Origin of the sequence: Microbacterium sp. Leaf179, assembly GCF_001423785.1 — a bacterium.
Lineage (GTDB): Bacteria > Actinomycetota > Actinomycetes > Actinomycetales > Microbacteriaceae > Microbacterium.
Window position 1 is genome coordinate 55,887 of sequence record NZ_LMPH01000003.1, and the last position, 57,671, is coordinate 113,557.

48 protein-coding genes and 2 riboswitches (2 of these 50 cut by a window edge) are annotated in these 57,671 nt (G+C 71.5%); of the genes, 29 read left to right on the forward strand and 19 right to left on the reverse strand.

Annotated elements, in window-relative coordinates:
- The 4 genes in view from nadC to ASF96_RS11805 are tightly spaced (at most 11 nt apart) and all read right to left on the reverse strand, a layout consistent with a single transcriptional unit that may run on beyond the window.
- Window positions 1-765, reverse strand: partial view of a carboxylating nicotinate-nucleotide diphosphorylase gene (gene nadC, locus ASF96_RS11790; RefSeq protein ID WP_055939589.1) — the 5' portion only. 93 nt of this gene lie to the left of the window's left edge; 765 of the gene's 858 nt are visible here — the first part of the coding sequence; the start codon lies at window positions 763-765; its stop codon lies beyond the left edge, outside the window.
- Window positions 759-2,366, reverse strand: a complete 1,608-nt coding sequence (gene nadB / locus ASF96_RS11795; protein ID WP_082509622.1) for an L-aspartate oxidase — start codon at window positions 2,364-2,366, stop codon at window positions 759-761. The genes nadC and nadB overlap by 7 nt, the downstream gene beginning before the upstream one ends.
- Window positions 2,363-3,694: a quinolinate synthase NadA gene (gene nadA, locus ASF96_RS11800; protein WP_055939593.1), complete on the reverse strand. Its 1,332-nt coding sequence runs from the start codon at window positions 3,692-3,694 to the stop codon at window positions 2,363-2,365. The genes nadB and nadA overlap by 4 nt, the downstream gene beginning before the upstream one ends.
- A gap of 11 nt (window positions 3,695-3,705) precedes the next feature.
- The gene (locus tag ASF96_RS11805) at window positions 3,706-4,431 is read right to left on the reverse strand and encodes an NUDIX hydrolase (protein WP_055837813.1); all 726 of its coding nucleotides are present in this window, start codon (window positions 4,429-4,431) and stop codon (window positions 3,706-3,708) included.
- Between the two features lie 240 nt (window positions 4,432-4,671).
- Here ASF96_RS11805 and ASF96_RS11810 point away from each other — a divergent pair, with 240 nt between their 5' ends.
- The 6 genes from ASF96_RS11810 (at window position 4,672) to ASF96_RS11835 (ending at window position 13,496) form a co-directional block, all read left to right on the forward strand.
- Window positions 4,672-5,847, forward strand: coding sequence for a MarP family serine protease (locus tag ASF96_RS11810; RefSeq protein ID WP_055939597.1), 1,176 nt, complete (start codon window positions 4,672-4,674; stop codon window positions 5,845-5,847).
- A 107-nt stretch (window positions 5,848-5,954) separates the two neighbouring features.
- Window positions 5,955-6,809: a hypothetical protein gene (locus tag ASF96_RS11815; RefSeq protein WP_055939600.1), complete on the forward strand. Its 855-nt coding sequence runs from the start codon at window positions 5,955-5,957 to the stop codon at window positions 6,807-6,809.
- Window positions 6,810-6,943: 134 nt separating this feature from the next.
- A riboswitch (glycine riboswitch) is annotated at window positions 6,944-7,038 on the forward strand.
- Window positions 7,039-7,158, forward strand: a riboswitch (glycine riboswitch).
- 48 nt (window positions 7,159-7,206) lie between these two features.
- The gene (locus tag ASF96_RS11820; RefSeq protein WP_055939603.1) at window positions 7,207-8,394 is read left to right on the forward strand and encodes a glycine cleavage system aminomethyltransferase GcvT; all 1,188 of its coding nucleotides are present in this window, start codon (window positions 7,207-7,209) and stop codon (window positions 8,392-8,394) included.
- Window positions 8,391-8,765, forward strand: coding sequence for a glycine cleavage system protein GcvH (gene gcvH, locus ASF96_RS11825; protein WP_055836177.1), 375 nt, complete (start codon window positions 8,391-8,393; stop codon window positions 8,763-8,765). The genes ASF96_RS11820 and gcvH overlap by 4 nt, the downstream gene beginning before the upstream one ends.
- A complete protein-coding gene (gene gcvP, locus ASF96_RS11830; protein WP_055939606.1) occupies window positions 8,762-11,641 on the forward strand; it encodes an aminomethyl-transferring glycine dehydrogenase in 2,880 nt (959 codons plus the stop codon). Before gcvH ends, gcvP begins: the two co-directional genes overlap by 4 nt.
- 112 nt (window positions 11,642-11,753) lie before the next feature.
- Window positions 11,754-13,496: an ABC transporter substrate-binding protein gene (locus ASF96_RS11835; protein WP_082509623.1), complete on the forward strand. Its 1,743-nt coding sequence runs from the start codon at window positions 11,754-11,756 to the stop codon at window positions 13,494-13,496.
- A gap of 63 nt (window positions 13,497-13,559) precedes the next feature.
- Here ASF96_RS11835 and ASF96_RS11840 read toward each other — a convergent pair whose 3' ends face one another.
- Window positions 13,560-14,408, reverse strand: coding sequence for a CPBP family intramembrane glutamic endopeptidase (locus ASF96_RS11840; RefSeq protein WP_055939612.1), 849 nt, complete (start codon window positions 14,406-14,408; stop codon window positions 13,560-13,562).
- Between the two features lie 280 nt (window positions 14,409-14,688).
- Here ASF96_RS11840 and ASF96_RS11845 point away from each other — a divergent pair, with 280 nt between their 5' ends.
- The 3 genes from ASF96_RS11845 to ASF96_RS11855 all read left to right on the forward strand — a co-directional run bounded on the left by ASF96_RS11845 (window position 14,689) and on the right by ASF96_RS11855 (window position 19,243).
- On the forward strand, window positions 14,689-16,464 hold the full coding sequence (locus ASF96_RS11845) for an ABC transporter family substrate-binding protein (RefSeq protein ID WP_055939615.1): 1,776 nt from the start codon (window positions 14,689-14,691) through the stop codon (window positions 16,462-16,464).
- A gap of 153 nt (window positions 16,465-16,617) precedes the next feature.
- On the forward strand, window positions 16,618-18,162 hold the full coding sequence (locus ASF96_RS11850; protein ID WP_055836193.1) for an ABC transporter permease: 1,545 nt from the start codon (window positions 16,618-16,620) through the stop codon (window positions 18,160-18,162).
- A gap of 31 nt (window positions 18,163-18,193) precedes the next feature.
- Complete coding sequence (locus ASF96_RS11855; protein WP_055939618.1) at window positions 18,194-19,243, forward strand: ABC transporter permease; 1,050 nt, start codon at window positions 18,194-18,196, stop codon at window positions 19,241-19,243.
- A 20-nt stretch (window positions 19,244-19,263) separates the two neighbouring features.
- On the opposite strand, the gene ASF96_RS11860 is transcribed toward ASF96_RS11855, so the two are convergent.
- Window positions 19,264-19,866: a PH domain-containing protein gene (locus tag ASF96_RS11860; protein ID WP_055939620.1), complete on the reverse strand. Its 603-nt coding sequence runs from the start codon at window positions 19,864-19,866 to the stop codon at window positions 19,264-19,266.
- Between the two features lie 62 nt (window positions 19,867-19,928).
- On the opposite strand from ASF96_RS11860, the gene ASF96_RS11865 reads away from it, so the two are divergent.
- Together ASF96_RS11865 and typA are read left to right on the forward strand one after the other, a co-directional pair.
- Entirely contained in the window at window positions 19,929-21,683 is a 1,755-nt protein-coding gene (locus tag ASF96_RS11865; RefSeq protein ID WP_055939623.1) for a dipeptide ABC transporter ATP-binding protein, read from the forward strand.
- Window positions 21,684-21,814: 131 nt separating this feature from the next.
- Window positions 21,815-23,725, forward strand: coding sequence for a translational GTPase TypA (gene typA, locus ASF96_RS11870; protein WP_055939625.1), 1,911 nt, complete (start codon window positions 21,815-21,817; stop codon window positions 23,723-23,725).
- A gap of 398 nt (window positions 23,726-24,123) precedes the next feature.
- Here the strand turns inward: typA and ASF96_RS11875 are convergent, their stop codons facing one another.
- Window positions 24,124-24,675, reverse strand: coding sequence for a helix-turn-helix domain-containing protein (locus ASF96_RS11875; protein WP_055939628.1), 552 nt, complete (start codon window positions 24,673-24,675; stop codon window positions 24,124-24,126).
- A 65-nt stretch (window positions 24,676-24,740) separates the two neighbouring features.
- Here ASF96_RS11875 and ASF96_RS11880 point away from each other — a divergent pair, with 65 nt between their 5' ends.
- From ASF96_RS11880 to ASF96_RS11905, 6 genes are all read left to right on the forward strand, one after another.
- Complete coding sequence (locus ASF96_RS11880; protein ID WP_055940004.1) at window positions 24,741-25,469, forward strand: AzlC family ABC transporter permease; 729 nt, start codon at window positions 24,741-24,743, stop codon at window positions 25,467-25,469.
- Entirely contained in the window at window positions 25,466-25,780 is a 315-nt protein-coding gene (locus tag ASF96_RS11885; protein ID WP_055939630.1) for an AzlD domain-containing protein, read from the forward strand. The genes ASF96_RS11880 and ASF96_RS11885 overlap by 4 nt, the downstream gene beginning before the upstream one ends.
- A 45-nt stretch (window positions 25,781-25,825) precedes the next feature.
- Complete coding sequence (locus ASF96_RS11890) at window positions 25,826-26,254, forward strand: DUF6113 family protein (RefSeq protein ID WP_055836215.1); 429 nt, start codon at window positions 25,826-25,828, stop codon at window positions 26,252-26,254.
- Window positions 26,255-26,319: 65 nt separating this feature from the next.
- Window positions 26,320-26,640, forward strand: a complete 321-nt coding sequence (gene fdxA / locus ASF96_RS11895; RefSeq protein ID WP_055836218.1) for a ferredoxin — start codon at window positions 26,320-26,322, stop codon at window positions 26,638-26,640.
- 3 nt (window positions 26,641-26,643) lie between these two features.
- Complete coding sequence (dapC, locus tag ASF96_RS11900; protein ID WP_055939632.1) at window positions 26,644-27,747, forward strand: succinyldiaminopimelate transaminase; 1,104 nt, start codon at window positions 26,644-26,646, stop codon at window positions 27,745-27,747.
- Window positions 27,748-28,067: 320 nt separating this feature from the next.
- Window positions 28,068-29,366: a citrate synthase gene (locus ASF96_RS11905; protein ID WP_082509624.1), complete on the forward strand. Its 1,299-nt coding sequence runs from the start codon at window positions 28,068-28,070 to the stop codon at window positions 29,364-29,366.
- 383 nt (window positions 29,367-29,749) lie between these two features.
- On the opposite strand, the gene dapD is transcribed toward ASF96_RS11905, so the two are convergent.
- Window positions 29,750-30,670, reverse strand: a complete 921-nt coding sequence (dapD, locus tag ASF96_RS11910) for a 2,3,4,5-tetrahydropyridine-2,6-dicarboxylate N-succinyltransferase (protein ID WP_055939634.1) — start codon at window positions 30,668-30,670, stop codon at window positions 29,750-29,752.
- 43 nt (window positions 30,671-30,713) lie between these two features.
- Here dapD and dapE point away from each other — a divergent pair, with 43 nt between their 5' ends.
- From dapE to ASF96_RS16560, 3 genes are all read left to right on the forward strand, one after another.
- Window positions 30,714-31,790 (forward strand): succinyl-diaminopimelate desuccinylase, encoded by a 1,077-nt coding sequence (gene dapE / locus ASF96_RS11915; protein ID WP_055939636.1) that lies wholly within the window; start codon window positions 30,714-30,716, stop codon window positions 31,788-31,790.
- Window positions 31,772-33,010, forward strand: coding sequence for a hypothetical protein (locus ASF96_RS11920; RefSeq protein ID WP_235560602.1), 1,239 nt, complete (start codon window positions 31,772-31,774; stop codon window positions 33,008-33,010). The genes dapE and ASF96_RS11920 overlap by 19 nt, the downstream gene beginning before the upstream one ends.
- Window positions 33,011-33,104: 94 nt before the next feature.
- Complete coding sequence (locus tag ASF96_RS16560) at window positions 33,105-33,275, forward strand: DUF3117 domain-containing protein (protein WP_070409703.1); 171 nt, start codon at window positions 33,105-33,107, stop codon at window positions 33,273-33,275.
- Between the two features lie 61 nt (window positions 33,276-33,336).
- Here ASF96_RS16560 and ASF96_RS11925 read toward each other — a convergent pair whose 3' ends face one another.
- Entirely contained in the window at window positions 33,337-33,975 is a 639-nt protein-coding gene (locus ASF96_RS11925) for an O-methyltransferase (RefSeq protein WP_055836233.1), read from the reverse strand.
- 71 nt (window positions 33,976-34,046) lie between these two features.
- Between ASF96_RS11925 and ASF96_RS11930 the strand changes: the two genes are divergently transcribed.
- Complete coding sequence (locus ASF96_RS11930) at window positions 34,047-34,418, forward strand: hypothetical protein (RefSeq protein WP_055836236.1); 372 nt, start codon at window positions 34,047-34,049, stop codon at window positions 34,416-34,418.
- 85 nt (window positions 34,419-34,503) lie between these two features.
- Here the strand turns inward: ASF96_RS11930 and ASF96_RS11935 are convergent, their stop codons facing one another.
- From ASF96_RS11935 to ASF96_RS11945, 3 genes are read right to left on the reverse strand one after another with little or no spacing between them, the layout of a single operon-like run.
- The gene (locus ASF96_RS11935; protein WP_055836239.1) at window positions 34,504-35,652 is read right to left on the reverse strand and encodes an Mrp/NBP35 family ATP-binding protein; all 1,149 of its coding nucleotides are present in this window, start codon (window positions 35,650-35,652) and stop codon (window positions 34,504-34,506) included.
- A complete protein-coding gene (locus ASF96_RS11940) occupies window positions 35,649-36,176 on the reverse strand; it encodes a DUF1003 domain-containing protein (RefSeq protein WP_055939638.1) in 528 nt (175 codons plus the stop codon). Before ASF96_RS11940 ends, ASF96_RS11935 begins: the two co-directional genes overlap by 4 nt.
- Window positions 36,176-37,495, reverse strand: coding sequence for a magnesium transporter MgtE N-terminal domain-containing protein (locus tag ASF96_RS11945; protein ID WP_055836246.1), 1,320 nt, complete (start codon window positions 37,493-37,495; stop codon window positions 36,176-36,178). The genes ASF96_RS11940 and ASF96_RS11945 overlap by 1 nt, the downstream gene beginning before the upstream one ends.
- A 71-nt stretch (window positions 37,496-37,566) precedes the next feature.
- Between ASF96_RS11945 and ASF96_RS17435 the strand changes: the two genes are divergently transcribed.
- Both ASF96_RS17435 and ASF96_RS11955 read left to right on the forward strand, forming a co-directional pair.
- Window positions 37,567-38,289, forward strand: coding sequence for a general stress protein (locus tag ASF96_RS17435; RefSeq protein WP_235560603.1), 723 nt, complete (start codon window positions 37,567-37,569; stop codon window positions 38,287-38,289).
- Complete coding sequence (locus ASF96_RS11955) at window positions 38,286-38,954, forward strand: alpha/beta hydrolase family protein (RefSeq protein WP_055939639.1); 669 nt, start codon at window positions 38,286-38,288, stop codon at window positions 38,952-38,954. The genes ASF96_RS17435 and ASF96_RS11955 overlap by 4 nt, the downstream gene beginning before the upstream one ends.
- 52 nt (window positions 38,955-39,006) lie before the next feature.
- Here the strand turns inward: ASF96_RS11955 and ASF96_RS11960 are convergent, their stop codons facing one another.
- The 3 genes from ASF96_RS11960 to ASF96_RS11970 all read right to left on the reverse strand — a co-directional run bounded on the left by ASF96_RS11960 (window position 39,007) and on the right by ASF96_RS11970 (window position 43,389).
- Entirely contained in the window at window positions 39,007-40,788 is a 1,782-nt protein-coding gene (locus ASF96_RS11960; RefSeq protein WP_055940009.1) for a gamma-glutamyltransferase family protein, read from the reverse strand.
- Window positions 40,785-42,233, reverse strand: coding sequence for an aminopeptidase P family protein (locus tag ASF96_RS11965; protein ID WP_055939641.1), 1,449 nt, complete (start codon window positions 42,231-42,233; stop codon window positions 40,785-40,787). Before ASF96_RS11965 ends, ASF96_RS11960 begins: the two co-directional genes overlap by 4 nt.
- A gap of 124 nt (window positions 42,234-42,357) precedes the next feature.
- Window positions 42,358-43,389, reverse strand: coding sequence for an endonuclease/exonuclease/phosphatase family protein (locus tag ASF96_RS11970; protein ID WP_055939643.1), 1,032 nt, complete (start codon window positions 43,387-43,389; stop codon window positions 42,358-42,360).
- An 88-nt stretch (window positions 43,390-43,477) separates the two neighbouring features.
- Here ASF96_RS11970 and ASF96_RS11975 point away from each other — a divergent pair, with 88 nt between their 5' ends.
- On the forward strand, window positions 43,478-44,338 hold the full coding sequence (locus ASF96_RS11975) for a PHP domain-containing protein (RefSeq protein ID WP_055939645.1): 861 nt from the start codon (window positions 43,478-43,480) through the stop codon (window positions 44,336-44,338).
- 229 nt (window positions 44,339-44,567) lie between these two features.
- Here the strand turns inward: ASF96_RS11975 and ASF96_RS11980 are convergent, their stop codons facing one another.
- Window positions 44,568-46,010, reverse strand: a complete 1,443-nt coding sequence (locus ASF96_RS11980; RefSeq protein WP_055836260.1) for a DEAD/DEAH box helicase — start codon at window positions 46,008-46,010, stop codon at window positions 44,568-44,570.
- A 148-nt stretch (window positions 46,011-46,158) separates the two neighbouring features.
- Between ASF96_RS11980 and ASF96_RS11985 the strand changes: the two genes are divergently transcribed.
- Window positions 46,159-46,875 carry a ferritin-like fold-containing protein gene (locus ASF96_RS11985; RefSeq protein ID WP_055939647.1) on the forward strand — a complete coding sequence of 239 codons (717 nt, stop codon included), beginning with the start codon at window positions 46,159-46,161 and terminating at the stop codon, window positions 46,873-46,875.
- A gap of 70 nt (window positions 46,876-46,945) precedes the next feature.
- Here ASF96_RS11985 and ASF96_RS11990 read toward each other — a convergent pair whose 3' ends face one another.
- Together ASF96_RS11990 and ASF96_RS11995 are read right to left on the reverse strand one after the other, a co-directional pair.
- Window positions 46,946-47,233, reverse strand: coding sequence for a hypothetical protein (locus ASF96_RS11990; protein WP_055836266.1), 288 nt, complete (start codon window positions 47,231-47,233; stop codon window positions 46,946-46,948).
- Between the two features lie 11 nt (window positions 47,234-47,244).
- Window positions 47,245-47,469: a DUF3107 domain-containing protein gene (locus ASF96_RS11995; protein ID WP_055939649.1), complete on the reverse strand. Its 225-nt coding sequence runs from the start codon at window positions 47,467-47,469 to the stop codon at window positions 47,245-47,247.
- Between the two features lie 259 nt (window positions 47,470-47,728).
- On the opposite strand from ASF96_RS11995, the gene ASF96_RS12000 reads away from it, so the two are divergent.
- Together ASF96_RS12000 and ASF96_RS12005 are read left to right on the forward strand one after the other, a co-directional pair.
- Window positions 47,729-50,914 carry an ATP-dependent helicase gene (locus tag ASF96_RS12000; RefSeq protein ID WP_082509625.1) on the forward strand — a complete coding sequence of 1,062 codons (3,186 nt, stop codon included), beginning with the start codon at window positions 47,729-47,731 and terminating at the stop codon, window positions 50,912-50,914.
- Entirely contained in the window at window positions 50,911-54,198 is a 3,288-nt protein-coding gene (locus ASF96_RS12005; RefSeq protein ID WP_055940013.1) for an ATP-dependent DNA helicase, read from the forward strand. The genes ASF96_RS12000 and ASF96_RS12005 overlap by 4 nt, the downstream gene beginning before the upstream one ends.
- A gap of 215 nt (window positions 54,199-54,413) precedes the next feature.
- On the opposite strand, the gene ASF96_RS12010 is transcribed toward ASF96_RS12005, so the two are convergent.
- Window positions 54,414-55,898 carry a phosphotransferase gene (locus ASF96_RS12010; RefSeq protein ID WP_055939651.1) on the reverse strand — a complete coding sequence of 495 codons (1,485 nt, stop codon included), beginning with the start codon at window positions 55,896-55,898 and terminating at the stop codon, window positions 54,414-54,416.
- Between the two features lie 63 nt (window positions 55,899-55,961).
- On the opposite strand from ASF96_RS12010, the gene nudC reads away from it, so the two are divergent.
- Together nudC and ASF96_RS12020 are read left to right on the forward strand one after the other, a co-directional pair.
- Window positions 55,962-56,888: an NAD(+) diphosphatase gene (gene nudC / locus ASF96_RS12015; RefSeq protein WP_082509626.1), complete on the forward strand. Its 927-nt coding sequence runs from the start codon at window positions 55,962-55,964 to the stop codon at window positions 56,886-56,888.
- Window positions 56,885-57,671, forward strand: partial view of an ATP-dependent helicase gene (locus ASF96_RS12020; RefSeq protein WP_055939653.1) — the beginning only. Its footprint extends 965 nt past the window's final position; only the first 787 of its 1,752 coding nucleotides appear in the window; its start codon is at window positions 56,885-56,887; its stop codon lies beyond the right edge, outside the window. The genes nudC and ASF96_RS12020 overlap by 4 nt, the downstream gene beginning before the upstream one ends.

Sequence of the window (57,671 nt, forward strand, 5' to 3'; positions counted from 1 at the left end):
GGCGATGGCCCGCACGGTGTCGAGGCTCACCCCTCCCGACGCCTCGACCTGGGCGGCTCCGGCGATCCGGGCGACGCCGACGCGGAGGTCGTCGAGCGAGAAGTTGTCGAGCATGATCGTGCCGATCCCGGCGGCGAGCACGGCGTCGATCTGGTCGAGGCGGTCGACCTCGACCTCGACGTGGGTCGTGTGGGGGAGTCGCGCGATCGCGCTCTCGAGGGCCTGCGTCACCGACATCCCGCCGGCGGTGAGCACGGCGAGGTGGTTGTCTTTCGCCATCACCGCGTCGGACAGCGAGAAACGGTGGTTGTGGCCTCCGCCGTCGCGCACGGCCTGGCGCTCGACGGCGCGCAGGCCCGGGGTGGTCTTGCGGGTGTCCACGATGCGCGCGCCGGTGTGCGCGACCTCGTCGACGTAGCGACGGGTGAGGGTGGCGATGCCCGCCATGCGCTGCACGAAGTTGAGGCCGATCCGCTCGGCCGTCAGCACCGCCCGCGCGGGGCCCGTGACGACGGCGAGCGTGTCGCCGGGCACGAAGGCGGCGCCGTCGGCCACGCGCATCTCGACGATGACCGAGGGGTCGGTCAGCGTGAACGCGGCTGTGAACACCGCACCGCCGCTGAAGACGCCGGGCACCCGGGCGACCAGCTCGGCCCGCGCGGTGGCGTGCTCGGGGATCAGCGTTTCGCTGGTGAGGTCGCCCCACGGGGCGTCTTCGTCGAGCGCGGCCGAGACGACGCGGTCGATGGCGGTGCGGGTCAGCATGCGGAGACCTCCTGGGGACGGGATGCCGGGGCGGTGGGCGAGACGTCGGGTCGCGGCGGTGAGGCATCCCGCGTGCGGGCGCCCGGTGTCACCGTGCCCGGTGTCACTGTGCCCTGTGCCACTGTGCCCTGTGTTGCGGCGGCCGGGGTCCCGGCATCCGGAGCGTCGGAGCGGAAGTGCGCTCCGATCGAGCCCGATCGGGCACGGGCGGCAGCGACGACGTGCGTGGCCACCAGCAGCAGGTTGGCGTCCTCGATCGACCGGGCTGCGGTCTCGGCGCTCCACGCGGCGAGCACGCCGGCGGCGCGCGCGAGGCCGGCGCCGTCGCGCACGAGTCCGGCCTCGGCCCACAGGAGCTTCTGCAGGGCTTCACGTGAGAACGGCGGGGCCTCGGTGGGGGCGGACGTCTGCAGCGGCAGCGCGGGGGCGGCCTCGGGCCACGCCTCGTCGCGCGCGACCGCGTCTCCGGCGCGGGCGCCGAACACGGCCCCCTCGAGCAGGGAGTTGGATGCCAGGCGGTTCGCGCCGTGCACTCCGGTGCGCGCCGTCTCGCCCACCGCGTACAGACCCGGCACGCTGCTGCGTCCGTCGAGGTCGGTCACCACGCCGCCCATCAGGTAGTGCGCTGCGGGGGTCACGGCGATCGGGTCGCGCGCCCAGTCGAGCCCGCGTTCGCGCACGGCGGCGTCGATCGTGGGGAAGCGCTCGGCGAGACGCGCGGCGCCGAGGGCGGTGGCATCCAGCCGCACGGGTCGGCCGTCCTGCGCGGCCATGGCCCGGGCGTTCGCGCGGGCGACGACGTCGCGCGGAGCGAGCTCGCCGTCGGGGTGCGCGTCGAAAGCGAAGCGCCGACCCGCCTCGTCGACGAGCACGGCCCCCTCGCCGCGCACGGCCTCGGAGACGAGGAACGGCGCGCCCACCGCGAGCGCGGTGGGGTGGAACTGCACGAACTCGAGGTCGGCGACGGCGGCGCCGGCCCGGATGGCGGCGGCGATGCCGTCACCGGTCGCGCCGAGGGGGTTGGTCGTGTGGGCGTAGAGCTGGCCCGCGCCGCCGGTCGCGAGGATCACCGCGTCGGCGGTGAGGCGCTCGCCGTCGGCGAGCTCCACGCCCGTGACGCGACCGTCGTCGAGGATCAGGTCGCGCAGCAGCGCGTGCTCGCGCACCACGACGCCCGCCGTGCGCACGGCGGCCCCGAGCGCCGCCTGGATCGCGGCTCCCGTGGCGTCGCCGCCGGCGTGCAGCACGCGGGGACGGGCATGGGCGGCCTCGAGACCGCGGGCGAAGTCGCCGTCGATGCCCCGGTCGAACGCGACACCGCGCGCGACGAGCTCGACGATGCGCGTCGGCCCCTCACCCACCAGCACGTCGACCGCGGAAGGATCGTTCATCCCCACGCCGGCGGTGAGCGTGTCGGCCGCGTGCGAGGCGACGTCATCGAGGGGAGAGGTCACCGCGGCGATGCCGCCCTGGGCCCAGCGCGTGTTGGTGTCGGCCACCGCGCCCTTCGTCACGACGGTCACCGCGCATCCGTTCTCGGCCGCGTGGAGCGCTGCCGTCAGGCCGGCGATGCCGCTGCCGACGACGACGACCGTGGTCATTTCACGGCGCCGCTGGGCTTGGCCGCGAGCATGCGCTCGAGGGCGACGGTGGCCGGGGCCGCGACCTCGGTCGGCACGGTGATGCGGTTGACGACCTCGCCCGCGACGAGCGACTCGAGCACCCACGCGAGGTAGCCGGGGTGGATGCGGTACATCGTCGAGCAGGGGCAGACGACGGGGTCGAGGCAGAAGATCTCGTGCTGCGGATACTGCGCGGCCAGGCGCTGCACGAGGTTGATCTCGGTGCCGATCGCGAAGGTGGTGGGTTCTGTGGCCGCGGCGATGGCCTTGCGGATGAGGTCGGTCGACCCCGCCTCGTCGGCCGCGTCGACGACGTCCATCGGGCACTCGGGGTGCACGATCACGCGCACTCCGGGGTGCTCCACGCGGGCGCGCTCGATCTGCTCGACGGTGAAGCGTCGGTGCACCGAGCAGAAGCCGTGCCACAGGATGACGCGGCTGTCGACGATCTGCGCGTCCGACGACCCGCCGAGGGGCTTGCGGGGGTTCCACATCGGCATCTGCTCGAGCGGCACCCCCATGGCCTTGGCGGTGTTGCGGCCCAGGTGCTGGTCGGGGAAGAACAGCACGCGGCGCCCGCGCGCGAACGCCCACTCCAGCACCGTCCGGGCGTTGGAGGAGGTGCAGACGATGCCGCCGTGGCGCCCGACGAAGCCCTTGATGGCGGCGCTGGAGTTCATGTACGTCACCGGGATCACCGGCACCAGCCCCTCGGCATCCGGGGTGTCGAGATCGCCCAGCACGTCGGCGAGCTGCTCCCAGCACTCCTCGACCTGGTCGATGTCGGCCATGTCGGCCATGGAGCACCCGGCGGCCAGGTTCGGCAGGATCACGGCCTGCTCGGGTCGCGAGAGCAGGTCGGCGGTCTCGGCCATGAAGTGCACGCCGCAGAACACGATGGCCTCGGCCTCGGGTCGGTCCTTCGCGGCATTCGCCAGCTGGAACGAGTCGCCCACGTAGTCGGCGTGGCGCACGACCTCTTCGCGCTGGTAGAAGTGCCCGAGCACGACGACCCGGTCGCCGAGCGTCGCTTTCGCCGCGCGGATGCGGGCGTCGAGCTCGTGGTCGGAGGCGTCGCGGTACGCCTGCGGCAGTTCGCCCTGGCGGGGAGCGCCGGTGGGGATGACGTCTCCCATCGACGAGCCCGGACCGTAGCCCGGGCGGGTGTCGAAGTCCCAGGGGCCGACCGCGAGGTCGGTGGTGCAGGTGGCGTCGATGGAGGCGCCGGAGACGATGGCCTGGATCGCGTGGTCGACGCTCGGGTCGATCGCGGGACGCGGGTGCAGGGTGAGGGGCGTGGCGGACATGGGCGTTCCGATCAGTGACGGGACGGGAGGGGGCCGCGGTCGGCCAGCTCCACGTCGCGGTTGTAGCGGTACAGGCGGGCGGGGCGGTGGCTTCCGGTGCGGAAGCGCTCGGTGGGAATGAGGGTGTCGGACGTGTCGACCTGGCGGCGGAAATTCGCCGGGTCGAGGCGTTTGCCGAGGATGGTCTCGTTGACCTCGCGGAGGTCGGCGAGCGTGAACTCGTCGGGGAGCAGCCCGTGCGCGATGCGGCTGTAGCCGACCTTGTTGCGCAGGCGCCACAGCGTGTACTCGACGATGTGGTCGTGGTCGAAGGCGAGAGCGGGCAGGGCGGTCGCGTCGAACCACTCGACGTTCTCGGGGGCGTCGCCCTGGCGGGCGTGGGCGGCGACCTGCGCGTCGACCTCGTCGGAGCGCAGCAGCGCCCAGTACACGATCGACACCACGCGGGTGGGGGAGCGGTCGACGGCGCCGAACGCGTACAGCTGCTCCAGGTAGCTGGGGGTCAGCCCGGTGGTCTCGGCGAGGGTCCGGGATGCCGCCGTGTCGAGCTCTTCGGTCGCGTCGAGCCAGCCGCCCGGCAGGGCCCACCGGCCGTCGAAGGGGTCGCGGGTGCGGCGCACCAGGGGGAGCGACAGGACGGGTTCGTCGTCGGCGCCGCGGCGCACGCTGAAGATCACGGTCGACACCGCGACGCGCACGTCGGCGTCGCGGGACTCGGGCTCAGGGGTTCGTGTCATGGTGACCATATCTCCGGGATCGATCTTAGTGTCATCCCGACCCGAAGGGCGAATCGGTGACCGCCGTCCGCGGTGACGGGGCGGCGGGTCACGGCCGTGTGGGCCGAACCGCGGCGACCGCGGGATGGAGGAGCGGGCGCGGGGCTCTTCGCCCCGGAACCGCGCCCGCCCGCCCCGGCCGCGTCGAAAGGGTTCTCTCAGACGCGCGGCTTAGCGTGAGAGTCGGATTGGGGAGGTCGGATGCCGATCATCGACATCGTTCTGATCGCCCTGCTGGCGATCGCGCTCATCACGGGCCTCTCGCGAGGTTTCCTCGCCACGATCGGCTTCTTCGCGGGCCTCGCGGTCGGCGCCGTCGCCGCGTACTGGGTGACGCCGTTCGTCGGCCAGTGGATCACCGAGCCGGCCTGGCGGGGCCCCGCGATGATCGGCGCCGGCATCCTGCTGCTGCTCATCGGCTCGGGTCTCGGCAGCGCCCTGGGCGGCTTCTTCCGTCGGGGCGCCGACCGCATCAAGCTCCGCGTCCCCGAGCGTCTGCTCGGCGGGGTCGTCAACGTCGCCGCGGCCGCGCTCGCCGTGTCGTTCGTCGCCGGATCGCTCACGCCGGTCGGGGTTCCCGTCGTGTCGGCGGCGCTGGGCTCGTCGGCGGTCATCCGCACGATCGACGACCTCACCCCCGCCCCCGTGCGCGGCGCGCTCGCCGAGTTGCGCGGAACGGTCTTCGCCGAGGGGATTCCCCGCCTCGGCGAGCTCATCCAGATCGGGCCCGTGCCGAGCGCCCCGGCGATCGCCCTCGACGACCCCGCGCTGACGCAGGCCGCGCAGTCGGTCGCGCGGATCTCGGGCACCGCCTACGCCTGCGGCATCACCTCGAGCGGCTCCGGCTTCGTCGTGGCGGCCGACCGCATCGTCACCAACGCGCACGTCGTCGCCGGCGTCGACACGCCCCTCGTCGAGCTGCCCGGCCGTCCGGCGCGCGAGGGGCGGGTGGTCTACTTCGACCCGACCGACGACATCGCCGTGGTCTCGGTCGACGGTCTCGACGCCGCGCCCCTGCCGATCTCCCCGACCCTCGAGGTGGGGGCTTCGGCTGTGGTGCAGGGTTACCCGGGCGGGGGACCGTTCACCTCGGGCAGCGCCCAGGTGCTGTCGTCGGGCACCGTGCCCGTTCCCGACATCTACGACACCTCCTCGGTGCCGCGCGACATCTACGCGCTGGCCGCGGTGGTTCGGCCGGGGAACTCGGGGGGACCCCTGCTGACGACGACGGGTGAGATCGCGGGCATCGTCTTCGCCCGCAGCGACACCGACGACAACGTCGGCTACGCGATGACCCCCGCCGAGCTGCTCCCCGTGGTGGCGCAGATGGACGCCCTGTCGGCGCCCGTCGCCTCGGGAAGCTGCACGCGCCGCTGAACGGGGCGCCGGGGCGACGGCCCCGCGCCGGGGGCGGACCCTTCCACATCCGATGCCCGCGGGCAACCGGGCAGCCGGCGGCCGTCGCCGTTTCCTACCGTGGGGGGATGAGCCAGAAGACAACGCTTCGCACGGTGTCCACCGCCCTCGCCGCCTCGACGGCCGTCCTGCTTCTCGCGGGCTGCGTCGGACAGAGCAGCTCCGAACCCTCCGCCTCGACCCCGCCCGTATCGCCGAGCGGCACGACCATGACGTCTTCGGCCCCGGCTTCGCCTTCCGCCGACGGGGTGAGCGAATCGGAGGCCGTGAGCCTCGTCGAGGACTATCTGACGGCGTTCCAGCAGGAGCGTTTCGCCGACGCCTACACGCTGCTGTCCGAGGGCGCTCAGTCGATCGCGGGGCCTGCCGAACGGTTCGCCGACACGGCCGTCGGCGGGTTCGTCCGCGTCGACGACGCCACCGGATATCTCGGAACGGACGGCGTGATCACCGCGGGGCCGGGGCCGGTCGACGATGCGGTCCTCGTCACCGCCGTCGCCGACCGCCACGCCGATGCGTGGATCGTGCGGGACACCCCGGCAGGCCCCCGCATCGACGATGCCGGTGTTCCCCTCACCGGACAGAGCCCGTACGAGTGGGTGAATCCCGCCTCCGGGCCCGAAGACATCCGCGACGTGACGGCCGTGGACCCCACGGCACCCGCCGCGATCGTCTTCTCGGATCGGGGAGACGGCGCCGAGGACGGTGCCAGCCTCGTCGGTGATCCGGATGAGCTCGTCGCCTACATCGGAACGACGGAGGTCACCGCCTCCGCCGCGGCCTCCGAGTCGCAGCGCCGATGGGAGATCGCCCTCGACACCGTCGCTCCCTCGGCCGACGTCCAGCCCCTCACCGTCGCCTGGAGGGTCAGCGACGACCTCGACGTCTGGCGCACCAGCACCACGCCCCTCTACACCGGGTGAGGGGAGTCCGGAGGCCGCGACGGTGAGCGCGACGTGGGCGATCGACGCCGCGGCATCCGGCGTCGTTCACCGCGGGGCTGGACAGAGCGCCGCGGGCCTCCGCTAGGCTGACCCCACAAGTCCACACCGGCCCCATGATCGATGCGGGAGAGCTCCGGCGAATGCAGCCGGGCACCGAAGGAGCAAGCCTCCCCGCCAATCTCTCAGGTACGCGTACCGCGTCGATCGGGCCACTCTGGAAAGTGATCCGGGTGCACCGCGCCGGATCCGCCGACGGTGAAAGCCCGCCATCCTGTTCGTCGAACGGATGCCGTGGCGAAACTCTCAGGCCCATGACAGAGGGGGAGTTCTCCAGGCGCCGACCGGCGTCTGTCCGTCATCGCGAACGGCAGAACTCATGACCGACACCCCCGCACCTCCACGCTCGTCGCCGCTGCACGATCGGCACGAGGCCCTCGGCGCCTCGTTCACCGACTTCGGCGGCTGGAACATGCCCGTGCGCTACACCTCCGACCTCGCCGAGCATCACGCGGTGCGCACGGCCGCGGGCCTGTTCGACATCTCGCACATGGCCGAGTTCTGGGTGCAGGGCGGCCGCGCCGCGGACTTCCTCGACTTCGTGCTCGCCGGCCGCATCTCCACGATGCGCATCGGCAAGGCCAAGTACTCCCTCGTTCTGGCCGACGACGGCGGAATCGTGGATGACGTCATCGTCTACCGCACCGGTGAGGACTACTTCCTGGTGATCGCGAACGCCGGGAACCGGGATGCCGTGGCCGCGGCGTTCGACGGTGCCCGTGCCACGTGGTCGTCGGCGCAGGCGTTCCTCGACGGCCCCCTCGAGGGCACCGATTACGCCGTGACGTCCGGTGGGGCGATCCCGCGGGTCGAAGACGTCACCGATCAGCTCGCGCTCATCGCCCTCCAGGGCCCCGAGGCCCTCGGCATCCTGAGCTCCACCCCGGGGGTCGAGATCACCGGCACCGCCCTGGACGAGTTGGGCTACTACGCCTGGACCGACGGCACCTTCCAGGGCGCCTCGCTGTTCGTGGCCCGCACCGGGTACACCGGCGAGGACGGCTACGAGCTGCTCATCCCCACCGCCCAGGCCGGCGCCATGTGGGACGCCGCGCTCGCCGCGGGCGCCGATCGCGGACTCGTCCCCTGCGGCCTCGCCGCGCGCGACACGCTGCGCCTCGAGGCGGGGATGCCGCTGTACGGCCACGAGCTCTCGCGCGACATCGTTCCCGCGCAGGCCGGCCTCGGCCGCGTCGTCGCCGTCGACAAGGCGGCCTTCATCGGCAAGGACGGCGTGGCGTCGAGCCCCGCCGACGCCCCCGTGCTCGTCGGGCTCGTGTCGGAGGGCCGTCGCGCGGGCCGCGCCGGTTACTCCGTGCTCCGCGGCGACGACACCGTCGGCGAGATCACCAGCGGTGCCCTCAGCCCCACCCTCGGCCACCCCGTGGCCATGGCTTTCGTCGCGCCGTCGGCGAGCGAGCCCGGAACCGAACTGACCATCGACGTGCGCGGAACCCGCATCCCCGCCATCGTCACCGCCCTTCCCTTCTATCGGAGAAACGCATGACCGACCTCACCGCCCTCAGCTACACGTCCGAGCACGAGTGGATCTCCCTCGAGGGGGACATCGCGACCGTCGGCATCACCGACTTCGCCGCCGACAAGCTCGGCGACGTCGTCTTCGTCGAGCTGCCCGGCGCCGACTCCGCGGTCGCCGCGGGCGACGTCTGCGGCGAGATCGAGTCGACCAAGTCGGTCGGCGAGCTCTACGCCCCTCTCACCGGCACCGTCGTCGAGGTGAACGACGCGGTCGTCGACGACCCCTCGCTCGTCAACGCCGAGCCGTTCGCCGGCGGGTGGCTCATCAAGATCCGCGTCGAGGGCGATCTGCCCGAGGGCCTGCTCGACCGCGCCGCGTACGAGGAACTCACCGCATGAGCACCCTCCTTCCCGCGCGGACCGATACCGCCGCGCCCGCCGTCTTCGTCGATCGCCACATCGGCATCGATGCCGCAGCGCAAGCCCGCATGCTCGAGGTCGTCGGGTACGACAGCGTCGAGGCGCTCGTCGAGACCGCCGTCCCGGCATCCATCCACGTGCGCCAGCGTGCGACCAGCTCGATCCCGACCGCGGCCACCGAGGCCGAGGCACTCGCGGAGCTGCGCGAGCTCGCCTCCGCGAACCGCTCGGCGCGACCGCTGATCGGGCTGGGGTACTACGACACCTTCACCCCCTCGGTGATCGCCCGCAACGTGCTCGAGAACCCCTCGTGGTACACCGCGTACACGCCCTACCAGCCCGAGATCTCGCAGGGTCGGCTCGAAGCGCTCATCAACTTCCAGACGATGGTGACCGACTTGACGGGTCTCGCCACGGCGAACGCCTCGATGCTCGACGAGTCGACCGCGGTCGTCGAGGGCATGCTCGTCGCGCGCCGGGCGTCGAAGGCGAAGACCGACGTCTTCCTCGTCGACGTCGATGCCCTGCCGCAGACCAAGGCGCTGCTGCACCACCGCGCCGCGGCCGTCGGCATCCGCATCGAGGAGACCTCGTTCGCGGGGGAGCTGCCCGAGGCGTTCGGCGCGTTCGTGCAGTACCCCGGCGCCACGGGGCGCGTGTGGGACTTCTCAGCCGTCGCCGAGACGGTGCACGCCGCCGGGGGCCTGGTCGTGGCCGCCGCCGACCTGCTCGCCCTGACCCTGCTGCGCTCGCCCGGCGCCCTCGGCGCCGACGTCGCCGTCGGGACGACCCAGCGCTTCGGCGTTCCGCTCGGCTTCGGGGGACCGCACGCGGGCTACATGGCCGTGCGCGCGGGCCTCGAACGCCAGCTCCCCGGCCGCCTCGTGGGCGTGTCGCAGGATGCCGTGGGAGCCCCCGCGTACCGCCTGTCGCTGCAGACGCGCGAACAGCACATCCGTCGCGAGAAGGCGACCTCGAACATCTGCACCGCCCAGGTGCTGCTGGCCGTGATGGCGGCGATGTACGCGGTGTACCACGGCCCGCAGGGGCTGCGGGGGATCGCGACGCGCGTCGCGCGGAAGGCCGACATGCTGGCATCCGCCCTGCGTTCGTACGACCTGACGCTGGCGAGCGACGCGTTCTTCGACACCGTGCGCGTACACGTTCCGGGGCGCGCGCAAGACGTGGTCGACCGGGCGCGCGAGCGCGGCTATCAGCTGCTGTGGGTCGACGATGCGACCGTGGGGGTCTCGGTGGACGAGACGACGACGGATGCCGACCTCGCGGCCGTCCTCGACGCGTTCGGCCTCGCCAGCGACGACCTGCCCGAGGGCGTCGCCCTCCGCGGCGTGGACGAGGCGCTGCACCGCGACGACGAGTACCTCACGCACCCCGTCTTCCACACGCACCGCAGCGAGACGGCCATGATGCGGTACCTCAAGAGCCTCGCCGATCGCGACTACGCGCTCGATCGCGGCATGATCCCGCTGGGGTCGTGCACGATGAAGCTCAACGCGGCGACCGAGATGGCCGCGGTGTCGTGGCCGGAGTTCTCACGGGTGCACCCGTTCGCCCCCGAGGCCGACGTGCACGGCTACCTCGAGATGATCGAGCAGCTCGAGCGCTGGCTCGCCGAGGTCACCGGCTACGACGCCGTCTCGCTGCAGCCGAACGCCGGCTCGCAGGGCGAGCTCGCGGGACTCCTCGCCATCCGCGGCTACCACCTCGCGAACGGCGACACCGAGCGCACGGTGTGCCTCATCCCCTCGTCGGCGCACGGCACGAACGCGGCCTCGGCGATCCTGGCGGGCATGAAGGTCGTCGTCGTCGCCTGCGACGAGGCGGGGAACGTCGACCTCGACGATCTGCGGGCCAAGATCGTCCAGCACGCCGAGTCCCTCTCGGCGCTGATGATCACGTACCCCTCGACCCACGGCGTGTACGAGCACGACGTGCTCGAGATCACCCAGGCCGTGCACGACGCCGGTGGACAGGTGTACGTCGACGGGGCGAACCTCAACGCGCTGCTCGGCTTCGCCCGCTTCGGCGACCTGGGCGGCGACGTGTCGCACCTCAACCTCCACAAGACGTTCGCGATCCCGCACGGCGGTGGGGGCCCGGGCGTCGGCCCGGTCGCCGCGAAGGCGCACCTCGCGCCGTTCCTGCCCTCGCATCCGTTCTCGCAGCGCGCCGACCACGCCGGCGGCGTGTTCGACGGGGGACCGGTGTCGGCCGCGCCGCACGGGTCGGCGGGGATCCTGCCCATCTCGTGGGCCTACGTGCGCATGATGGGGGCCGAGGGGCTTCGACAGGCCACGGCCGCGGCCGTGCTGTCGGCCAACTACATCGCCGTGCGCCTGCGCGAGCACTACCCGGTGCTGTACGCGGGCGAGGGCGGTCTGGTCGCGCACGAGTGCATCCTCGACCTGCGTCCCCTCAAGGAGCAGACCGGGGTCACCGTCGACGACGTGGCCAAGCGTCTGATCGACTACGGCTTCCACGCCCCGACGATGTCGTTCCCGGTCGCCGGCACCCTCATGGTGGAACCGACCGAGAGTGAAGACCTCGCTGAGCTCGACCGGTTCGTGGATGCCATGATCGCGATCAAGCACGAGGCCGACGCCGTCGCCGCGGGGGAGTGGCCCGCCGACGACAACCCGCTCGTGAACGCGCCGCACACCGCCGAGACGGTGGTCGTGGGCGAGTGGGAGCACGCGTATTCGCGCGAGACCGCGGTGTACCCCGTGCGTTCTCTGATCCGCGGCAAGTACTGGCCCCCGGTACGCCGCATCGACCAGGCGTACGGCGACCGCAACCTCGTGTGCTCGTGCCCTCCGCCGGAGGCGTTCGCCTGAGCGCCGCGTGAGTGCGGCGGCGATCCCGGCCGGGTTCCGGGATCGCCGCCGGATCGTTCGCCCACGGCCCGGACGGGGGGTTCGCACAGGAGGCGTTTAGTACAGTTCGGGTGTGCACCACGGGCTGACTGACCACTCACGACCGACTCGACGACGACGCGGACGGGGGCGGTCGATCGCCCTGCTCGCCGCCTGCGCCATCGTGCTCGCCGGGTGCGCCGCGCCCGACGCGGCTCCCGCGCCCGAGCCGGAGGCACGCACCAGCCTCACGGTCGGCGTGGTCGGCAGCCTCACGAGCTTCAACGCCGAGAGTCGCACCGGCGACACGGCGGCCAACCGTGCGGTGTCCGAGCTGCTCGACGAGCAACTCGGTTCGCTCGACGGCGACCTGCAGGTCGTTCCGAACGACGGCCTCGGACGCATCACCCGCGTCGAGGGCGACCCCCTGAAGGTCAGCTACGAGCTGTTCACCGACCGCACATGGTCGGACGGCACGCCCGTCACCCTCGACGACCTGCTATTCGGCTGGGCGGTGTCGTCGCACTTCTTCGACGACGCCACGTACGACGCCACCGGGCAGATCGTCTCGGGCACGCGGTACTTCGACACCGCAGCCCCCGCCGACCCCAACGCGCGCACGGCGCGCCCGAGCATCGACCGCGCCGCCGACACCCTGACCCTGACCTACGACGAGCCATTCGCCGACTGGAACCGCCAGTGGCTGCTCGATCGGCCGGTGCACGTCGTCGCGCAGCGCGCCGGGGTCAGTGTGAAAGACCTGCTCACCGCCATTCTCACGGTCCCCGAGGGCGACCCGACGGCGCCGGTCGCCCCCAACCCCGTGCTGGCGGCCGCCGCGCAGGCCTGGAACACGGGCTTCGACGTGCCCGCCGGAACGGCCCCCGATCCGGCATCCATCGTGGCCGCTGGCCCCTGGACCGTCGCTTCGGCCACGACCGACACCCTCACCCTGGCCCGGCGCGACAGCTATCAGGGCGCGCACTTCCCCGGCCTCGAGGGGCTCACGGTGCGCTTCTTCGCGGATCGTGCGGCGCAGCTCTCGGCGATCGAGGCGGGAATGGTCGACGTGGCGAACATCGGCGACCTCGACGAGGACGAGCTGAAGACGCTCACCGACGCCGGTCTGCAGGTGGTCACCGGGCCCACCACCGAGACCCTGCAGCTGCGGTTCGCCAACGGCACCGCCCCCGCCCTGCGAGAGGCCACCTCGCGTTCGCTCGACCGCTCGGTGATCGTGAAGGACGCGCTGGGCACCGTGCGGCCCGACGCGCAGCCGCTGCAGTCGTTCCTGTCGTCGCCCGCGGCCGGTCAGCTCTATCGCGACCTCACCTCGGGCAACGGTGCGCCGGGCACGGGGAGCGACGTCGACGGTGCGCGCGAGGCGCTCGACGACCGCGCCGCGGTGCTGCGGGTGGGGTACGACGCCACCGACGAGATCTCGGCGCAGGTCTTCGCGCGCATGGTGACGATGGGGGCGACCGCGGGCATCGCCGTGCGCGTCGCGACCGAGACCGAGACCCCGGATGCCACCCTCGCCTGGGTCGGAGAGGACGAGAGCCTGTACCGCTCGGCCCGCGATCGGATCGCCGAGGGGGTCGACGGGCCCGACACCGCGCGCCTGTTCGCCGGACTCACGAACGACACCGACCCGGTCGACGTGCTCGCCGCGGCGAAGAAGATCGATCAGTCGCTGTTCACCGCGTACGCCGGGGTGCCCCTGCTCGAGCGCACGGGCGCGGTCGTGACCGCCGCCGGCGTCGGGGGAGTGGCCTACACGTCGCAACCGAACGGCCTGCCGCCCGCATTCTGGACCTGGACGCCGCCGCAGCCCTGATCGCGAGGTCCGCCGTGGCGGCTCGACCGCCGATTCAGCGCGATTCGTGCCGCCCGCGGGGCGTCACGGGGTGACGGTCGGCGACGGTGTGGGCGTGACCGCGGGGGTCGGCGGGGCGAAGATCGCGGGCCACCACGCCGCTGCCAGCGGGTACCCCACGAAGGCGACGATGTCGATGATCGTGTGCGCCACGACGAGCGGCATGACGCGGCCCCAGCGCTTGTAGCACCAACCGAACACGAGTCCCATGACGACGTTGCCCAGCGCCGAGGGCCACCCCTGGTAGAGGTGATAGCTGCCGCGCAGCAACGCCGTCGACACGATGATCCCCGTCCACGACCAGCCGAGGCGGCGCAGGCGATCGAAGAGGTACCCGAGGAAGATCACCTCTTCGGTGAGCCCCGCCCGAAGGGCCGCGAGCACCAGCAGGGCGATGACCCACCACGACGAGTCCAGGGGGGCCGGAACGACGGCGATGCTCTGGCCGAGCGCGCGTCCGATCGCGTACACGCCGATCCCCGGAACGCCGATCAGTAAGAGCAGAAGCACCCCGCGCAGAATGTCGCTGCCGAACCGCCGGAAATCCAGGCCGATCCGGTGCAGCGCATTGTTCGCCGGCTCCCACAAGAGGAAGACCACGAGCGCGACCAGAGCCAGCGAGAACGCGATGTCCAGGAACTGGTAGACGGCGTCCCAGAATGGTTCGGCGCTGCGCGACGGATTCAACTGCGTCTGCTGCTGCGAGATGGGCGCCCGGGTCACGGTGCGCACGAACGACACCACCGAGTAGATCGCGGACTGGCCCACGGTGACGAGCAGGACGAGGGCGATCTCCCAGATCAGTCGTCGTCGTCGATACGTCGCGTCGCCCCCGCCGAGGGAGGGCGGGTCGGAGAACGGATGCCGGGTCACACCGTGTATCTAACACCGGCGGGCAATGAGCGATGGGTGCGCGCAGGAGCATCGGTGGGGGATGATCGGCTGCGTCCGAGGGTGACGCAGAACGGGGTTGTCAGAATGCTCTACGCAACCGCGCTCAAGTTAAAGGTCTGTAACGAATTGCCCAGGAGTTTTGACCATCCGGAAGCCTTTATCTATCGTTTCGGTATCCACGGCTTCCCCCTGCCACTCGCGTGTCGGGGGTGCCCGTCCACTCTGCACTGGAGGCAAAGTGTCTGAAAAGACTCGGCGCATGCGCGCCCTTACGGCGGGAGCAGGAGTCGCGGTCGCGGCTCTGGCCCTTGCCGGTTGCACCACCACCGCCACCCCCGAGGGCGGTGCGTCGTCCACCGGCGGCACCGTCACCATCGCCACGACGAACGCGTTCACCTCGTTCAACGGCGACACCCCCGAGGCCAACCTCGACACCAACGGCATGGTCGGTTACCTGACCGGTGTCAGCGGCGGCCTGGGCCTCGGTGGCTTCCAGCGCCTCGACAAGGACTTCTCGGTCCTCGACAACACCGACTTCGGTACGTACGAGACGGTCTCCGAGGACCCCCTCACGGTCAAGTACACGATCAACGAGGGTCTCACCTGGTCGGATGGCGAGCCCATCAACGCCGATGACATGCTCGTCAACTGGGCCATCAACTCGGGCTACTTCGACGACGCCAAGCTCGACCCCGCCACCAGCGAGGTCACCAACGGCGGCACGCAGTACTTCAGCCTCGCCGGCAGCACCGCGGGTCTCGACACCACCGCGTTCCCCACGATCAGCGACGACAACATGTCGATGACGCTCGTGTACTCGAAGCCCTTCGTGGACTACGAGCTCGTCAACCCGATCGGCAAGCCGGCCCACGTGCTGGCCGAGAAGGCGGGCGTGTCGGAGTCCGAGTTCGTCGACCTGCTCAAGTCGCTGCCCGAGGGCAACCCCGACGCACCCGTCGCCCCCAACGCGACGCTCAAGGCCGCGGCCGACTTCTGGAACACCGGCTACGACGTCACCGCCATGCCGACCGACCAGAGCCTGCTCGTCGCGAGCGGTCCGTTCATCGTGACCGACTTCACGCCCGAGCAGAGCATCACGCTGGGCAAGAACCCCAACTACAAGGGCGAGATGTCGCCCGCGTACGACCAGCTGATCATCCGCTTCATCGGCGACTCGAACGCTCAGGTCACGGCGCTCCAGAACGGTGAGGTCCAGGCCATCCAGCCGCAGGCCTCCGCCGACACGCTGACCGCGCTCGAGAACGCGAACGCCACGGTCCACTCGGGCAGCCAGCTCGCGTACGACCACGTCGACCTGACCTTCGGCGGTGTCTTCGCCGACGCCAACGTCCGTGAGGCCTTCCTCAAGACGATCCCGCGCCAGCAGATCCTCGACTCGATCATCAAGCCGGTCAACCCCGACGCCGAGGTGCTCAACTCGCAGATCTTCCTGCCGACCGACGGTGACCAGTACACCACCGCCGTCTCCTCGAGCGGATACGACGCGTTCACCGAGCCCGACATCGAGGGCGCCAAGGCGCTGCTCAACGGTGCCACCCCGACCGTTCGCATCCTCTACAACACCAACAACCCGAACCGTGTCGACAGCTTCCGCGCCATCCAGCAGTCGGCGCAGCAGGCCGGCTTCGTGATCGAGGACGCCGGTTCGCCCGACTGGAGCAAGCTCCTCGGCAGCGGCAGCTACGACGCGTCGATCTTCGGTTGGGTCTCGCCCGGTGCCGGTAACGCCGCGCTCCCGCAGATCTTCAAGAGCGGCGGCGGCGGTAACTACAACAACTACAGCAACTCGGCCGTCGACACCCTCGTCGACGAGACCCAGGTCACGGTCGACACGACCAAGCTGGCCGACCTCAAGGTGCAGATCGACACGGCCACGGCGAAGGACTTCTACGGTCTGCCGCTGTTCCAGTCGCCCGGTCTGTTCGCTGACAACGGTTCCGTGACGGGCGTCGACTACTTCGGCGGCCAGACCGGCATCGTCTGGAACGCACAGGAGTGGACGCTCGCGGGTTGATGACCCGTTGATCCCTCGTGAGGCGCCGGAGTCGCTCGGCTCCGGCGCCTCACTTCGTCTGCGCGCGGCGCGCTCTGTGCGTCGCGCCCGCGACTATCCTTTCCAGGGCGCCGTCTCCGCGTCCGTCACCCGATCGAAAGAAGACCTCCCGCGATGGTCGGATTCATTCTCAGGCGCATCGCCGTCTCGATCCTGGTTCTGCTTGCAGCATCGTTCATCATGTACGTGCTCGCCGCCAACGCCGGCGACCCCCTCCAGGACCTCCGCGACAGCACCGCCGCCAACCGCGACCAGCTGATCGCCGCCCGCGTCGCCGCGCTCGACCTGAACGTGCCCGCGCCGCTGCGTTACTTCCTCTGGCTGGGCGGCGCCGCCGGCTGCCTCATCCCCTTCGCCGGAACCTGCAACCTGGGTCTGACGATCAGCAATGCCCCCGTCCTCGACATCCTGCCCACCGCGGTCGGCTCCACCCTCCAGCTCGTGACGGCGTCGTTCGTGCTGGCGATCGTGCTGGGCATCGTGGTCGGTGTCGTCTCGGCTCTGCGCCAGTACAGCGGCTTCGACTTCGGCATCACGCTGCTGAGCTTCTTCCTCTTCTCGCTGCCGTCGTTCCTCGTGGCGGTGCTGCTGAAGGAGTTCCTGGCCCTCGGCTTCAACAGTTTCCTCGAGTCGGCCACTTCGATCCCGATCTGGGTGATCGTCCTCCTGGCGGTCGTGTCCGCCGTCGTCTGGCAGGCCATGATCGGCGGCGAGGCGCGTCGCCGCCTGATCGTCGGCGCCACCGCCGCCGCGGCGACCGTGGCGCTGCTGGTGTACTTCAACGTCACCGACTGGTTCCGCAACCCCGGGTTCGGTCCCGTGGGCCTGCTGCTGATCATCGCCGGTGTGGTCGTCATCGTCACGGCCCTGATCGCCGGGCTCACCAACCGTCGCGCCCTCATCGTCGCGGCGCTCAACGGCGCGATCTCGTACCTCTGCTTCTTCCTGCTGCAGGGACTGTTCGACATCTCCACGCCCGCGACGATCATCATCATCGGCCTGGTCGCCGTGGTCGTCGGCCTCGCCACGGGCTACCTGCTCGGCGCCCCCGACCGCGGCATGACCGCGCGCATCGGCGGCCTCGTGGCGTTCCTGTCGTTCGCGCTCGTGATCCTCGACCGCTACATGCAGTCGTGGCCGGCATACGTCAACAACCCGCGCATCAACGGGCGCCCCATCGCGACGGTCGGTGCCGTCACCCCCGGGTTCAACGGCGACATGTGGATCACGGGCATCGACAGCTTCACGCACCTGCTGCTCCCGACGATCTCGCTGCTGCTGATCTCGTTCGCGGGATACACGCGCTACGCCCGCGCGGGCATGCTCGAGGTGATGAACCAGGACTTCATCCGCACGGCCCGCGCCAAGGGTCTGCCGGAGCGGACGGTCATCCTGCGCCACGGCCTGCGCAACATGCTCATCCCGATCGTGACGCTCGTCGCGACCGACGTCGGAGCCCTTCTGGGTGGCGCGGTCATCACCGAGAAGGTCTTCGCGATCTCGGGCATGGGCCAGCTGTTCGTGACCTCCATCCAGCGTGTGGACGTGAACCCGGTGATGGGCTACTTCATCGTCATCGCGATCACCGCCATCGTCTTCAACTTCCTGGCCGATCTCGCCTACGCGGCGCTCGACCCCCGAGTGCGAGTGGTCGCATGATCGCCGCCGTCCGATTCCCGGAGGTCTCCCGATGACTCAGATGCTTCCCGAACCCGCGAACGTCGATGCGCCGGTCCCGGCCGATGAGCGCGACACCGTCGGGGTGAGCCAGGGACGGCTCGTCCTGCGTCGCTTCCTGTCGAACAAGATCTCCGTCGTCTCCGGCATCCTGTTCGTGCTGCTGGCGATCTTCTCGATCTCGGCGATCGGCCTGGGGCCCATCCCCGGCTGGTGGAAATACGACTACACGTCGCTGAACCCGCAGAACGACGGCGGGGCGCCGACGCTGTCGGTCTTCCCCTTCTCGCTGGGCGAGCACCCGTTCGGTCAGGACCGCATCGGCATCGACTACTTCGCGATGACCATGCGCGGCATCCAGAACTCGATCCTCGTGATGATCATCATCAGCTTCGTGGGCACCACGGTCGGCACCGTCATCGGCGCCCTCGCCGGGTACTACCGCGGCTGGGTGGATGCCGTCCTCATGCGCATCACCGACGTGTTCATCGTCATCCCGATCATCGTGATCGGCGCCGTCGTCGGTCGCGCGACGGGCGGCCTCGGTGTGATCCCGCTGGCGTTCTTCCTCGCGATGGTGTCGTGGACGACGATCGCCCGCCTGGTGCGCGCCGAGTTCCTGTCGCTGCGCGAGCGCGAGTTCGTCGAGGCCGCCCGCGTGGCGGGTGCCAGCGACGCGCGCATCATCTTCAAGCACATCCTGCCCAACGCCATCGGCGTGGTCATCGTGGCGGCGACGCTCCTCGCCGCCTCGGCGATCCTGCTCGAGACCGCGTTGAGCTATCTGCAGCTCGGCGTGCGCCCGCCCGACGTGTCGCTGGGTCTGATCATCTCCGACAACCAGTCCGCGTTCTCGACCCGCCCCTGGCTGTTCTGGTGGCCCGCGGTGTTCATCGTGCTGCTGGCGGTGCTGGTCAACTTCGTCGGCGACGGCCTCCGCGACGCGTTCGACCCGCGTCAGAAGCGCTTCTCGCTGCGTCGCACGAAAGAGACCTCGGCGTCGTCGACCGCCGCTCCCGCGAGCACGCAGGCGCGGGTGCACCCGGAGACCCCGTCGTCATGACGCTCGCCTTCGCGCGGGTGTCAGCCCAGGGCGACCGCCGCGACGAGACCGGCCGCGCCGGCCACGAGCAGCACGAGGTTGCCCGTGCGGACGCCCACGTGCACGCGGACGTTCTCGGCGACACCCGCCTCGATGCGTCCGGCCTCGCGCAGGGCGTGCCAGCGGGTGCGCACCATCTCGGCGGCGCGTCCGGAGTCGGTGTTCGGCAGCTCGCCGGGGCGCGTCTGCGGCGTCGACGGGCTGTCGCTGCGGCGGTGGGCACGAGCGGCGCGGAGCGATCCGGTCGCGCCGGGCGCCGGTGCGGCGGTGACGCCGATGCGACGACCGGGCGTGTGCAGCTGCAGCGAGTACCGCGTGTCGACGTGGATGAGCGCCGCCCACGGCACGAGGTAGCGCAGGGCGATGTTGTCGACCTGCACGCCGTCGTCGTCGACGGTCACCGAGGGCGACCACAGGATGCCGGTGACCAGGGCGGCCGCTCCCAGCGCGCCCACGATCACGATGGCGGGCGCCTCGCTCGCCCCGGGCGTGACGAGCAGACCGATCGCCACGACGGCGATGATCGCCCAGACGATGCCGCACAGGACTCGGGTGAACGTCGAACGGAACGTCTGGCGTGGCATCCTCCGATTCTTTCATTCCCCGATCACTCACTCCCGCTCGGCGGGACCGAGAGGACATTCTCATGAGCACGACCGAGAAGGCGGCCATCCCCGCCCTCGAGATGACCGACGTCAGCGTCGACTTCGCGGTCGACGACGTGTGGGTTCCCGCCGCGAAGCACCTCACCTACTCGATCGCGCGCGGCCAGGTCGTCGCGGTGGTCGGCGAGTCGGGCTCGGGCAAGAGCGTCAGCTCGATGGCCGTGCTCGACCTGCTGCCGCGCAACAGCCGCGTCACGGGCAGCATCAAGGTCAACGGCCGCGAGGTCACCGGCCTGTCGGCGTCGCAGATGCGGCAGCTGCGCGGTCCCGAGGTCGCCGCGATCTTCCAGGAGCCGATGACGGCCCTGAACCCCGTTCTGACGGTGGGGTCGCAGATCATCGAGGCGCTGCGCGCGCACACCCCGATCGCTCCCACGCAGGCCAAGGCCCGCGCGATGGAGCTGCTCGAGATGGTCGGGCTCCCCGACCCGGCCAAAGCCTTCGCCTCGTACCCGCACCAGCTGTCGGGCGGCCAGCGCCAGCGCGCCATGATCGCGCAGTCGATCAGCCTGGAGCCGGCGCTGCTCATCGCCGACGAGCCCACGACCGCGCTCGACGTGACCGTGCAGGCCGAGATCCTCGATCTCATCCGCGATCTGCGCGACCGCCTCGACTCCGCGGTGCTGCTCATCACGCACGACATGGGCGTCGTGGCCGACCTCGCGGACTGGATCGTCGTGATGAAGTCCGGCGACATCGTCGAGCAGGGGCCGGCCGCGAAGGTGCTGGGCGACCCGCAGGACGCCTACACGAAGGAACTGCTGGCCTCGGTCCCGCGCCTGGGCGAGACCCTCGAGGGCGAAGCCACGGTCGACGTCGTCGAGGCATTGGCCACCGCGGTGGCCAGTGGTCCCGCCCGCACCGAGACGATCGCCCTCGCCGTCGCCGCCCCCGAGATCGCCCACCCGGTGCTGCAGCTCGAAAACGTCTCGATCGAGTACGGCAAGAAGGGACGCGTCGCCGCTTTCCGCGCCGTCGACGACGTCACGCTGGGCATCGCCGAGGGCGAGATCGTCGGTCTGGTCGGAGAGTCGGGATCGGGCAAGTCGACGATCGGTCGCGCCGCCATCGGTCTGCAGCCCATCGCCGACGGTCGTCTGGTGGTCGACGGCGTCGACATCTCGAGCGGTTCGCGCAAGCTCATCAAGTCGCTGCGCCGCCGCGTGGGCATCGTGTTCCAGGACCCGTCGTCGTCGCTGAACCCGCGCCTGCCGATCGGCGAGTCCATCGGCGAGCCGCTGTTCCTCGCCGGCGAGGCCAAGGGCGCGGAGCTCGACGCGCGCATCGAGAAGCTGCTCGACGAGGTGCGTCTTCCGCGCAGCTACCGCAACCGCTACCCGCACGAGCTGTCGGGCGGGCAGAAGCAGCGCGTGGGCATCGCGCGCGCCCTCTCGCTGCAGCCGCGTCTGCTGGTCGCCGACGAGCCCACGAGCGCGCTCGACGTCTCCGTGCAGGCCCGCGTGCTCGAACTTCTCAGCGAGCTGCAGAAGGAGCACCGTTTCGCGTGCCTGTTCATCAGCCACGACCTCGCCGTCGTGGATGCCATGGCCGATCGCATCGTGGTGCTCAACCGCGGCAAGATCGCCGAGCAGGGCACCCGCGATCAGATCCTGCGCGCACCGAGGCAGCAGTACACGCAGCGACTCATCGCCGCGATCCCGGTGCCCGATGTCGAGGTCCAGGCCGCGCGCCGCGAGCTTCGCCACGAGCTGCTGAAGGACAACCCCGCCTCCTGAGGTGCCGGAAAGGGGCGGGATTCCGAGGAATCCCGCCCCTTTCTGCTGTCTGCCAGGCTGCGCGGCGGGCGCCCGGTAGACTAAGGGAGCCCGATTCCGGGCGCCACCCCGAATTTTCCTGGAGACCCTCCATGGCGCACGCCCTTCGTCCTGACCTCCGCAACGTCGCGATCGTCGCGCACGTCGACCACGGCAAGACGACTCTCGTCGACGCCATGCTCCGCCAGACCGGCTCGTTCGGCGACCACGCGCACATCGAAGAACGCGCGATGGACTCGAACGACCTCGAGCGCGAAAAGGGCATCACGATCCTCGCCAAGAACACGGCGATCACCTACAACGGCGTCCACAGCGACGTGCCGGTCACGATCAACGTGATCGACACCCCGGGCCACGCCGACTTCGGTGGCGAGGTCGAGCGCGGCCTGTCGATGGTCGACGGTGTCGTGCTGCTCGTCGACGCGTCCGAGGGCCCGCTGCCCCAGACCCGCTTCGTGCTGCGCAAGGCCCTCGAGGCCAAGCTCCCCGTCATCCTGCTGGTGAACAAGACCGACCGACCCGACGCGCGCATCGGCGAGGTCGAAGAAGAAGCGCACGACCTGCTGCTGGGTCTCGCGTCCGACCTGGTCGACGACGTTCCCGACCTCGACGTCGACGCCCTGCTCGACGTCCCCGTCGTGTACGCCTCGGGTCGTGCGGGAGCCGCGTCGCTGAACCGTCCCGCCGACGGCTCGCTGCCCGACAACGACGACCTCGAGCCGCTCTTCGGCGCGATCCTCGAGCACGTTCCGGCCCCGTCGTACGACGATGAGGCACCGCTGCAGGCGTGGGTCACCAACCTCGACTCGAGCCCCTTCCTCGGCCGCCTCGCGCTGCTGCGCGTGTTCAACGGCACCCTGAAGAAGGGTCAGACGGTCGCGTGGGTCCGTGCCGACGGCACCACCAGCAACGCCCGCATCACCGAGCTGCTGAAGACCCGCGCGCTGGAGCGCTACCCGGCCGACGACGCCGGCCCCGGCGACATCGTCGCCATCGCCGGTTTCCCCGACATCACCATCGGCGAGACCATCGCCGACCCCGAAGACGTGCGGCCCCTCAAGGCCATCACGGTCGACGACCCGGCCATCTCGATGACCATCGGCACGAACACCTCGCCCCTCATGGGGAAGGTCAAGGGCCACAAGCTCACCGCCCGCATGGTCAAGGACCGCCTCGACCGCGAGCTGATCGGTAACGTCTCGCTGAAGGTCGTCGACATCGGACGCCCCGACGCGTGGGAGGTGCAGGGCCGCGGAGAGCTCGCCCTCGCGATCCTCGTCGAGAACATGCGCCGCGAGGGCTTCGAGCTCACCGTCGGCAAGCCGCAGGTGGTCACCAAGAAGATCGACGGCACGACCTACGAGCCGTTCGAGCACCTCACCATCGACTCGCCCGAGGAGTACCTCGGTGCGATCACGCAGCTGCTCGCCGGCCGCAAGGGTCGCATGGACAACATGACGAACCACGGCACCGGCTGGGTGCGCATGGAGTTCGTCGTCCCCTCGCGCGGCCTGATCGGCTTCCGCACCGAGTTCCTCACCACCACGCGCGGCACCGGTATCGCCAACGCGATCTCGCACGGCTACGAGCCCTGGGCCGGTCACATCTCGACCCGTCAGAACGGCTCGATCGTCGCCGACCGCATGGGCGTCGTCACCCCCTTCGCGATGATCGGTCTGCAGGAGCGCATGTCGTTCTTCGTGCAGCCGACGCAGGAGGTCTACGAGGGCATGGTCATCGGCGAGAACTCGCGCGCCGACGACATGGACGTCAACATCACCAAAGAGAAGAAGCTGACCAACATGCGTGCGGCCAGCTCCGACTCGTTCGAGTCGATGACGCCCCCGCGCCTGCTGACGCTCGAGGAGAGCCTCGAGTTCGCTCGCGACGACGAATGCGTCGAGGTCACCCCCGAGGCCGTCCGCATCCGCAAGGTCGTGCTCGACGCGACCGAGCGCGGACGCTCCGCCTCGCGCTTGAAGCGTCAGGATGCCAACGCGTAAGTGTCTGCTCCTGAAACGGCCCCGCACCAGCTCCGGCTGGGCGGGGCCGTTTCGCGTTTCTGCGGCGTTCGTCCCCCGTTGAGTGTCCAGGACACGCCGTTGTGCCTCGGGCAGTGGCGGCGTGTTCTGGACACTCGACGGGTTGTGGCGCTGGGGCGGGGTCGGGCAGGGCTCGGCTGGGCCGGGCTCGGCTGGGCTGGGCGCGGATGCGGCCTGAGCGCCGGGGCGGGCCCGTTCGCGTTTCCGCGGCGTCGATTCCCCGTTGGGTGTCCAAGACGCGCCGTGTGTGCCGGTGCGGGGGCGGCGTGTCGTGGACACTCAACGGGGTTGTGGCGTTGGCGGCTCGGCGTGGGCGCGGCGCTGGGGGCTCGACGGGTGCTGCAGCGCGAGCGGTGGGCTCAGCGCGACTCGACGACGCAGACGACGCTCATGCCCGGCTCCAGCGCCTCGAACACGTGCGGAGCGTCGCCGGGGTACGAGAGGTAGTCGCCGGGGGACAGCTCGTAGGGGGCGTCGGCCGGGCCGATGAGGCCGCGACCGGTCACGAGCACGACGTGCTCGACCGTGCCGCGGGGGTGGGGCTCCGACAGACGCGGCGTGCCGGGCTCGGCGCTGAGCAGGTAGATGTCGCGCCGGGCGTGCGGCGGGCTCGCCGACAGGAGCACGGCGAGATAGTCGGATGCCGAGGACGACACGGCCGCGGTGGCCTCACCGGCGCGGATGAGCGTGGGGGAGCGCACACCCTCGTCGACGAGCACCGCGAAGGGCACCTCGAGGGCCGTGGCCAGCGCCCAGAGCGTCTCGACGCTGGGATTGCCTCCACCGTTCTCGAGCTGCGAGACCGTCGCTTTCGCGACGCCTGCGCGGCGGGCGAGCTCCGACACGCTCAGATCGCGTCGTTCGCGCTCGCGACGCAGGGTCGCGGCGATGCGGTCACTCAGATCGGTCATGCGTTCATTATGCTCAACGATCGTTCGACTTGACGAACGCCGCTCGAGCGTTCACGATGTTGACCATGCGTTCGTTCTACCGAACACCCGAGGGTGTCGCCGCTCGCCAGGGGCTCGCCGTCGCGCTGGCGACGAGCGCCTACGGCGTGTCGTTCGGCGCCCTGTCGGTGGCCTCCGGACTCGACGTCTGGCAGACGTGCGTGCTGAGCCTGCTGATGTTCACGGGCGGATCGCAGTTCGCGTTCGTCGGTGTCATCGCCGCCGGCGGCGCGGCCGCCGCTCCCGCCGCGATCGCGTCGTCGGTGCTGCTGGGCGTGCGCAACGCCGCGTACGCGATGCGGATGGCTCCCGTCGTGGCGGGCGGATTCTGGCGCAAGGCCGGCGCGACGCAGTTCACGATCGACGAATCGGTGGCCGTGGGCCTTGCGCAGTCCATGCCGCGCGCACGCCAGTGGGGGTTCTGGGTCACCGGCGTCGCGATCTGGATCGGCTGGAACATCTCGACCCTCCTGGGAGCACTGCTCGGCGACGTGCTGGGCGACCCGCGCACATACGGCCTCGATGCGGCCGCGGCGGCGGCGTTCCTCGCGCTGCTGTGGCCCCGGCTGCGGGGGCGCGAGCCGCTCGCGGTGGCCGCGGGTGCGGCGGTCGTCGCCGCCGCCCTCACCCCCGTGCTCATGCCGGGCATCCCCGTCATCGCCGCCGCGGGCGTCGCGGTCGCGGTGGGGCTGTTCGATCCGCGCCGCCCCACGTCCGCTCCCGGAGTCGTCGCCGAAGAGAAGGGGATGCCATGACCCTGTGGACCGCGGTGCTCCTGGCCTCGGTGATCTGCGTCGCCCTGAAGGGCGTCGGCTACCTCACTCCCGCGCACTGGCTCGAGGGACCCCGCCCGGCGCGCATCGCCGATCTGCTGACCGTGGCACTGCTGTCGGCGCTGGTGATCGTGCAGACGATGGCTGTGGGCTCGGAGATCGTCCTCGACGCGCGACTGCCGGCCGTCGCGGTCGCGGCGCTGCTGCTGTGGGCGCGCGCCCCGTTCCTCATCGTGGTCGTGGCGGCCGCGGTCACCGCGGCGCTGCTGCGCCTGTGGGGGTGGGCGGCGTGACCGGGGGTTCTCTCGGCGCAAAGGCGCCGCGCCTAAACTGACGCGATGAACTCTGGCATCCTGCGCATCGTCGGTTGGGTCGTGGCGCTGCTGGTCGGCGCCTTCTACGGGGCGGCCGGCACGGTCGCGCAGGCGTACCGCCTCGGGCCCGTGCCGCTGGGACTGATCCTGGCCACGATCGGCAGCGCGGCGCTGTTGATCGCGTTGCGCGTGCTGACGGGGGACCGGATCAACGCGCTGGCCGGCGGGTTCGGCATCTCAGCGGCGACGTATCTGTTCTCGCAGGTGGGTCCCGGCGGGTCGGCCATCGTCTCAGCCCCCACCCCGGGCACCGAATGGATCCCCGTGGTATGGACGATCGTGGGCCCGGCGCTGATGGTCTTCGTGGCCTTCTGGCCCGACTTCTCGCACCTGAAGCAGCAGCCCGCGGTCGGCACGGGCGCGAACGCGACCCCGGCCACGACCGCGCGGTGACGCCTCAGGGGTCATCGGCGGCCGCGCGGCGAGGCCGGTCGCTTCTGCGCGATTAGACTGGGGTCGTGACTTACGTGATCGCCCTCCCGTGCGTCGATGTGAAGGACCGTGCCTGCATCGACGAATGCCCCGTCGACTGCATCTACGAGGGCGAACGATCGCTGTACATCCACCCCGACGAATGCGTCGACTGCGGTGCGTGCGAGCCGGTCTGCCCCGTCGAGGCGATCTACTACGAAGACGACCTGCCCGAAGAGTGGTCCGATTACTACAAGGCCAACGTCGAGTTCTTCGACGACATCGGCTCGCCCGGTGGAGCGGCGAAGGTCGGCGTGATCGCCAAGGACCACCCCGTCATCACCGCGCTTCCCCCGCAGGCTCACTGAGCCGTGGGCGTCGCCGACCTCGCCGACTACCCCTGGGACGCCGTCGCCCCGTACGCGGAGCGCGCACGGCGGCACCCCGCCGGCATCGTCGACCTGTCGATCGGTTCGCCCGTCGACCCGACGCCCCACGTCATCGCCACCGCCCTCGCCGACGCGACCGACGCCCACGCCTACCCGCAGACGGCCGGCACGCCGGCGCTGCGCGAGGCGATCGTCGAGTGGTACGCCCGTCGCCGCGGAGTCCCGGGCCTCACGGCCGCGAACGTCCTTCCGACGGTCGGGTCGAAAGAACTGGTGGCACTGTTGCCGCTGCTGCTGGGCCTCGGTCCTGGCGATGCCGTCGTGCACCCGCGCGCCGCGTACCCGACCTACGAGGTGGGTGCCCGTCTCGTGGGCGCCGAGGCCGTGGCATCCGATGATCCCTCCGAGTGGCCCGCCCACACGCGTCTGGTGTGGATCAACTCGCCGGGTAACCCCGACGGTCGCGTGCTGTCGGCGGCGGAGTTGACGGATGCCGTGACCCGGGCGCGCGAGCTCGGCGCGGTCCTCGCGTCCGACGAGTGCTACGCCGAACTCGGGTGGGACGCACCGTGGGACCGCGAGCGGGTGCCCAGCGTGCTCGACCCGGCTGTCGTGGGCGACGACCTCACCGGTGTGCTGTCGGTGTACTCGCTGAGCAAGCAGTCGAACCTCGCCGGATACCGCGCGGCATTCCTCGCCGGTGACGCGGCCCTGGTGGAGCGACTGCTGACCGGTCGCAAGCATCTCGGTCTCATTCCTCCGGCCCCCGTGCAGCGGGCGATGACCGTCGCCCTGGGCGACGATGCGCACGTCGTCGAGCAGCGCGAGCGGTACGCGGGTCGGCGGGCGATCCTCAAGCCCGCGATCGAGGCCGCGGGTTTCACGATCGACCGCAGCGAAGGTGGGCTGTACCTCTGGGCGACCGAGGGCCGCGACGCGTGGGAGAGCGTGGGTCGGCTGGCCGACCTGGGCATCCTGGTCGGGCCCGGGCACTTCTACGGCACCCACTTCCCGAACCACGTGCGCTTCTCGCTCACGGCGACCGACGAGCGGATCGCCGCGGCGGCGGAGCGGCTGGCTCCGTAGCCGAGTCGGTGCGAACCTCGCCGCTGGGTCGATTCCCCACGGGATCGCCGGGCGCGCCGTTCCGGAGCGTCGGCTCACGTCGTCGATCACGATCTACCGCCCCCATGAGGAGGATCCCTCCCTTCGATGGGGGCATCCTTTGGCGATGTCATCTGTAGGCGCCCCGGCCTACTAGGCTGTAAAAGCAGTGCGTTCGGGCAACCCTCCGGGCGTGCGCCGACCCGGACGCCGCCCCGCGGCATCCCCGGTTCGGGAAGATCGCGGGTGCCTCCCGCCCTCGCGGTCGACAAGTGGGCGACCAGAAATCGCAAGGAGGCGCGGTGAGCGACGTGGGTACGCAGCAGGACAAGGCCACCCTCACGGTAGGGGGCACCACCGCCGAGTTCGCGGTTCTTCGGGGCACCGACGGCATCCCGAGCATCGACATGGCGTCGCTGACCAAGCAGACCGGGCACACGGCGCTCGACTACGGCTTCGTCAACACCGCGTCGACGAAGTCGGACATCACCTACATCGACGGTGATCAGGGGATCCTGCGCTACCGCGGATACCCGATCGAGCAGCTGGCCCAGAACAGCACCTACCTCGAGGTCGCGTGGCTGCTCATCTACGGCGAGCTGCCCTCGGCATCCGAACTCGCATCGTTCGACGAGCGCATCCGCCGTCACACGTTGCTGCACGAAGACCTGAAGAGCCTGTTCTCGTCGCTTCCGCCGACCGCGCACCCCATGTCGGTGCTGTCGGCGGCGACCGCGGCCCTCTCGACCTACTACGAGGCCGAGTCCGACCCGCACAACCCCGAGCACGTCGAACTCAACACCGTGCGCATGCTCGCGAAGCTCCCCGTGATCGCGGCCTACGCGCACAAGAAGAGCATCGGGCAGGCGTTCCTGTACCCCGACAACTCGATGAGCTTCGTCGACAACTTCCTCAAGCTGAACTTCGGCGTCATGAGCGAGCCGTACGAGATCAACCCCGTCATGACGAAGGCCCTCGACCTGCTGCTGATGCTGCACGAGGACCACGAGCAGAACGCGTCGACCTCGACGGTGCGCCTGGTGGGCTCCACCGGCGCCAACCAGTTCGCTTCGGTGTCCGCCGGCATCCAGGCCCTGTCGGGCCCGCTGCACGGCGGCGCCAACGAGGCCGTGCTGCAGATGCTCGGCCGCATCCGCGACTCGGGCGAGAGCGTCGAACGCTTCGTGGAGCGCGTGAAGAACAAAGAAGAGGGCGTCAAGCTCATGGGCTTCGGCCACCGGGTCTACAAGAACTACGACCCGCGCGCCAAGCTGGTGAAGGGCGCCGCCGACGAGGTGCTCGAAGCCCTCGGCGTGAGCGACCCCCTGCTCGACCTCGCGAAGGAGCTCGAGCAGATCGCCCTCGAGGACGACTACTTCAAGGAGCGTCGCCTGTACCCCAACGTCGACTTCTACACCGGCGTCATCTACAAGGCGATGGGCTTCCCCACGCGCATGTTCACCGTGCTCTTCGCGATCGGACGCCTGCCCGGCTGGATCGCCCAGTGGCGCGAGGCCATCAGCGACCCGCAGACGAAGATCGGCCGCCCGCAGCAGCTGTACACGGGTGCCGCGGTGCGCGACTACCCCGGCATCGGCTGACACCGGCCCTCGAACGCCCCGTCCCTCTCGCGAGGGGCGGGGCGTTTCGTCTGCCGGCGGGGAGGTGCTGGCTCTCGGCGGCCTGGAAGCGCGTCGGTGCGGGTGTGGCCGAGGCAACCGGTGAGTGCGGCGGGGCGCGGCGGCGAGACCCCGGCGCCGCCTCGCCCATAAACGCTGATCGTGCGGATAAACGCGGTGTCGTGGCGTTTATGCGCACGATCAGCGTTTATGGGCATGATGCGGACGCCGCGCGGGCGCGGGGGACGGACGGATGCCGCGCGGCCGTGGCGGCGGGACGGATGCCGCGTGGCGGGCGACGCGACACGCGGTGCGGTGCGGCGTCGGGCGTGCAGCGCCGCGCGTGCAGCGCCACGCGTGCAGCCTCAGGCGTGCAGGGCCTCGTTCAGCGTGACGCCGACGCCGGCGCGGGCCGAGACCTCGACGGCGCCGGTGAGGGAGTTGCGGCGGAACAGGATGCCGTCACGGCCCGACAGCTCGCCGGCCTTGACCGTCTCGTCGCCGACCCGCACCTTGGTGCCGGCGGTGACGTAGAGTCCGGCCTCGACGACGCAGTCGTCGCCGAGCGAGATGCCGATGCCCGCGTTGGCGCCGAGCAGGGTGCGCGCGCCGATCGAGACGCGGTGCGTCCCCCCTCCCGAGAGCGTGCCCATGATCGAGGCGCCGCCGCCGATGTCGGTGCCGTCGCCGATCACGACGCCCTGCGACACGCGCCCCTCGATCATCGAGGAGCCGAGCGTGCCGGCGTTGAAGTTGACGAAGCCCTCGTGCATCACGGTCGTGCCGGGCGACAGGTGGGCACCCAGCCGCACCCGCGAGGCGTCGGCGATGCGCACGCCGGCGGGCAGCACGTAGTCGGTGAGGCGCGGGAACTTGTCGAGCCCCTGGATCTGGATGCCGTGACGCTGGAGCGAGGGACGGAGCCGCGCCGCGTCGTCGGGGTGCATCGGACCGGCGCTGGTCCAGGCGACGTTCGGCAGGTGGGAGAAGATGCCGTCGAGGTTGATGTCGTTGGGACGCACCAGCAGGTGCGACAGCGCGTGCAGACGCAGGTACGCGTCGGCGGTCGACGCCGGTGCCGCGTCGGCGTCGATCGTGAGGGCGACGGCCTCGACGACGACACCCCGGCGCTCGTCGGCCCCGGCCGTCTTGTCGAGGTCGGCCCGCTCGGCATCCAGGCTCTCGGGGACGCCCAGGACCGGCCGGGGGAACCACGCGTCGAGCACGGTCCCCTCGAGGGTGCGGGTGGAGAGGCCGGCAGCGCTGATGCGTCGTTCGTTGCTCACACGTCCAGGCTAGCGGGGGTGCCGCCTGTGGGAGGATCGGGGCATGGCCGCCCTCGACCTCACTTCCTCGTCCGTCGACCTCACCCGTGCGATCTGCGACATCGCCAGCGAGTCGGGGGACGAGACCACCCTCGCGGATGCCATCGAGGCCGCCGTCTCGGCCTACGGGCACCTCGAGATCATCCGGGACGGCGACACCGTCGTGGCCCGCACCCAGCTGGGGCGCGACCGACGCGTCGTCATCGCGGGGCACATCGACACGGTCCCCATCAACCGCAACCTGCCGGTGGAAGACCGCGAGATCGACGGCGAGGCGTTCCTCTGGGGTCGCGGCACGGTCGACATGAAGGCCGGCGTCGCCGTGCAGCTGAAACTCGCCGCGGAGCTGGTCGCACCCCCCGTCGACATCACGTGGATGTGGTACGACCACGAAGAGGTGGACTCGTCCCTGAACGGTCTCGGCCGTCTCTCGCGCAACCGTCCCGACCTGTTCGCCGGGGACTTCGCCATCCTCGGGGAGCCGAGCAACGGCGAGGTCGAGGGAGGGTGCAACGGCACGCTCCGCGCGCTCGTCCGTACAGATGGCGTGCGCGCGCACAGCGCGCGTTCGTGGATCGGCGAGAACGCGATCCACAAGGCGGCCCCCATCCTCGCCCGCCTGGCCGAGTACCGCGCCCGCGAGATCGAGGTCGAGGGTCTCCTCTACCGGGAGGGCCTCAACGCCGTGCGCATCTCGGGCGGCGTCGCCGGCAATGTCATCCCCGACGCGTGTGAGGTCGAGGTCAACTACCGCTTCGCGCCCAGCCGCGATGCCGAGGCCGCCGAGCGCGTCGTGCGCGACGTGTTCACCGGATTCGACATCGAGATCGTCGACGTGGCGGAGGGCGCCCGACCCGGGCTCGACGCGGCCCTCGCGCAGGACTTCGTCACGGCCGTGGGGGCGACCCCGAAGCCCAAGTACGGCTGGACCGACGTCGCTCGGTTCTCGGCCCTGGGCATCCCCGCCGTCAACTACGGCCCCGGCGACCCGCACTTGGCCCACCACGACGAGGAGCGCGTTCCGCTCGGGCAGATCGACGCGGTCGAGCGGGGTCTGCGGGCGTGGTTGAGCGGGTCGTGACCGCCGAGGTCACGGCATCCCCGTCCGTCCGCGGATGGGAGCGGCTACCCGTCGCCGCACGGATCGCCCTCGTCTACGTGATCGCGCGCGTGATCACGACCGGGTTCTTCATGGTGACGGCGGCCCTGTCGGGACCGGCGTCGCGCTACGGCGTGGCCCCCTCGTTGGGCGAGCTCGCGCTGGGCTGGGACGCCCAGTGGTACTGGCTGGCGGCGGTGTCGGGGTACCCGGCCGACCTTCCGCTGGCGGCCGGGGGTCACGTCGCCGAGAACGCGTGGGCGTTCATGCCGCTGTACGCCTACCTGTCGGCGGGCCTCGGCGCGCTGCTCGGGTCGTGGGGCGCGGGGGCCGTGGCCATCTCGCTCGCTTCGGGCTACGGCGCGTGCGTCGTGCTGCACGCGCTGCTGCGGGAGCGCATCGGCGCCTCGGCGGCGATGTGGGCGGTCGTCTTCTTCGCGTGCGGCCCGCTGGCCGCGCTGTTCCAGGTGGGGTACGCCGAGGCGCTGTTCCTGTTTCTGCTCTTCCTCGCCCTGCGCTGCGTGCAGCTCCGACGATGGGGCTGGCTGTACCTGCTCGTCCCGGCGATGGGGTTCACGCGCCCGGGCATCCTCGCCTTCGCGCTGTTCCTCGCCCTGCTCGGCATCCACCGCTTCCTCCGTCGCCGCACGGAGCCGCTGCCGAGACGCGACGTCGTGCACATCGTGGCGCTGGGGGCGCTGTCGACCCTCGTCGGGTTCGCGTGGCAGGGCATCGCGACGATCGTCACGGGCGATCCGGGCGCCTACCTCGCCACCGAGCTCGCGTGGCGGCGCAACTGGCTCGGCGATAGCGGGGGGCACTTCGTCCCGATCGACGGGTGGGTGCAGGCGGCGGGATTCTGGTTCACGCAGTGGGGGCTCGGGCCCGTCGTCGGATACGTCGTACTCGTCGTGCTCATCGTCGGCGCCGCGGCCGCGTTGCTGCTGCTGCCCCAGGTGAAGCGGCTCGGCATCGAGGTGCGCCTGTGGTCGGCGAGCTACCTCGTGTACCTGCTGCTGGTCTTCTTCCCCCAGTCGAGCATCTTCCGTCTGCTCGTGCCCGTCTCGCCGCTGTGGGGGGCGTTCGCCGTGCCGACCTCGCGCGCCTGGCGCATCGGCGTTCTGGCCCTGTCGCTCCTGGGGCAGTGGTGGTGGATCTACAACATGTACGGGCTGGCCAACACCTTCTGGCAGATTCCGTGACCGTGCAGGATGACGTACTTCGCCGCACGGGACGACGGCACTCGCGGCTTACCGGTAAACTCCTAGGTAGACCAACGACGAAAAGGGGGCCGCGATGGCAGCCATGAAGCCGCGTACCGGCGACGGACCGATGGAGGCCGTGAAGGAGGGCCGGTTGATCATCGTGCGCGTGCCGCTCGAGGGCGGCGGGCGTCTCGTCGTCTCGGTGAACGACGCCGAGGCGAAGGAACTCCACGACGTACTCGGCGGTGTCGTCACGGCGTGACGCATCTCCACGAGTGAAGGCCGGTCCCCGCGGGGACCGGCCTTCTTCGTTCGGGCGACGCTCAGGCGTCGGTGAGGCGCGTCGTCAGCTGCAGAAGGCCCTCTCCCGAGGTCGACAGAGCACCGATGACGGCGGGGGAGGACTGCACCTCCTGGATGAGCGAGCGGTACGCGGTCGTGACGGCGTCGCGGCGCACCGGATCCGCCACCGCACCGTGCGACAGAACCCGCGGAATCAGCACCGTGCCGCCGGCGCGGACGAGCCGCAGGCCGTGCTCGACGTACTCGATGACGCCCTCGGGGTCGGCGTCGATGAAGACGATGTCGTACGAGGCCTCGTTCATGCGCGGCAGCACGTCCGACGCGCGGCCCGTGATGAACCGGGCGCGGGCCGCGGGCACGCGGGCGTCGATGAACGCGGCTCGAGCGGCACCGAGGTGCTCGGGCTCGCTGTCGATCGTGGTGATCGTGGCGCGGGGAGACCCGTGCAGCAGCCACAGGCCCGACACGCCGCCGCCGGTGCCCACCTCGACGATGTTGAGGGCACGGGACGCGGCCGACAGCACCGCCGACTGCGCGCCCACCGCGGGGCTGATGGGCGCCGCTCCCAGTTCGAGGGCGTGCGCGCGCGCCCGAGCGATGTGCTCGGGCTCGACCGTCGACTCCTGTACGAACCGTTCGTTCGCCTGATAACCGCTCACGTGGACCTCCTCGATCAGGCTAGACGGCCCGAGCGCGCTCCACCCCCAGGCGCGGCCGGTAATCTGTTCCCATGTTCTTCGGGCTCACGATCGAGAAGCTGATGCTGATCGGCGTGATCGCCGCCGTCCTCGTCGGCCCCGAGCGCCTTCCCCGCTATGCCGAGGCGCTCGCGAAGTTCACCAAGCGCGCCAAAGAGACGATGCAAGGGGCGCGCTCGCGCATGCGCGACGAGATGGGCCCCGAGTTCGACGACGTCGACTGGAAGAAGCTCGATCCGCGTCAGTACGACCCGCGCCGCATCATCCGCGAGGCACTGCTCGACGACACTCCGACGGCCACGATGCGTGCGGCCGGTGCGGCCGCCCTCGCGGCGCGCGAGAAGACGACGGTGCCGCCGTTCGTCGCCGGCGAGCGCCCCCCGTTCGACGACGAAGCGACCTGAGCCCCTCTTCGCGTTCCCGCGCGGCCGTGCCGCCGGAGCGCACGACAGGGCGGCATGCCCTGTGTCCGCAGCGGTGGACGCCGGGTCAGACGCCGAGACGCAGCGGCTTGCCCGCCAGGCCCCGAGGGCGCACGGCGAGTGCGGCGGCCGCGGCGTCGATCGCCCGCGCGGCGGGGTCGTCGGGCTGCGAGAGTACGACGGGGCGCCCCTCGTCGCCGCCGGTCCGCAGAGCCGGGCTGAGGGGAACGGATGCCAGCAGGGGCACGTCATCGGTCTCGTTCGACAGAGCGCGGGCCACGGCCTCGCCGCCTCCGGAGCCGAACAGATCGAGCACCGTGCCGTCGGGCAGCGTCAGGGCGGCCATGTTCTCGATGACGCCGATCGGGCGCTGACCGGTCTGGCGGGCGACGAGGCCCGACCGCACGGCCACGTCGGCCGCGGCCGCCTGGGGGGTGGTGACCACGAGCACGTCGGCGTGGGGGAGCAGCTGACCCACCGAGATCGCGACGTCGCCGGTCCCCGGGGGCATGTCGAGCAGCAGCACGTCGAGGTCGCCGAAGAACACGTCGGTGAGGAACTGCTGCACGGTGCGGTGCAGCATGGGACCGCGCCAGGCCACGGCACCCGCGGCCTCCTCGCCGGGGCGGCGCAGGAACATGCCGATCGAGATGACTTTCACGCCGTACGCGACGGGCGGGAGGATCAGATCGTCGAGGCGGGTGGGCGCGGGCGGCAGCCCGTCGGCGTCGACCAGGCCGAGAAGGCCCGGGATCGAGAAACCGTGCACGTCGGCGTCGACGAGTCCGACGCGCAGACCCCGGGCCGCCAGGGCGACGGCGAGGTTGGCGGTGATCGTCGACTTGCCCACGCCGCCCTTGCCGCTGGTGACCGCGATCACGCGGGTCAGCGAGTCGGGGCCGAAAGGCATCTCGCGCTTCGCGCGGCCCCCGCGCAGCTTGTCGGTGAGCGCGCGACGCTCGTCGGGCGACATCACGCCGACCCGCACCTCGACCGCGTCGACGCCGGCGACCGAGGCCGCGGCATCCCGCACCTCGCGTTCGATGCGATCGGCGGCCGGGCACCCCACGATCGTCAGCGCGATGCCGACGTCGGCGACACCGCCGTGCACCTCGATGCCGCGCACCATGTCGAGCTCCGCGAGCGGACGGCGCAGCTCGGGGTCGGTGACGGCGCCGACGGCGGCACGCACACGGTCGGCGACCTCTGTCGTCACGGCGTGGCCCGCGAGGGCTCGTCGTGATCGTCGAGGCGTTCGAGCGCGGCCTTCAGCTCGGCGCGCAGGCTGTCTTTCGTGATCACCTCGTCGGTGAGGTCACGCACCGCCATGCGCAGCGCGACGATCTCACGGGCGAGGTACTCGGTGTCGGCGAGATTGCGCTCGGATCGCTGGCGGTCCTGCTCGATCTGCACGCGGTCGCGGTCGTCTTGACGGTTCTGCGCGAGCAGGATGAGCGGAGCGGCGTACGAGGCCTGCAGCGACAGCACGAGCGTCAGCGCCGTGAAGCCGATCGCGGCCGAGTCGAAGCGCAGGTCGTCGGGGGCGAGCGAGTTCCACGCCATCCAGACCACGCAGAACAGGCTCAGCATCAGCAGGAACGCGGGGGTTCCCATCGCTCGGGCCACCCACTCGGTGAAGCGGCCGAACCTGTCGCGCGAGGGCTGGGGAGCGCGGGGCGCGAGCACGCGGACGCGACCGCGGGGGGCGTCCAGTGCGGGCTGGCGGTTGTTGCGTGCCATCAGCGCCTCCTCCGGGTCTGCGGGACGATCTTGGGAATGCTCGTGGTGGCGGTGGGTCTCGTAGTGACCTTGGGCCGCGGATCATCGCCGTCGTGGGTGCGCCAGTCGTCGGGCAGCAGGTAGTCGAGCACGTCGTCGACGCTCACGCAGCCGACGAGGCGGTGCGCCTGATCGACGACGGGGAGCGAGACGAGGTTGTAGCTCGCCAGCATGCGGGCGACCTCGGCGGCCGTCGCGTCGGAGGGCACCGGCTCGAGGGTGTCGTCGATGATCGCACCGAGACGCTCGTGCGGGGGGTACCGCAGCATGCGCTGGAAGTGCACGGTTCCCAGCAGCCGACCCGTGGGTGTCTCGTACGGCGGGAGGGTGATGAAAACGGATGCCGCGAGGGCGGGGTGCAGTTCGTGCCGGCGGATCAGGGCCAGGGCCTCGGCCACCGTGGCGTCGGCCGAGAGCACGATCGGCTCCGGCGTCATGAGGCCGCCGGCGGTGTCGGGGCCGTACTGCAGCAGCGCGCGCACGTCTTCGGCCTCGTCGGGCTCCATGAGATCGAGGAGCTGTTCGAGTCGCGTCTCGGGCAGCTGACCGAGGAGGTCGGCCGCGTCGTCGGGCTCCATGGCGTCGAGGATGTCGGCGGCGCGCTCGTCGCCGAGCTGCTCGAGGATGTGCACCTGCTCGTCTTCGGGCATCTCTTCGAGCGCGTCGGCGAGGCGGTCGTCGCTGAGCTCTTCGGCGACTTCGATCAAGCGCTCTTCGGGCAGGTCGAGCAGCGTGTTCGCCAGGTCGGCGGGCTTCAGCTCGGAATACGTCGCCACCAGCTGCTCGGCGGACTGGGCCTCGCCGGGGGTCTGGTTCTCGCGCACCTCGGTCCAGCTCGCGAACGTGGTCGCCCCCTTGGCGAAGGGCGAGGCGCTGGTGCGGGGACGGCGGAGGAAGAGCTGGCCCACGTCCCACTCGCCGAGTCGGTTGCGCTCGATCGCGACGTCTTCGATCACCGCGGTGCCCGAGCCGTCGACGAGGCTCACGCGTCGGCCCAGCATCTCGACCATCACGCGCACCTCGCCGCCGCGCTGCTGGAATCGCCGCACGTTGATGAGGCCGGTCGTGATGACCTGGCCGGCCTGAATCGAGGTGACGCGTCCGATGGACACGAACACATGTCGCCGGCCGGGGATCTCGACGACCAGGCCCACGACGCGCGGAGCGGCGGCGGCGCGGTAGATCACCACGACGTCGCGCACCTTCCCCAGACGGTCTCCCGCGGGGTCGAACACCGTGCAGCCCGCCAAGCGGGCGACGAAAACCCTTTGCGTGCTCACTGGACCAGCGTAGTCCGCCACCGCTGCGCAAACCCGGTGGGACGGTCAGGACTGCGTGACAAGATGGTGAAATGAGCATGTTCGCGGGGAGACCGGGCGCGGGACGCGACGACGTGGGCGAGAAGGTCGCCTCCTTCCCGACGTACGAGCAGGCGCAGAAGGCCGTGTCATCGCTCATCGCGGGCGAGGTTCCGGCGCGCGAGATCGCGATCGTCGGTTCGGGCCTGCGCTCCATCGAACGCATCACCGGCAAGCTGGGGTACGCGACCGCCGCCCGCTCGGGCGCGTTGAACGGCCTGATGCTGGGCCTGCTGTTCGCGTTCATCTTCGTGCTGGGCATGCCGACCGTGCAGATCTCGGCCTTCGTCGGCGTGCTGCTGGTGGGCATGGCCCTCGGCATGATCCTGAGCCTGGGCACGTACTCGATCGTGCGCCGCCGCCGCGACTTCGCGTCGGTCATGCAGGTCGCCGCCGACCACTACGACGTCTGCGTCGAAGCCACCAGCATTCAGAAGGCCCGCGGAGTGCTCGGCGCCGGCGCCACCCGCACGACGGTGTCGCGCCCCAACGCCGCCCCCACGGCGCCGCCGCAGTACGGCGAACGCGTCGCTCCCGGCGCCGGCGCCCCGGCTGCGCCCCCGCGCCCGCCGGTCCCCGGTGCGACCCCCGTCGACGACGAGCCGCCCCGGTACGGTGAACGCATCACGCCCGTGCCGCCGCGCGAGAACCCGGCACCACCGGCCGAGTCACCCTCGTCCACCCGCCCCGAGGGCGACGCGCCCACCGAGCGGTGACCGTCACCGCCGTTCGCCTCCCCGTCGCGCTGCCGACGGGCGCGAGCGAGGTGTCGGGTCTCTGGTCGCCCGCCCCGCGTCCCGGACCCACGATTGCGCTTGCCCACGGCGCCGGCGCCGGCATGGACCACCCGTTCCTGGAGGGTCTCGCCGCCGCGCTGGTCGACGAGGGAGTGAGTGTGCTGCGCTTCGTCTTCCCCTACGTCGAGGCCGGACGACGGATGCCGGGACCCGCCCCGCACGCCGTCGCGACCTGGGCGGGGGTCGAGGCCTGGTTGGCCGCCGCACATCCCGGGCCGTACGCGGCGGTGGGCAAGTCGTACGGCGGGCGTATGGCATCCGTCGCCACCGCCGAGGGCGTGATCGCCCCCGCCGGGCTCGCCTACCTCGGCTACCCCCTGCATCCGCCCGGGCGCCCCGACAGGCCCCGCGTCGACCACCTGCCCGCGATCGTGGTGCCGCAGCTGTTCGTCGAGGGCGAGAACGACCCGTTCATCCAGCCGCGCGAGCAGTTCGACGCGGCCGTCTCCTCGTGTCGCGACGCCCGGGTGGAGTGGATCGCGGGCGGGAACCACTCGTTCGAGGTGAAGGGTGCGCGGCGACCGGCCGATCAGATCGGCGCGGGACTCGCTCCGATCGTCGCGGCCTTCGCGCGCGCTCTCTGACGTCTGTCCGTCCGACAGTCGGTGATCCGCGAGGCGGTCTTCTCGGACCCTGTCAGCGCCCCGCGGCGTAGCCCTGCGCTCCGCGGGGGTTGGCCGCCGCCCACAGAATTCCCTCGGCATCCCGCCCGACGGCGCTGACGCGCCCGAGCGCCCAGTCTCCGGCCCGGCGCACGCGGTGCCCGCGCCGTTCGAGCTCGGCGATGACCTCGTCGCCGAGGCGGTCCTCGACGACCGCGCCCGCGGGCGACCAGCTGCGGGGCCAGAACGAATCGGCCACGGCGGTGGTGTGCAGGGTGGGGGCGTCGATCGCCTGCTGCGGCGAATACGCGCCCACCAGCATGCGCAGCAGCACCGGCAGCTGCCACTGGTCCTGCTGATCGCCGCCGGGGGAGCCCATCGCCGTGACCTCGTCGCCGCGGCTGAGCAGGGTGGGAGTGAGAGTGGTGCGCGGGCGTCGGCCCGGAACGAGGGATGCCGGATGCCCGGGCTGCAACCACGTCATCTGCAGGCGCGTGCCCAGGCAGAAACCGAGCGAGGGGACGACCGGCGACGATTGCAGCCACCCGCCCGACGGTGTGGCCGAGACGACGTTCCCCCAGCGATCGATCACGTCGATGTGCACGGTGTCACCGCGGGTCTGACCCGAGCGGTCGACCGTGGGTTCGCCGGTCGCCCCGGCGGCGGCGACCACGTCGGCACGCAACGGAGGCAGCGTCGGGGCGTGCCCCTCGGGCGCTCCCGGGCGCAGCTCGGTCGAGGCGCGGTCGCCGATGAGTTCCCGACGCTGGGCGAGATAGTCGTCGGCGAGGAGCGCCGACACTCCGACCACGCCGTCCGCGTCACCGAACCAGGCGTCGCGGTCGGCGTACGCGAGCTTCTGCGTCTCGAGCAGCAGGTGCGCTCCCTCGGCGGTGGCCGGGTCGAGCTGGGAGTCCTCGGCGGTCTCGAGCATGCGCAGCACCTGCAGCAGGGCGGGACCCTGCGACCAGGTGCCGGCTTTGTACACGTCCCACCCGCGGAAGCGCGCCGTCACCGCGGGTTCGTAACCCGCGCGCCACGACGCCAGGTCGGCGGCGTCCAGGACGCCGGGGTGATCGGCGCCGTCGGAGTGCCGGTGCGGGGTGCGCACGAACTCCGCCGCCCGGGGGAGGACGGCGGTCATCCAGTGCTCGCGCGCCGCGTCGATACGCCCCGCGCGGTCGGCGGCGGTGTCGCCGGCGGCGATCAGCTCGTCGAGGACCCCGGCCCACGCCGGGTTGCGCATGAGCGTGTCGGCGGACGGCACCTCGCCGTCCGGCATCCAGAGCTCTGCCGACGAAGGCCACTGCGCGCGGAAGAGGTCGGCGACGCGGCCGATGGTGGCGGCGGCCCCCGCGACCAGGGGGTGTCCCTCGCGCGCATAGCCGATGGCGAAGGAGACGACGTCGGCGGCTTCCCACGTGCCGTGATCGCGCAGCAGCAGCAGCCAGGCGTCGACCGCGCCGGGAACGGTCGCGGCCAGCGCACCGGCGCCGGGCACGAGGTCGAGGCCTCGCCCCTCGAAGTACTCGATGGTGGCCGCGGCAGGGGCGGGGCCCTGGCCCATGAGCACCAGGGGCTCGGCGGCACCGGCCGGGCGCACGAGCGCGACCAGGTCGCCGCCGGGGCCGTTCAGGTGCGGTTCGACGACGTGCAGCACGAAGGCCGCCGCCACCGCGGCATCGAACGCGTTGCCGCCGCGCTCGAGCACGGCCTGAGCGGTCGCCGTCGCGGTCCAGTGCGTCGACGCCGACATGCCGAACGTGCCGCGCAGGGTCGGCCGCGTGGTGAACGAAGACGGGGGAGTGAAGGTCATCGCGACGACCGGGCGATCCACTCCTCGACTTCGTCGGCGGTGCGGGGAATGTCCGCCGACAGGTTGACGGGACCGTCGGCGGTCATCACGATGTCGTCCTCGATGCGCGCACCGATGCCGCGGTACTCCTGGGGCACCGTCAGATCGTCGATCTGGAAGTAGAGCCCCGGCTCGATGGTGAACGCCATCCCCGGCTCGAGCAGCCCGTCGTAGTACATGTCGCGTCGGGCCTGCGCGCAGTCGTGCACGTCGAGGCCGAGGTGGTGGCTCGTGCCGTGCACCATGTAGCGGCGGTGCTGGCCGCCGGTCTCGGCCCGCAGCGCCTCGTCGGCGGTGACGGGGAGCAGGCCCCACTCGGCGACGCGGGCGGCGATGACCTCCATCGCGGCCTCGTGCAGGCGGCGGAACGGCACGCCCACCTCGGCCGCGGCGAACGACGCGTCGGCCGCTTCGCGCACGGTCTCGTAGATGCGGCGCTGCACGTCGGTGAAGGTGCCCGAGACGGGAAGCGTGCGCGTGATGTCGGCGGTGTAGAGGCTGTCGACCTCGGCCCCGGCGTCGATGAGGATGAGGTCGCCGGGCTTGACGGCCCCGTCGTTGCGCGTCCAGTGCAGGTAGCACGCGTGCGGACCGGACGCCGCGATCGTGTCGTACCCGACCGCGTTGCCGTCGGAGCGCGCGCGCTGGTGGAACACGCCCTCGACGATGCGTTCGCCACGCGGATGCTCGACGATGCGGGGCAGCTCCGCGACGATGTCGTCGAAGCCGCGGCCCGTGACCTCGACGGCGAGGGCCAGCTGGGCGAGCTCGTACTCGTCTTTGACCAGGCGCAGCTCCGACACGAAACGGGTGACCTCGTCGTCGTCGTCGAGCGTGCGGTCGTCGTCGCCGACGGCGAAGTCGTGCAGGTGGGCCGTGGCGATGCCGAGGTCGGCCGCGACGCCGTCGAGTGCGGGGCGCGGGCCGATCCAGAACTCGCCGACGGTGGCGTCGGAGTAGAACTCCGCGGTCGTGCGGTCGGCACGCTCGCGGAAGTAGAGCACGGCCTCGTGGCCCTCGTCGCGCGGCTCGAAGACGAGCACCGAGTCGGGCTCGGCGTCGCTGCCCCACCCGGTGAGGTGCGCGAAGGCGGAGTGCGCGCGGAACGGATAGTCGGTGTCGTTGCTGCGCTGCTTGAGACCGCCCGCGGGGATCACCACGCGGCGGCCCGGGAACGCTTGCGACACGCGCTCGCGTCGCCGCGCGGCCCACGCGGCCTGTTCGCGCGCCTCGGGGAGCTCGACCGGGTGCTCGGCCCAGCCCGTCGAGATGGTGTCAAGGAACCCGCGGGGGAACGGTGCCTTGCGATTGCTCGGTGCGGCGGGCGTCTGCTCGGGCGTCGGGTTCTCGACGGTCTGCGGTTCGGCGGTCTGCGCGGTCGTGTCGCTGGTGGAGGGGGCATCCATCGTTCCAGTCTCGCACCGCCGGGCCCGGATCGCATGGCCACGGCGAGAAGCGGGCTCGAGAGCGCGGCGGCCGAGGGTGCGCGGGGAGCGTGCCGAATCCGTCGACGGGCTCGGGCGGGGCGGCTCAGCCGCCCGTGCGCTCGAGCTGGACGACGATGGGGCGGTGGTCGCTGCCCGACCCGTCGAGGGTGCGCATGACGACCGAGCCCGACACGGTCCAGTCGGGCGTCGCCATGACGTGGTCGATCGGGGCGCCGAGCAGGGCCGGGGCGTCGGTCGGCCACGTGCCGACACCGCCGTTCCCGCTCGCGGACGCCGTGTCGTGGCAGCGACCCAGCGTTCCGCCGTCGACGCCCATGCCGGTCATGTGGTCGAGCGTCGCGTTGAAGTCGCCGGCGAGGATCACGTTGTCGCTCGCGCATTGATCGGCCAGCCACTGCAGGTCGCTGCGCCACTCGGTCATGTACTCCTCGCGCGGTGCCACGGCGTGGGCGGCGACGATGATGGGTCCGTCGCCCGAGGTCGGCATCGCCACCGCGCTCGGTACCGTCGAGGTGTTGCTGGAACCGTCGAGCGAGGACTGGATCACGGAGTAGTCGCCCAGCTCCGGTCTGATCAGCACGGTCGTCGAGGTGGCATCCCATCCGGTGATGCCGTACTCGCCGTACTCGGCGTGGTGCGCCCACATGGGCTGACCCATGTCGCGCATGAGTTCGGCGACGCGGGCGCCCGTGTCGATGGTCGTCTCGGGCAGGGTCACCACGTCGGCCTGCATGCCGACGGCGAACTGGGCGATGGATTCGGCCGAGGTGGCCGAGCCCGCGGTGTTCCACGTCATGATGCGCAGGCTCGTGTCGGTCTTCGCCGGGAGCGCCTCGGTGCCGAGGCCGCGCTGCGCGAGCAGGGCGACATTGATCCCGCCCGCGAGGCCGAGGACCAGCGCCAAGGTGAGAGCGAGCACCCGCACCGGACGGATCAGGGCGAACAGCAGCATGAGCAGCGTCGCGGCCACCAGAACGGCGGCCAGCGCGGCGCGGAACGAAATGATCTGCGCCAGGGGGAAGGTGCGCTCCAGGCCGAAGAACGACGGCCACGTCAGCACCGCGGCACCCGCCGCGACGACGAGCGCGACGAGGAATCCGAACAGCCGACGCACGCACCCGACCCTAAGGGAGCCGTCTGAGAGATCGACCGATGCCGACCGGGCATGCCCTGGGCCTGGGACCGCGCGCTACGCTCGACGGGTGCAGCATGATCGTCGATTCGAGGGGCCGAGCGATCTGCACCTGCACTCCTCGCACTCCGACGGCACCGAACCGCCCGCCCAGGTCATGGCGGCCGCGCACCGGTACGGCCTGCGTACGGCCGCCCTCACCGACCACGACACGACGTCGGGCTGGGCCGAGGCCGCCGAGGCGGCGTCGTCGCTCGGGATGACGTTCGTTCCGGGCATGGAGCTCTCGGCCCGCCACCGGTGGCGCAGCGTGCACCTGCTGGCGTACCTGGTCGACCCCGACGACACCGCGCTGCGCGCCATGACCGACCGGATCCGCTCCTCGCGCCTCGATCGCGCGCAGATCATGGCCGAACGCATCTCCCACGACTACGACATCGCCTGGGGCGACATCGTCGCCCAGACCGCCGACGGGGCGACCGTGGGACGCCCGCACATCGCCGACGCCCTGGTCGCACGGGGGATCGTGACCGATCGCACCGAGGCGTTCGCCGGCATCCTGCATCCCGCGGGCGACTACTACGTCGCCCTCTACGCTCCCGACCCGGTGACGGCGGTGGAGCTGGTGGTCGGTGCCGGCGGCGTGCCCATCGTCGCGCACCCGGCGGGACGCGCGCTGCTGCCCGACGGGGTGACGCAGGCGATGCTCGACGCGGGACTCGCCGGCTTCGAGCTCGGCCACCGCGAGAACCTGCCCGAGCCCACGGCGCTGCTCGCCGACCTCGCCGCGCGCCACGATCTCATCGTGACCGGATCGAGCGATTACCACGGCCTCGGCAAACCCAACGTCCCAGGCGAGAACACGACGGCCGACGACATGGTCGCGCGCATCTTCGCCCTGGGCCACGGCACGGCACCGGTCTTCCCGTAGGCAACCGTCGTCGGCGGCGGGGCCGCGGCGAGCATCCCTGCGACGGCGAGGGGTGACGAGCGTCCTCCGCTCGTTGCATCCCCTCCGCTCGTCACCTCGCTCTCGCCGTTCCGTTGCTCGGCGACGTCGCTCGCGCACACCGCATGCGGGCGTCTCCCGGCAGCCGGTGCGCCCGGAAACGAGAACGGCGCCGACCCCCGGAGGGATCGGCGCCGTGTCGACGTGCGGGTCAGGCGACGGGGGCCGTCGGGGTTCCCGAGCTTCCGCTGCCGCGACGACGACGGCGGCGACGCGGGGCCGCGTTGCCGTCGTGGTGCTCCTTGCCGGCGCCGTCGTGCGTGCCGGCACCGCCCTCGGCGCGCGGGGTGCTCTCACCGGTGGACTCGCCCGATACGCCACCGCGACGGCGACGGCGCGGACCGCGCTCGCCCTCGGCATCCTGGCCCTCGGTCTTCTTCTCGACCTTGGGGACGACGGCCTTCGGGGCGGTCACGAGACGCCCCTTCGTGCCCACGGGGATGTCGAGGTCGGTGAACAGATGCGGGCTCGACGAGTAGGTCTCGGTCGGCTCGGGCTGGCCGAACTCGAGCGCGCGGTTGATGAGCGCCCACTTGTGCAGGTCGTCCCAGTCGACGAACGTCACGGCGATGCCGGTCTTGCCCGCGCGGCCGGTGCGGCCCGCGCGGTGCAGGTAGGTCTTCTCGTCGTCGGGGATCGTGTGGTTGATCACGTGCGTGACGTCGTTGACGTCGATACCGCGCGCGGCGACATCGGTGGCGATCAGCACGTCGCGCTTACCGGCCTTGAACGCGGCCATCGAGCGCTCGCGCGCCTCCTGGCTCATGTCGCCGTGGACGGCGGCGGCGTTGAAGCCGCGGTCGCCGAGCTCGTCGACGAGCTTCTGTGCGGCGCGCTTCGTGCGCGTGAAGATGACCGCCTTCTCGCGACCGTCCGACTGCAGGATCCGAGCGATGATCTCGTCTTTGTCGAGCGAGTGCGCGCGGTAGACGAGGTGCTTGATGTTGGCCTGCGTCAGACCCTCGTCGGGGTCGTTGGCGCGCATGTGGATCGGGTTCGACATGAACCGGCGCGCGAGGGCCACGATCGGGCCGGGCATGGTCGCCGAGAACAGCTGCGTGTGCCGCACGGGCGGGACCTTCGAGAAGATCTTCTCGATGTCGGCGAGGAAGCCGAGGTCGAGCATCTTGTCGGCCTCGTCGAGCACGACCTCGGTGGCGTTCGACAGGTCGAGCAGACGCTGGTTGGCGAGGTCGATCAGTCGACCGGGGGTGCCGACGACGATCTGCGCGCCGGCTTTGAGCTGGTCGATCTGGCCCTCGTAGGCCTTGCCGCCGTAGATCGCGACGACGCTGGTGGGGCGGTTGCTGGTGAGCATGTCCATGTCTTCGTAGACCTGGACGGCGAGCTCGCGGGTGGGCACGACGATGAGCGCCTTCACCCCGGGCTCGGGATTCAGACCGAGTCGCTGGACGACGGGGATGCCGAAACCGAACGTCTTGCCGGTACCGGTCTTGGCCTGGCCGATGATGTCCTGCCCCGGAAGGCCGAGGGGGATCGTCTGCTCCTGGATGGGGAAGGCATCGATGATGCCCTTGGATGCCAGGGCATCGACGATGTCCTGGTCGACACCGAGATCGGAGAATGTGGTCATGTGCGTGCCTGTTCCGGCGGTGAGAGACCGCCTGAGGAGTCGAATCCACGCCCTCACTCGTCCGCAGGCGCGGGGCCCCGATCCATCGCCGGGGCTGTTCCACTCTACCCGGCGTGTTTCGACGGCCCCCGACGCCTAGGCTGTAGGCGTGTTCGCGTGGTTCCGTCGTCGTCAGCGCCCCGTGGGCCGCACTCTGCAGCTGCGCTCGCGCGGAGACCTGGGCGAAGCCCTCCGCGTCGACTTCGCCGAGCTGGCGCCCGAGGTCGAGACCTTTCTCGGGCAGGCCGCGTACCTGCAGCTCGGCTTCTTCGAGACGCTCAGCGAACTGATCGCCTCGACGCCCGAGCTCGCCGAGAAAGAGTCCCTCTCACGCGCGGCCGGAGCGGCGCTCATCAAACACCAGGAGCTGGTGGGACTCATCCGCGAGCGCGGCGCCGACCCCACCCAGCTCATGCTGCCGTTCCGCGAGTCGCTCGACGCCTTCCGTCGCAACACGCACGGCGTGCGTCCGCAAGAGACGATGCTGACCGTGCACATCACCGCCGGCATGCTCGACGACTTCTACCTGGCCCTGTCGTCGAGCTACGGAGAGACCGGGCGACGTGTCGCCCGCATTCTGCAGGCCGACGACGACCGCCAGGCCATCGTCGAGATCCTCGGCGCCACGATCCAGAGCGACGAGGAGTGGCGTTGGCTGCTCGCGCTGTGGGGGCGACGCCTGGTGGGCGACACGCTGCTGGTGGCTCGCGCCGCCCTGCGCAACGCTCATCTGGATCGCGACGAAGAGGCCAAGGTCGAGCCCGTCTTCAGCGGTCTGATGGGCGCGCACGCGAGGCGCATGGATGCCATGGGGCTCGCCGCGTAAGAAGCGGGCCACGGGCGGGCGGCGGTGCCGGTGCGCGCCACCGGGGTGGGCGAGGAGCGCGGTACCGCCCTCAGATGCCGAGCTCGGCGCGGTCCGCCGCGTCGCGATTCAGCCGCGCACGCGAGATCACCGGCACCAGGGAGAACGTCGTCGCCACGGGAGCGAGGACGACGACCAGCCACAGCACGGGGGAGTCGATCCCCAGGCCCGCCCACGTGAGGGCGGTCCAGACGATCGCAGCCGACGCGGCGCCCGCGAACGGGGCGAGGGCCGCGCCGCGGAGCTGCCGATGCGGGAGCACGACGTGGGCGGCGAGGCCCACGACGGCCCCCACGATCAGACCGAGCAGGATCTGCACGGGGCGCTCTCTCAGGCGACGAAACCGACGCGGCGGGCCTCTTCGGTGCCGAACTCGACGAACGCGAGGTTCGCGGTCGGAACCAGGTAGGAGTTGCCCTTCACATCGGTGAAGGTGACGTGGCTGGCGGAGTTGTCGAGGGCGGCGGCGACCGCCGACTTCACGGCGTCCGAGCTCTCGTTCGTCTCGAAGTTCAGCTCGCGGCCGGTGTTGGTGATGCCGATACGGATCTCCACGATGCGTCCTTTCCCCGCGGGCCGCGGTCGGCCCGGCGCGTGCTTCCGACTCTAGGGCAGCCCTCCGACACCGCGTCCCGCGCGGGCCCCCGCTTCGCGGATGGCGAACGCGATGGTCCTGGAGCGGGCGGCCCCTCGCACGAGCGCCGCGGTGACGGGGCGCACCGGACCGCTGCTCGGGGAGGGTCGTCCCGCGAGGCGCCTCGCAGCAGACCTGGCGCGGCCGCTGATGTCGGAGGTCGCCGTTAGCGTGGATGCCATGCAGATCTCCGCCGAGGCCGCGCTCGCCCCCGAGGTGTCCCGCGTCGACGATCTCGCGGGTGGATCACCGACGGCGATCGCCCTCGACCGGCTCGACGACGCGCAGCGCGCGGTCGTGCAGTGGCCGGCCGAGGCCAGCGGTCTGGTGGTCGGTGCCCCGGGCTCGGGCAAGACGTCGACGCTGCTGTCGCGCGTGCGCGTGCTCGTGGCATCCGGTGTCGACCCCGACGATCTGCTCGTGCTCACCCCCACGCGGCCGGCGGCGACGGCGCTGCGCGATCCGCTCGCTCTCGCGGTGGAACGGGCGACCTCGGGCGCGCTGGCGCGGTCGCTGGCGTCGTTCGCGTTCCACCTGGTGCGCGGAGCCGAGGTGCGTCGCGGCGCCGAACCGCCCCAGCTGCTGACCGGCGGCGATGAGGACCAGATCATCCGCGACCTGCTCGATGGAGATGCGCTCGACGAAGCCGAGGGCGTCTCACGATGGCCGGAGTGGCTCGGCACCGCCATCCGCGCGACGCGCGGTTTTCGCGGCGATCTGCGCGCGTTCCTCGCGGAGTGCACCGACCTGGGCCTCGACTCCGCTGCCCTCGTGCGTCTGGCCGAAGAGCACGAGCTCCCGGTGTGGGCCTCGCTCGCCTCGTTCGCCGACGAGTACCGCGCGGTGCGCGCGTCGATGCGCGGAGCGCACCGCGACGCCGCCGACCTGGCCCGCGAGGCCGTTTCCGTGCTCGGTGAGGCGCGCCGGGAGCGCGATCTGCTCGGGCGGTTCTCGTCGTTGCGCTGCGTCCTCGTCGACGACGCGCAAGAGCTCACCGCGGGCGGCATCGACCTGCTGCGCGCCTGCCGCGACCTCGGCATCGGTGTCGTCGCTTTCGGTGACCCCGACGTGGGCTCGGGCGCCTTCCGCGGCGCCACGCCCGAGAACTTCGCTCGGCTCGCGCGCGAGCTGGGCGCGACGGCCGCGCTGGGGGAGCCGCACCGCGGCACCCCCGAACACATCGACCTCGTGCGGCAGGTGGCGGCACGCATCGGCGCCGCCGGCGTCGTGGCGCACCGCCGCGCCCCCGTCGGCGCGGCACCCACCGGAGCCGTGCGCACCTACCTGCTGCGCTCTCCCGCCGAAGAGGCCGATGCGATCGCGCGTCTGCTGCGCGAACGGCACGTGCTCGACGGGATTCCCTGGTCGCAGTGCGCGGTCATCGCGCACGACTCCCGCCAAGTGGCCACGCTCGAGGCCGAGCTCGCGGCGCGCGAGGTGCCGGCGCGCTCGAGCGGCCCGGGTCTGGCGCTCGGGGTGCAGCGTCCGGTGCGCGACCTGGTCGCGCTCGTCGAGCTGGGCATGCGTGACCCCGACGGGTGGGCGGCCGATGCCGTGACCGATGCGCTGCTGGGAACCTTCGGCGGCCTCGATCCCATCGAACTCCGGCGCCTTCGCACCGCGCTCCGCCACGACGAGCTGTCGGCGGGAGGATCCCGCACCGCGAGCGAGCTGCTGGTCTCGGGCGTGCGCTTCCCCCTCGAGCTCGAGACCGTCGACACCCGCGAGGGGCGACGTGCGGCTCGACTGGGCGAGACACTGGCGGCCCTGCGGGCGCAGACGCAGGCGAAGGCCACGGCGCACGAACTGCTCTGGACCGCGTGGGAGCGCAGTGCTCTGGCGCGGGTGTGGCGCGAGGCCTCGCGGGGGCACGGTCCGCTCGCCGAGCAGGCCGATCGCGATCTCGACGCGATCGTCGCCCTCTTCCAGGCGGCCAAGCGGTTCACCGAACGCGAGCCCGACGGAGAAGCCGCCGTGTTCCTGCGTTCCGTGCTCGACAGCGACGTCGCCGAAGATCGCATCGAGCAGCCCGCCGTGACCGAGACGGTGCGCGTGCTCACGCCCGCCGCCGCAGCCGGCACCGCGTTCGACACCGTGATCGTGGCCGGCGTGCAGGACGGTGTCTGGCCCAACACCCGGCTGCGCGGCGGTCTGCTCGGGACGTGGCGTCTCGCCGACGCGGTCCAGCAGCCCGACCTCCCCGTTTCGGGCATGCTCGACCGCCGCCGCGCCGCGATGCACGACGAGCTGCGACTGTTCGTGCGCGCGATCAGTCGAGCGAACGCGCGGCTCGTGGTCACCGCGGTCGACGACGACGACACCGGTCCGAGCGTGCTGTTCGAGATGCTCCCCACTCCCGAGCCCGCCGCGGCGATCCCGGAGCACCCCCTGTCGCTGCGCGGACTCGTCGCCCGTCATCGGCGTGCGCTCACCGTGCCCCGGGTCCCGCCGGCCGATCGCGCGCACGCCGCCGGCCAGCTCGCCCTCCTCGCGGCAGCGGGGGTGGCCGGTGCGGCCCCCGACGAGTGGTACGGCGTCGCCGCACCGACTTCGACCGCGCCGCTGCGCGACCTCACCCGCGAAGACGTGAGGGTCTCGCCGTCGCGCCTCCACGCCCTCGAAGAGTGCGAGCTCGACTGGGTCATCGCCGATCTGGGCGGTGACCGAGGCGGCACGACGGCGGGCATCGGCACGATCATCCATGCGGCGCTCGAGACCGCGGCATCCATCTCCGAGAGCGACCTGTGGGCCGTGGTCGACGAGCGCTGGGGCGAGTTGGTCTTCGACGCCGTATGGCGTGAGCGGGCGGAACGCACGCGCGCCCGGGAACTGGTGCGACGGCTCGCGACCTACCTCCGCCGGTTCGACGACGCGGGTGGGCGGCTGATCGGCGCCGAGCGGCACTTCGAGGTGCCCATCCCCCTCGACGACGCCGCGGAGCACCGCGCCGTGCTCAGCGGCGACATCGACCGCGTCGAGCTGACGCCGAGCGGCGAGGTCGTGATCGTCGACCTCAAGACGGGCAAGAACGAACCGCAGACCGACGCGAAGGTCGCCGACAACCCGCAGCTCGCCGCGTACCAGCTGGCGTTCTCGTCGGGTGCCATCGAGCCGGTCGCCGGCCTCGCCCCGGGAGGCGCGAAGCTGCTCGTGCTGCGCCCGACGGCGGCGACGAAAGAGTACGCCGAGCCGTTGCAGAAGCCATTCGACGACGCTCAGCGCGCCGACTTCGTCAGTCGCGTGCAGCGCGCCGTCGGCGTGATGCGGGGCACGAGCTTCGCCGCGCCCTACGAGGTGCACTGTCGAGACGAGTTCTCGTACGGGTTGTGCCGCATCCATACGGTGTCGGCGGTGAGCGCCTCGTGAGCGGCACCGTCTCGGCGGCGGTCATCGCCGCGGCCCTCGGGCAGTTCCCGCCGACGTCGGAACAGACCTCGGTGATCGAAGCCCCGCTCGCCCCGGCGCTGGTGGTCGCGGGAGCCGGCAGCGGCAAGACCGAGACGATGGCCGGACGCGTGGTGTGGCTCGTCGCGAACGGCCTCGTCCGCCGCGACGAGGTCCTCGGACTCACCTTCACCCGGAAGGCCGCGGGTGAGCTCGCCGAGCGCATCCAGCGGCGGTTGCAGCGACTGGCCGAGTTCGAGGCGCGCGGACTCCTGCCCTTCCTCCCCGCCCTGCACGAGGCCGGTCGGCTCTCGGTGTTCGCCGACCTGGCCCCTCTCGACGGTGCCCGCGGCGATGCCGCTCGTCGCGAGGCGCTCGACGCGCTGGCCGCCGAGGTCGGTGCGCACGCCGCAGACGCCCACGACGGCGACCAGCTGCTGCACCGGCCGACCGTCTCGACCTACAACAGCTTCGCCGACGGGATCGTGCGCGAGCACGGCGTGCGCATCGGCCGCGACGCCGAAGCGGCGGTGCTGTCGGAGTCGGCGGCCTGGTTGCTCATGCGGCGCGTGGTGTTCGCCTCCGACGACCCGCGACTCGAGGAGCGACAGGAATCCCCGCGCACGTTGATCGACGCCGCGCTGCGCATCGCGCGCGACGGCGTCGACAACCTGGTCGACCTCGAGCGTCTCGCCGCGTTCCCCGACGAGTTCGCGCGCATCGTCGAGCGCCCCTCGACGTCGGCCCGCGTGAGCGTCTACAAAGAGGTGGGCGACGCCGCGGCGAAAGTGTCGGCGCTCTCGCTGCTCGCCGCCCTCGCGGCGGACTACGACCGCGAGAAGGCCCGCGTCGGGGTCATGGATTTCGCCGATCAGGTGGCGGGCGCGCTGCGCATCGCCCGGGAGCACCCGGCGGTGGTCGCCGAACTCCGCACGCGGTATCGGGTCGTGCTCCTCGACGAGTACCAGGACACCTCGGTCGTGCAGACCGACCTGCTCGCGACGCTGTTCGGCGGGACCGGGGTCATGGCCGTCGGCGATCCCCACCAGGCCATCTACGGCTGGCGGGGCGCCAGCGCGGGCAACCTCGGCGGATTCCCCGCCGCTTTCGCCCCGGAGGGGGGATGCCGGCACTTCGCGCTGCTGACGAGTTGGCGCAACAGCGCGGCGGTGCTGCGGGCGGCCAACGCGGTCCTCGCCCCCCTCGCCGCGCGCGCGGCGGTAGAGGTGGGTGAACTCGCCCCGCGCCCCGGCGCGCCGGCAGGCGTCGTCGACGTGGTCTTCGAGAACGACCTCGACGCCGAAGCCGATCGCGTCGCGTCGTGGTTCGTCGGAGTCCGCGCCGCCCGCGCGGCCGAGGGACGCCCCACGACGGGCGCGATCCTCTTCCGCAGCAAGAAGCACATGGTGCGCTTCGGCGACGCACTCGGTCGCCGCGGAATCCCTCATCGCATCCTGGGTCTCGGGGGGCTCCTCACCACCCCCGAGGTGGTCGACGTCGTCTCGGCCCTGCGGGTCATCAGCGACCCCGAGGCCGGATCGGCGCTGATCCGATTGCTGTCGGGCCCGCGGTGGGCCGTGGGCCTGGCCGATCTTCGCGCCCTGGCGCAGTTGGCACGACGCCTCGCCACGCATGACGTCGGCCTGCAGCCCCTCGCCCCCGAGGTCCTCGACCGACTGCGCTCCACACCGGGGGCCGACCGGGCCTCGCTCGTCGACGCGCTCGACTTCCTCACGCGTCAGACCGACGGCCACGGTTGGCTGGCCGAGATCACCCCCGAGGGGCGCGCGCGGCTGCGCGACGCCGGTGCCGTGTTCGCGGCGCTCCGGCGCAGCGTCGGCGCACCGATCCCGGAGCTCCTGCGATTGATCGAGGTCGAGTTGCGTCTCGACATCGAGCTCGCCGCGAACGAATCGCGCGGCCCCGCCCGCATCGCCTCGGCGCAGTTGCGCGCGTTCGTCGACGAGATCCGCGGTTTCCTCGCCGCCGACGAGTCGGGGTCGGTGTCGAGCCTGCTCGCGTGGCTCGATCACGCCGAGCAGGCCGACGAGTTCGCCCCGCGCACCGAGCCGCCCGAAGACGACGTGGTGCAACTGCTCACGATCCACGGCTCGAAAGGGCTCGAGTGGGATGCCGTCTCGGTGGTGCGCCTGGTCACCGACGAGCTCCCCTCGCTGGCACGCGACACGAAGGGATGGCTGGGGTTCGGCATCCTTCCCGCGGAGTTCCGCGGTGATTCCGCCTGGCTTCCGGTGTTCGGGTGGCGGGGTGCCGAGACTCAGCAGGACCTCAAGGCCGCCATCGACGCCTTCGTCGCCGACAACCGGGCGCGGCAACTCGACGAGGATCGCCGACTCGCCTACGTGGCCTTCACCCGTGCCCGCGACCATCTGATGCTCTCGGGATCGAGCTGGTCGGGGACGAAGCGCCCGCGCCGCCCGAGCGTGTTCCTCGACGAGGCGACCGATGCGCTCGGCATCGACCTCGAGATCGGTGATCCGGGCGACGATCCGTATGACGGGGAGCGCCGTCTGCTGCACTGGCCGCTCGACCCGCTCGGGTCGCGTCGCACGGCCGTCTCGGCTGCCGCAGCCGCGGTGAACGCCGCGCGTACGTCGGGACCGGTCGATGCCGATCCCGACCTCGCATTGCTTCTCGCCGAGCGTGCCGACCGGTTGCGTCCGGCCCACACGCCCGCGCCCACGCGCATCCCCGCTTCTCGATTCAAGGATTTCGTCGCCGACTACGGCGAGGCGGTCGAGGCGCTCCGCCGGCCCCTCCCGGAGCGCCCCTACCGTCAGACGCGCCTGGGCACCCTGTTCCACGCCTGGGTCGAACAGCGATCGGGGTTGGTGGGCGCGGGGACCGGCCTCGACGACGACGCGCTGTGGGATGACGACGAGGCGGGCGCATCGGCCGCCGACGCGGCCGAACTCGAGCGCCTGCGCGCGTGTTTCGAGCGGTCGGAATGGGCGCCGCTGATGCCGCTCGAGGTCGAGACCGAGATCGACTTCGTCACGACGCGGCTCGACGGCCGCGAACACGTCGTCATCTGCAAACTCGACGCCGTCTACCGGCGCGGGGACCGCTACGAGATCGTCGACTGGAAGACCGGTCGTCCGCCGCGCACCGAGGCCGAACGCACCGCGCGCATGGTGCAGCTCGAGCTCTACCGCGAGGCGTATCACGCCAAGCACGGGATCGACCTCGACCGTATCGACGTCGCGCTGTTCTACGTCGGCGACGAGCTGGTGCTGCGCGGCTGAGGCGGCCTCGCGGAAGGGGCGCGCGTACAGTGCGGCGCGGGCCGGTCGCGTTCATCGATTACGGCGCGGACGTGTCGAGTGCGCGAGCGGCTCGCTCACAGCGAGCTCGACTCCGGCCGGTCAATCACGGTGAGCGCCTTGCGAGCGGGTCGCCTACACCGAGCAGGCGCGGGCCGGCGCGACGGCTGAGGCCGCGCGAAACGGGCGCGGGCGCGTCACGCCCCGTCGCCCGAAACCCCCCAGCGGCGGAGGGCCGCACGGCTGGCGCGCGCAGCGTCTTCCTCATCATCGTGGTCGGTGTCGTCATGGTCGGTGTCGACGCCACCGCCCCGCAGCGCCGGCTCGTCGTGCCGAGCCCAGCCGGGGAGCGCGCCGTCGCCGTGTGCGGCGGCGGGTGAGACGTTCGCCTGCTCGTCGGCTCCCGCGTGCGCCTGTCCGGGCGCGGTGCCGGGCGTCCCGGTCCACCCGTCGAGATCGATCGGCTCGGTCGCGCCGGGCTCGGGTGAGGAGAACTCGTCCGTCGAGCTCGGGGCGGGCGGGGTGAACGAGAGGGCCCCCGTCTCGGCATCCGGATCCTGGTCGGCGGCGAGTGCGTCGGCGAGGGCCTCGGCCGCCGCGGCCCGATCGCGTTCGGCCGAGAGGTAGAGCGAGAGCGCCTCGGGGTCGTAGGCGTCGGTCTGCATCGAGGTGTCGACCGACCCGGGCGCCGACATGGGGGGCACGCTCTCGACCAGGGCGAGGGCGTCGTCGATGTCGCTGCGCGAGTCGGGGACGATGTGGTCTCCGCGCACACCCTCGGCGAGGGCGTCGAGAAGGGCGACGGCGTCGGCGACGACGTCGGCTTCCCCCGCGTCGTGGCCGTGCACGAGCCAGCGCGCGAACTCCAGTTCGGCGTACAGGCGCGCGCGTTCGCGCAGCAGGGGGTCGGGGGAGCGCTCCGCACCGGAGGCGTAACCGGCGTAGACGTCATCGGTGGCCAGCGGGGCCGAGGCGAGCCAGCGCAGGTCGACCGCGGGGTCGCCCACGCTCAATCCCGCCCAGTCCAGCAGGCCGACGACATGCGGCACGCCGTCGTCGTCGTCGGTGAGCAGGATCGACGAGCTCGTCGCGCCGCCGAGCACGACCGCCGCTTCGAACCGCCAGAGGTCGTCGACCTCGAGAGCGCGGCGCCAGCGCAGCATGAGGCCGTCGCTGACCCGGCCGGTGGCATCGGCGCGGTCGAGGAGGCGCCGGACGTCGTCGCGCGTCTGATCGGCGGAGCGCACGGGCAGGCCGTCGGTGCGCACGATCGACACGGGCAGGGCGTGCACGGCGGCCAGGGCAGCGCCGATCGCCGGTGCGTACCCCGGGCCCTTGGGCAGGTGCGCGGGGTCGATGCGATAGCCGTCGATGTGCCCGACCACGAGCACGCGCTGGGCGCCGGATCCGCTCTCGCCGGCGACCTCGGGGACCGCGAAAGGCAGCAGGGCACGCACACCAGGGGTGAGCGCGTGAAGCGCGCGCGCCTCGGCGGCGAGGTCGGCGCCGTCGTCGTCGCCGGCCGGCATACGCACGACGAGCTCCCGTCCGTCGTCGGTACGCGCCAGGGCGGTGTCGAACCTCCCGCCGGCGTTCTCGGTCAGGATGCTGACGCGGGTGATGGCGGTGCGCGGCAGTGCCGCCGTCGCCGACGCGGCTAAAATGAGGGGCGAGCGTGCCATGCCCCCAGGGTAGGTCGGGCCCTCGCCCACCCGCCCGCGCCACGCCCTTGAGAGAGGTGTTCGATGCCGCTTCCCGCGTCTTCGCCGTACGATCACACGTCGCACGACCACCCGATCGACTCGGCCTTCGACCGATCGGCGATCGAGCGGGATCGCGTCGATCTGCTCGACTCCCTCCGTGAGGCGGCCGATACGCGCGTGCTGGCCGTCCGACGTGATGCGGCGCCCGTCGCCGACGCTCACCTGCGACTGGTGAGCGTGCCCGAAATCGTCGACGCGCTCGAGTGGGCGTTCCTGGGCAGGACGGCCGACGGTGCGGGGGTGCTCCTGGCCGTGCTCGCCGACGACGCCGAGCTCGACGGCATCCCGGACGCCGCATGGATGGCGCTGCGCAGCGGGGGAGGCGATCTGCCCGCCGCCGAGGCCGAGGTGCTCACGACGGCCGTGGCTCTGGCCGGCTGGCTGCGCGATGCGCCGTTCTGCCCGGCCTGCGGCGCCCGCACCCTGCTCGGACAGGCCGGATGGTCGCGCCACTGCCCCTCGTGCGGCCGCCAGCACTTCCCCCGCACTGACCCGGCGGTGATCGTGCTGGTCACCGGCGGCGAGAACGACGACCGCGTGCTGCTCGGCGCGAACGCGGCCTGGGGTGGGGACCGGTATTCGTGCTTCGCGGGCTTCGGCGAGGCGGGGGAGTCGCTCGAAGAGACGGTGGAGCGCGAGGTCACCGAGGAATCGGGTGTGCGCCTGCGCGACATCGCGTATCGCGGCTCCCAGGCCTGGCCGTATCCGCGGTCGCTCATGCTGGGCTTCCGGGCCCGGGCCGTCGACGTCGACGAGGCCCGACCCGACGGCGACGAGATCGTCGAGGTGCGCTGGTTCGATCGCGGCGAGATCGCCGCCGCCCTGCGCGGCGAGGGATCGGTGCAGCTGCCCGGACCCGCCTCCATCGCCCGGCGTCTGATCGACGGCTGGGTTCGGGGCGACGCGTGACCGGCCCCCTCGACGGACTCGACGAGCACCAGCTGGAGGCGGCGCGCGCGCTGCGCGGACCGGTGTGCGTCCTCGCGGGCGCGGGGACCGGCAAGACCCGCGTCATCACCCGGCGTATCGCGCACGGCGTCGACACGGGCGCCTACTCGCCTCAGCGGGTCATGGCGGTCACCTTCACCTCGAAGGCGGCGGGCGAGATGCGGGGGCGGCTGCGGGCGCTCGGGGTGACGGGCGTCTCGGCGCGGACGTTCCACGCCGCGGCGTTGGCTCAGGTGAACTTCTTCTGGCCCACCCTCGCGGGCGACCAGGCACCCTCGATCATCGACAACAAGGTGCGCATGCTCGCGCACGCGGCCGACGGGGTGGGGCTGGCGCCCGACACGGCGACCCTGCGGGATGTGGCCGCCTCGATCGAGTGGCGCAAAGTGACCTTGCGCTCGGTCGAGCAGTACGCCGCGGAGCGCCCCGACGGGGTCGGTCGACTCGGGGTCGATCAGGTGGTCGCGTTGCAGCGGGCGTACGAGAAGCTCAAGGACGAGCGGCGTCAGATGGACTTCGAAGACGTGCTGCTCACCTGCGCGGGCATGATCGAGGCGGAGCCGCGGGTGGCCGCCGCCGTCCGCGAGCAGTACCGGCACTTCACCGTCGACGAGTATCAGGACGTCTCGCCCCTGCAGAACCGCCTGCTCGAGCTGTGGCTGGGCGACCGCCGCGACCTGTGCGTCGTCGGCGATGCCAGTCAGACGGTGTATTCGTTCACCGGGGCCGATGCCCGCTACCTGC

What these genes read in the sequence shown, in the direction of transcription:
- nadB (WP_082509622.1), bottom strand. Translation starts at nt 2,366, where the DNA reads ATGACCACGGTCGTCGTCGTCGGCAGCGGCATCGCCGGCCTGACGGCA.
- nadA (WP_055939593.1), bottom strand. Translation starts at nt 3,694, where the DNA reads ATGTCCGCCACGCCCCTCACCCTGCACCCGCGTCCCGCGATCGACCCG.
- ASF96_RS11805 (WP_055837813.1), bottom strand. Translation starts at nt 4,431, where the DNA reads ATGACACGAACCCCTGAGCCCGAGTCCCGCGACGCCGACGTGCGCGTC.
- ASF96_RS11810 (WP_055939597.1), top strand. Translation starts at nt 4,672, where the DNA reads ATGCCGATCATCGACATCGTTCTGATCGCCCTGCTGGCGATCGCGCTC.
- ASF96_RS11815 (WP_055939600.1), top strand. Translation starts at nt 5,955, where the DNA reads ATGAGCCAGAAGACAACGCTTCGCACGGTGTCCACCGCCCTCGCCGCC.
- ASF96_RS11820 (WP_055939603.1), top strand. Translation starts at nt 7,207, where the DNA reads ATGACCGACACCCCCGCACCTCCACGCTCGTCGCCGCTGCACGATCGG.
- gcvH (WP_055836177.1), top strand. Translation starts at nt 8,391, where the DNA reads ATGACCGACCTCACCGCCCTCAGCTACACGTCCGAGCACGAGTGGATC.
- gcvP (WP_055939606.1), top strand. Translation starts at nt 8,762, where the DNA reads ATGAGCACCCTCCTTCCCGCGCGGACCGATACCGCCGCGCCCGCCGTC.
- ASF96_RS11845 (WP_055939615.1), top strand. Translation starts at nt 14,689, where the DNA reads ATGCGCGCCCTTACGGCGGGAGCAGGAGTCGCGGTCGCGGCTCTGGCC.
- ASF96_RS11850 (WP_055836193.1), top strand. Translation starts at nt 16,618, where the DNA reads ATGGTCGGATTCATTCTCAGGCGCATCGCCGTCTCGATCCTGGTTCTG.
- ASF96_RS11855 (WP_055939618.1), top strand. Translation starts at nt 18,194, where the DNA reads ATGACTCAGATGCTTCCCGAACCCGCGAACGTCGATGCGCCGGTCCCG.
- ASF96_RS11860 (WP_055939620.1), bottom strand. Translation starts at nt 19,866, where the DNA reads ATGCCACGCCAGACGTTCCGTTCGACGTTCACCCGAGTCCTGTGCGGC.
- ASF96_RS11865 (WP_055939623.1), top strand. Translation starts at nt 19,929, where the DNA reads ATGAGCACGACCGAGAAGGCGGCCATCCCCGCCCTCGAGATGACCGAC.
- typA (WP_055939625.1), top strand. Translation starts at nt 21,815, where the DNA reads ATGGCGCACGCCCTTCGTCCTGACCTCCGCAACGTCGCGATCGTCGCG.
- ASF96_RS11875 (WP_055939628.1), bottom strand. Translation starts at nt 24,675, where the DNA reads ATGACCGATCTGAGTGACCGCATCGCCGCGACCCTGCGTCGCGAGCGC.
- ASF96_RS11880 (WP_055940004.1), top strand. Translation starts at nt 24,741, where the DNA reads ATGCGTTCGTTCTACCGAACACCCGAGGGTGTCGCCGCTCGCCAGGGG.
- ASF96_RS11885 (WP_055939630.1), top strand. Translation starts at nt 25,466, where the DNA reads ATGACCCTGTGGACCGCGGTGCTCCTGGCCTCGGTGATCTGCGTCGCC.
- ASF96_RS11890 (WP_055836215.1), top strand. Translation starts at nt 25,826, where the DNA reads ATGAACTCTGGCATCCTGCGCATCGTCGGTTGGGTCGTGGCGCTGCTG.
- dapE (WP_055939636.1), top strand. Translation starts at nt 30,714, where the DNA reads ATGGCCGCCCTCGACCTCACTTCCTCGTCCGTCGACCTCACCCGTGCG.
- ASF96_RS16560 (WP_070409703.1), top strand. Translation starts at nt 33,105, where the DNA reads ATGGCAGCCATGAAGCCGCGTACCGGCGACGGACCGATGGAGGCCGTG.
- ASF96_RS11930 (WP_055836236.1), top strand. Translation starts at nt 34,047, where the DNA reads ATGTTCTTCGGGCTCACGATCGAGAAGCTGATGCTGATCGGCGTGATC.
- ASF96_RS11940 (WP_055939638.1), bottom strand. Translation starts at nt 36,176, where the DNA reads ATGGCACGCAACAACCGCCAGCCCGCACTGGACGCCCCCCGCGGTCGC.
- ASF96_RS17435 (WP_235560603.1), top strand. Translation starts at nt 37,567, where the DNA reads ATGAGCATGTTCGCGGGGAGACCGGGCGCGGGACGCGACGACGTGGGC.
- ASF96_RS11960 (WP_055940009.1), bottom strand. Translation starts at nt 40,788, where the DNA reads ATGACCTTCACTCCCCCGTCTTCGTTCACCACGCGGCCGACCCTGCGC.
- ASF96_RS11965 (WP_055939641.1), bottom strand. Translation starts at nt 42,233, where the DNA reads ATGGATGCCCCCTCCACCAGCGACACGACCGCGCAGACCGCCGAACCG.
- ASF96_RS11980 (WP_055836260.1), bottom strand. Translation starts at nt 46,010, where the DNA reads ATGACCACATTCTCCGATCTCGGTGTCGACCAGGACATCGTCGATGCC.
- ASF96_RS12000 (WP_082509625.1), top strand. Translation starts at nt 47,729, where the DNA reads ATGCAGATCTCCGCCGAGGCCGCGCTCGCCCCCGAGGTGTCCCGCGTC.
- ASF96_RS12010 (WP_055939651.1), bottom strand. Translation starts at nt 55,898, where the DNA reads ATGGCACGCTCGCCCCTCATTTTAGCCGCGTCGGCGACGGCGGCACTG.
- nudC (WP_082509626.1), top strand. Translation starts at nt 55,962, where the DNA reads ATGCCGCTTCCCGCGTCTTCGCCGTACGATCACACGTCGCACGACCAC.